Origin of the sequence: Rossellomorea aquimaris, assembly GCF_020171925.1 — a bacterium.
In the GTDB taxonomy this organism is placed as follows: domain Bacteria; phylum Bacillota; class Bacilli; order Bacillales; family Bacillaceae_B; genus Rossellomorea; species Rossellomorea aquimaris_F.
Window position 1 is genome coordinate 173,015 of record NZ_JAIVAR010000004.1, and the last position, 57,671, is coordinate 230,685.

Genomic DNA, 57,671 nt, shown 5'->3' on the forward strand with positions numbered 1-57,671 from the left:
AGCGCTGCTTTCAACGCTTTGATTCCGTCTTCCTGTCCGATGATATCATCGAAGCTCGTTGGCCTTACTTTTTCTGCTAGCGGCTCTGTCAATGAAATGGATCTCATCTTTCGCAGTTCTTCCATTTCCTTTTTTGATTCACGGTCGATGGTCACTTTTTGATTACGTTGGTTTTTAAGAAGGTTCCAGAAATACAATCCAATGATGATCCCGAAGAACAACTGGATAAATAACGCAATGCTAGTAAAGCTCATTCGTCTCCCTCCAAGTAGATACAAGTTGTTACGGGTTAGTATCTCCTTGACCTTGTGGGAATAAACAAAAAAGTTCGGGGAATGGATGGTTCAAAACGGGATTAAAAGAAATATATATTTCTTAGCGAGTGCTGGTTACTTTATATATTTTCATTTCGCTCTTACACCCCGACTACGCTCATAATTAAGTAATGCAATTGATTTCATCTTTTTTGTCTAGTAATTGACAATCCTCTATATCCAACGACCAAAGTCCGGAGTTTAAGACCACTCCTGATTTTGCAAGGTGAATTTTTTTAGAGAAGATGGGACCGTCCAGGACAAATGTGTGGTATTCACCTGATTCTCCCATGACGCAACCATCATTTTTGGTGTGAATATCCTCATAAAATTCCCAATCGAGCATTCTTCCTGCCCATGATGGATTGAATACTTTATCGGAAGCCCTGCATATGACTGCTGAGAATCCAAGGGTGATGAATTCTTTCAGCAGAAGACTGCTTTCATCCTTTGATATCCATACAGGAAATGAGGGTTTCAAGCCCGCTTTCATTGCCACTTGTTCATTCCACTTTCTGTCTTCTTTGGCATATAAGCTTCCAAAGACAATTACATCCACACCCCTATTTTTCTTTAGATCTGCTAATGCCCCAATGAGGGCACGCTCATAATCGTCTCCGGAGTCGACCAATACCAGCGGAATATCCAAGGCTTCTGCCTGCTGTTTGAGGATATTCAATCGCAAGCCGTGTGCATGATTTCGCTCATTTTCATCGGAGACCATGGAGACAAGGCAGTTTACTTCTTTTTCTGCTCTTAATGTACGATACAAGGCGAGACACCCGTCTTTTCCACCGCTCCAGCTTATGGCCACCTTTGTTTTCTTCCTATTCATGAACCCATCCCCCTTTTTCTTCATCCGTAAAAAAAGCCAAGAATGAAGAATCATTCTTGGCTTTCCATTGAGCTATTAAGCTGATGTTTTTTCTTCGTTTGAATCGATGACGGTTCCGTCTTCAAGAACGAGTTGTGGTGTTGCATCTTCAAGAATCGTTTCTTTCGTGATGATACATTTCTTGATATCGTCACGGGAAGGAAGATCAAACATCACTTCAAGCATCATCGTTTCAATGATGGAACGAAGTCCACGTGCACCCGTTTTACGCTCGATTGCTTTCTTGGCAATTTCAAGCAGTGCATCATCCGTGAATTCCAACTCAACATCGTCCAGCTCAAGCATTTTTTGATATTGTTTCACTAAAGCATTCTTAGGCTTTGTCAAGATTTCAACAAGCGCTTCTTCATCAAGTGGCTCAAGGCTTGAAATGACCGGTAGACGTCCGATGAATTCAGGGATCAGACCGAATTTCAATAAATCTTCAGGTACCACTTTGGATAGAAGTGATTTATCTTCTTTCACTTCGGCATTCTTAGGATCGGAACCGAATCCGATGACCTTTTGGCCCAAGCGTCGTTTGATGATTTGTTCGATTCCATCAAATGCTCCACCGCAAATGAATAGGACATTTGACGTATCGATCTGGATGAACTCTTGATGAGGATGCTTACGACCGCCTTGAGGAGGTACACTAGCAACCGTTCCTTCAAGGATCTTCAAGAGAGCTTGCTGAACACCTTCTCCTGATACGTCCCTTGTGATGGAAGGATTCTCTGATTTTCTTGCAACTTTATCGATCTCGTCGATGTAAATGATGCCTTTTTCTGCTTTCTCTACATCATAATCTGCAGCCTGGATCAGTTTAAGCAAAATGTTTTCAACATCTTCACCTACATAACCGGCTTCCGTAAGGGATGTGGCATCCGCAATCGCAAATGGTACATTCAGGATGCGGGCAAGTGTTTGGGCAAGTAAAGTCTTACCGCTACCCGTAGGTCCGATCATTGCGATGTTACTCTTTGAAAGCTCAACATCGTCTACTTTGCTGCTTGAATTGATACGCTTGTAATGATTGTAAACGGCAACGGCCAGGGACTTTTTCGCCTGATCCTGTCCGATGACGTACTCATCAAGGATTTCTCGGATTTCCTTTGGTTTCGGAACATCCTTGAACTCTACTTCTTCTTCCGTACCGAGCTCTTCTTCTACGATTTCAGTGCAAAGTTCGATGCACTCGTCACAAATATAGACACCTGGTCCGGCTACTAATTTACGTACTTGATCTTGCGTTTTACCACAAAAAGAACATTTTAGTTGTCCTTTTTCATCATTAAATTTAAACAATGTGTTTCACCCCTTCATGAATACTGGACCATCATCCCTATCGATGATGGTGACCGTGTACTTGCTTCTTCTCACCACTCAGTTATGTATTGCATTTTAGCACAGTATATGTTTGTAGAAAAATTATACGATTCTTAAGAATCATCTTATTATGTATTGGACATTTTAGCAAATATTTTACTTAAATGTTTTTTAGGTATGGTGTGTGAAGAATCGCTGCAAGTTTTGTTTTTTGAAAATTAACCCCTGCTATTAAGGTTTATCCAACTTTTAGGGTTATTATTCTTTTATATGGTTGGAAAATCATTAAAAGTTAGTTTGTACTTTTAATACCGCTTTTGATTTCCGTGCAAGACTTCGCTTTCCGCGGGTGACCCGTGAGCCTCCTCGGCTTCGCCTGCGGGGTCTCACATTGGCCACTTTTCCCGCAGGAGTCTTCGTCTTGCACTCCAATCAAAAGCTGGAACAGTAACCATTCACTTAAAACATACAAAACATCAAACAATGTTAGTTTGAATCAATTAGAATTCTTTTAATTGTACAAAACAAGGCGCGAATCGCGCCTTGTTTTGTTATTTGGTGTTATTATGCTTCTTTGCTGTTATCAACAAGAAATTCTAAAGCTTTGCGTACTTTAAGGTCTGCTTTAAGTGTATCAAGTCCGCCTAGGGCTTGCTTGATGTTGTCAGCTGACATGTTGTACTGCTCAGCCATTTTGTTTACTTCTTCTTCTGCTTCAGCATCAGTCACTTCAAGGTTTTCAGCTGCAGCGATCGCTTCAAGAGTCAAGTTCGTGCGTACACGCTTGCCAGCATCTTCTGTCATTTGACCGCGAAGATCTTCTTCTGTTTGACCAGAGAATTGGAAGTATAGGTCAAGGTTCATACCTTGCATTTGAAGGCGTTGACCGAATTCTTGCATCATGCGGTCCACTTCGCTGTTTACCATTACTTCTGGGATTTCAACTTCAGCGTTTTCAGAAGCTTTTTCTACTAGCGCTTCGCGAACAGCTGTTTCAGCTTCGTTCTTCTTGGATTCTTGAAGGCGCTTTTCGATTTTTTCTTTAAGCTCTGCTAAAGTTTCAACTTCTTCATCAGCATCTTTCGCGAACTCATCGTCTAGAGCTGGAAGTTCTTTTGTTTTGATTTCGTGGATTTTCACTTTGAATGTTGCAGCTTTTCCTGCAAGCTCAGCAGCATGGTACTCTTCAGGGAATGTTACTTCAACATCCTTCTCTTCACCAGCAGCCGCTCCAACTAATTGCTCTTCGAATCCTGGGATGAATTGTCCAGAACCAAGTTCTAGAGAATAGTTTTCAGCTTGTCCACCTTCGAATGCTTCACCGTCAACGAATCCTTCGAAATCCATTGTCACTGTGTCGCCTTCTTCAGCTTTACCGTCTTCTTTCACAACAAGCTCAGCTTGTTTTTCTTGAAGTGAAGTAAGTTCAGCTTCAACATCTTCAGCAGTTACTTCCGTATCCATTTTTTCTACTTCAAGACCTTTGTAGTCCCCAAGTTTAACTTCAGGCTTCACTTGTACTTTCGCAGTGAAGATCAAGTCTTTGCCTTTTTCCATTTGCTCAACATCGATTTCAGGACGATCGATTGGCTCGATGCCAGTTTCTTCAATCGCTTGAGCATAAGCTTCAGGTAAGATGAAGTCTAATGCATCTTGATAAAGAGATTCTACACCGAAGCGTTTTTCGAACATACCGCGAGGCATTTTACCTTTACGGAATCCTGGTACATTCACTTGCTTAACAACCTTTTTGAACGCAGCGTCTAAACCTTCGTTTACTTTCGCAGCTTCTACTTCGATTGTAAGTACTCCTTGGTTACCTTCTTGCTTTTCCCATTTTGCAGACATACTGTTCCCTCCAACAATCTATATTTGATTCTAATTTTTTACGCATAGTAGTAGATAGTCCTCTGTATGAATCTAGCACTATCATCGTAAATATATAAAAATCTAATCTATTGCAACCATTACATTATAACATACAGCCCGATTCTTTCAACAGAGAGCCTTCAAATTATGGGAGAAGAAATTTCCTCTAGCTCACGGAGCTGTTCCATCAAGCTGTGGCATTCAGCGGATTTTTCTATTTCCCCATTCAGTTCTTCCCAAAGGATGGAATCTGCAAACATTTCCGCTGAATAGCTTCCATAAACCACCGCAAGATCTTCCGGTTTCCCTTGAAGTTCCAATGGATATAGGAGAAAACAATGCCTTTTCACTAATTCATGGGCGTGTTGATACAAAGTCGGATTCCGTTGGGACAGTAATTCTTCCAGTTCCTCCGATACCCTTTTGAACGTATCCGATTCAAACACATCCTGCAGTGAGGATGGGATGACTTTCACTTCTTCATTCAATTTATTGATTGAAACTTCTTTATCATATCCATGTTCCCGTAAAACATTCAGGATCATGGATTGTAGAAATGGGTGGGAATCCCCTTTCCCTAAATAAGAAAGGAGCTCATGCAGGTAAGGACGGATATTCTGATTCACGAGCTGTGCCGTGATCAAGGTCTGTTCCTCCAAGCTCTTATCTTTCAGGATGGTGGTGACTGGAATTTCAGTATCTTCTTTCACTTCGCTATCCGGCTCTTTGCCATCCCTTACTTTTTCACTGAATTGAAGCAGTTTCTTGAAATGTTCTTCCTTCTCAAACGGCACTTCTTTTTCGTCAAAAAGGGCGTGCAGCGTATCGATCACTTCTTGATGTTGATGAAGCTGAATGAGGATCATCAGGTACATATCAACCACCTCGAAATAGTCCCCGATTCCTTCAAGAAGCATTTCTTTGCAAATCACTTTTGCTTCATCATATTTTTTATTTTCATAAAGGGCCAGCACCAACGCTGTATTGATGTCAGGATTGTCCGGTTCCATTTCATACGCCTGGGTCAAAAGGTCGGCTGATTCCTGGATATCCCCGCTTTCTAGTGCCTGGACACCCTTTTCAAGAAGCCGTTCCTTCAATCCGGGAAACTGCAGGACCTTTCCTTTCCCCTCATTGTTTTTCTTTGTCATGTTTTGTACCCGCCTATACGTATTAAAGATGGTAATAGTGTAGCATGTGAAATTGGAGAAAACAAAAATAAGCAGACGAGACTTTTGCATAATAAAAAAAAGCCCGCCAACCGGCAGACTTTTGTGTATGTAGAGTTAATGGCGTCCCAGAAGAGATTCGAACTCCCGACCTACAGTTTAGGAAACTGTTGCTCTATCCTGCTGAGCTACTGGGACACATTCTATACATCAGGATAACTCATCGTTTAAAAGTTATCAAGCGGTAATTGGGATAAAAAAAGGATACCCTCACAGCTTACTGTGTCAGTATCCCCTGCTTGTCAAAACCCTGATATCAAGGTATGTATGTAATGATAGTGGCGTCCCAGGAGAGATTCGAACTCCCGACCGACGGCTTAGAAGGCCGTTGCTCTATCCTGCTGAGCTACTGGGACAATTCAGTTTTATGTGGTCCGTTTTTCAAGGACAATATTTATTATATTCACATAGCATATAGAAGTCAATACATTTTCAAAAAAAGTTTTTTGTTTTTTATGTTCGCCCATCCATTGCTCTTTACCTATTCATTATATCCTTTTCATACCGGGAAGAAAAGAAAAAGAACCCTCTTAATATAAAGAGAGTTCTTTCTAGGAAAAACTCAAGATCAAACACTAAATTCCTGTTCTTCCACTACGTCATGTTCATGAGTCAAAAACTGCACCCTGACCACGTCTTGATGGGCTTCAACCAGTGCATAGGTCCTTTCCTGCCTTCCACGCGGCAGCAGGATGCTTCCTGGATTCAAGAACAATGTGCCGTTCACCATCTCCGCTCCGAGCGTATGGGAATGCCCGAAGAAGACAAACTTCGCACCGGTCTCTTCCGCTTTATAGCGAAGCTTCATCAAGGACATCTTGATCCCGTACAAATGTCCGTGAGTGACGAAAATGGTCTGTCCTTCCACTTCTTCAATCAGATCCTCAGGAAAACGTGCATCCATGTCACAGTTCCCCCGGACAGCAAGATAACGGGATAGTGCCCCATCATCGGCACTCAGTTCTGAATCTCCACAATGAATCATTGCATCCACTTTTCCATTGTATTTTTCAGCCAGTCCTTGAATTTCTTCTTTCGATCCGTGGCTGTCACTTACAACCAAAAGCTTCATTATTTAATCACCCTTTATACAAAATCGTTGATCTCTGCCCTCAGCTTCTTCAGGGCATTTCCTCGGTGGCTGATGCTACTCTTTTCTTCAGGAGAAAGTTCCGCCATTGTTTTTCCTAAAGATGGGACAAAGAAAATCGGATCATAACCAAATCCTTTTGTTCCGCGTCTTTCCTGGAGGATCTCCCCTTCGCATGTACCATGGACCGTTCTCGTTTCAATCCCTGGACCGGCAATCGCAAGGACACAGTGAAATCTTGCACTTCGGTCACCTCCTGGGACATCCTTCAATTCCTCAAGCACCTTGTCCATATTTGCCTCGTCATTCTTCTCTTCCCCTGCATACCGGGCAGAATAGACGCCAGGACGTCCTTCCAGTGCATCAATCGATAGTCCTGAATCATCAGCGATTACGAGCGCATCCAATTCCTTCGCCACAGTCTCCGCCTTCAGTATCGCATTCTCCTCAAATGTCGTACCCGTCTCCTCGACATCCTCGATATGAGGGAGGTCTAGTAGTGTTTGTACCTCATAACCGAATGGCGCAAACATATTTTCAAATTCTTTCGCTTTTCCCTTATTTTTGGTGGCGATGATCACACGTTTTTCCATGCCCTGATCTCTCCCCTCACTGCATTCTTTGTGCCAGTTCACCAAGGGCACTCTTTTGCATTTCGAATAGTTGCTGAATTCCATCTTGGCCCAGTGCAAGCAATTCGTTCAATTGGTTCATGGTGAAAGTTGCTTCTTCCCCTGTACCCTGTAGCTCAACAAATTCCCCTTCACCTGTCATGATGATGTTCATATCGACCATCGCTTGACTGTCCTCGATATAATTTAGGTCAAGTACCGCTCCATGCTCCTCTACAATTCCTACGCTTGTTGCGGCTAAATAACTTTTTAGAGGGAAAGAAGATATCTTTTTATTATCTTGTAATTTACCTAGCGCGAGTGCCATGGCAACAAAGGCACCGGTAATGGACGCAGTCCGTGTTCCGCCATCCGCCTGGATCACATCACAATCGATCCAGATCGTGCGCTCCCCGATGGCGTCAAGATCAACGACTGCCCTTAAGGCACGTCCGATCAAACGCTGGATTTCCATCGTTCTTCCTGAAACCTTCCCTTTTGATGATTCACGGATATTCCTTGTTTCCGTCGCTCGCGGGAGCATGGAATACTCAGCAGTGATCCAGCCTTTTCCACTGTTCCTCATGAACGGGGGAACGCGATCTTCAATGCTTGCATTGCAGATCACCTTTGTATTGCCAACCGTGATCAAAACAGACCCTTCAGGGTGCATGACATATCCTGTTTCCATTTTTACATCTCTCAGTTGATTCTTTTCTCTTCCATCAGCTCTCATTGTTGATCCTCCTGTACTGCTCGATTTCCATTCATATGTAAAAGTTCTTCTCAAAAAAGAGAAGAGGTGGCATTAGCCCACCTCTTTCTTTGTTCTATAATAGTATATCAAAAAATGATCATTTAAAAACTAATTGCATTCACATTTTCTGGACGGGTCACTGGTTCGGTCACCTGCTCGCCATCCTTGCTGACGGTAGTCGCCTCTCCATTCACGAGTACAGATACGCCTTTAACCCCTTTTTGCTCAGTCAGTGAAAGGACGAGTGTATTCAGCATATGCTCTGAAACGACTTTCTCTTCAATGCTTCCATATACCGCTTCATTGAAGTTAAGAGTGACCGTCCCATCTTTCAACGAAGGATCATCCAGGAGTGCAGCTCCGGTAAAGTCGCTTGCGAGAGATGAACCATATCCCGGCCCTTCAATAAGTTCCTGGACGACCGCTTTTACTTCATCAGATTCGTTGGAACTTACCCGCTTTGTTACCGGTACATAGTATGATTGTGAATCGGTCTGCGCCACGTAATAGACCGTCACCGGTTTCGTACTCGTCGGATCGGCCACACCGCTAGTATCGACATTGATCCCCATTTTCCTGGATAATCCGGATTCATCGATCGGTGTACCGTTAACAGGCATTTCCGTCAGCGGGTAGCCGTTCACGCGAAGCTCGACCTTTTCAACTGAATCAAACTGTGTCAGTGTCCATGTGACCGACTGAAGGATTTTTTGTTCATCCTCAGGCTGGTAATTATTGAATTCCGGTGAAAAGTCAGCAATGGCCTTCCCATCCTTGATATTCACTGTCACCTGGGTATCCGCAGGAAGGACTCCCCTGAAGCCATTCGGCAAAATGTTTTGGACCGGTCCATTCACCACCAGGTATTCCAGTGCCTGTTTGGCGACACTTTCATTATTCGGTAGAGGCAATGATTGCGAAACAACATATCCATTTTTATCAATCAAGTAGAGCTCTGTCATCACCGTTTTTTCAGCGGCTTCCTCTTTGCTTGCCGTATCCTTTCCTTCTCCCTCTTTACTAGCGGCAGTATCTACTTTCTCACCCTCTTTTAAGTAAGATACATCCTGTGGCGGATCGATTTTTTCTTTATCCCCGAAACTTAACAGCCCGCAACCAGAAAGATATACTGAAGATGCTAACACCGTTACAGCAATTGACACTTTCGCTTTTTTTGACATCGCGAAACCTCCTAAAAGACAGTTTGTACTACATATATACGAGCCCCCTTCCTGAAATAGACCGAAACTTTTCAGAAAAGGAGACAAACTTTTTTAAGAGGTTGCATCCTTGGATGGAATCTTGGATTATTTTCTGCAATTCCATTTTGGATCGATACAAAGCATCCATCTACAATCAAACACTCAATTCGTTTATACGCTTCATTAAATCTGTCTCCGCACATAAAAAACCATCCGGCTTGAGACACGAATGTCTTAAAGCCGGATGGTTTCAGCGCTGACGGTTCCTATATTGAGCCAATCAGTGGCGATTTGTGAAAACAAAAGGGATGAGCCGGTCGTAAAGAAACGGTGCTGAGGCACTTTCTTCCCTCGGTATAGAAGATTGTAATAATCCAGTATTGTACTGATTTCCCTGGCCGTTTCATCTCCTGAACTGATGACGCTCACCTGTCCCCCCATAAACGCCTGTATCTTCTTCTGCAATAAAGGGTAGTGTGTACAGCCTAAGATCAGTGTATCGATGTCTGTATCCTTCAATCCCGAGAGCGTCTCTTTCACGATTGAATCCGCTGTCGGACTATTGTATTCCCCGCTCTCTACTAACGGCACGAACTTCGGGCAAGCCAGAGGACTCACCTCGAGGCTACCGTGCAGTGAATGAAGTGCTTCTTCATATGCTCCACTGTTGATCGTCCCGACCGTACCCAGTACCCCGATCTTTTTATTATACGTATGCTTGATCGCTGCCCTCGCCCCAGGGTGGATGACACCGATGACCGGGATATCCAGGTGCGTCTGGATTTCGTCAAGCACGACCGCGGTCGCCGTGTTGCATGCGATGATGAGCATTTTGATATCATACTGAAGCAGATAATCCGTCATCTGCCATGTAAACTTCTTCACTTCTTCTGCAGATCGCGGTCCATAAGGACATCTGGCTGTATCTCCAAGATAATAGATCGTTTCTTTCGGCAATTGACGCATGACCTCTTTCGCCACCGTCAAACCGCCAACACCTGAATCGATGACGCCTATTGGTTGAATCACTTTATTCCCTCACTCTGGTTTCATTTCTTGATGCAGCTTCGCTAGATTCTTTTTTAAGACGAGCACTTCGTCTTCAGAAAAGTCTTCTAGGACACTTTGAAGATAATTCTGCCTCTTTTCAATCACTTCTTCAATGATTCTTTCGCCCTCTTTTAACATATGAATCCGGACGACCCGTCTGTCATTCTCATCCTTCACTCTTTCGACCAGTTCATTCTTTTCCATGCGGTCAACAAGGTCGGTTGTCGTACTGCATGCAAGATACATTTTATTCGAAAGATCACCGATCGTCATGTCACCGTATTCAAACAACCATTGAAGTGCGATGAACTGAGGAGGGGTCAGAGTGTATTGACTCAGGATTTCCCGTCCTTTTTGTTTAATGATGGAGGATATGTATCTTAAGTCTTTTTCAATATCTGCTACAACCTGCTCATCGGCAAGCTGGACTTCTTCTTTATTCATTCATGATTCTCCTTTTGGCTTCTAGAACTCGAGTAAGTAACATTTTTCCCCGGCAAATGAGCGTGACAGCCGCCGGGTTTGCCTACTAGCATTTTCTCTTTTTTTTAGATAAATTTCAAGAAAAGTCCTGAATTATTTCAGTTTCAACTAACGGGTAAAACTAAAAGGGACTGACTCCCATTTGTACAATAAACGGTTAACCCGGCTAATTGTGCATAAGAATCAGTCCCTTACTGTTAAAGCTTGAGTTCCCCCATGCGAAGAAGCTCTACAACTGCCTGAGATCGCCCCTTCACTCCAAGCTTTTGCATGGCGTTGGAAATATGATTCCGAACTGTCTTTTCACTGATAAATAAATCACCAGCTATTTCTTTTGTTGTTTTATCTTGGACTAACAGTTCGAATACTTCTTTTTCTCTCTTTGTGAGCAACGGTTTGTGTGTAAAATCATTGTCCTTCAATTATGGTAACCCTCCTTGCCTTCGCCAGCTTTAAACCGCGGGGATGGGTATTGTTGGTCGTCAGAATATCATATGTGAAGGGTCGGTTTAGAGTGACTTAGAGAAGAAGGAAATTATGAAAATAGGCTGCGATTCATTCACACACGATTCATGATGAGGAGGACATGACGGATGGACTGTCAAACTTCCCTCTCATCTCTTCTGTCCAAGGAACACCTTTTCCCGTTTTACGCGAAATCTGTACCATCGTCCCTCTACCAACGAAGCAGACATCTTGCTTTTCATTTACGCCCATATAATGCAGATCGACTGATGAATTTCCTACGGTTGCTGCCTTGACATAAACCTTTAAGCGTTCGCCAAAGTATACTTGCCTCAGAAAGTCACACTGCAGATCTGCTACAACCGGAATCGTGTCATGATCAGGCGCTACCCAATCCTGCATAAATCCTTTGTATTTAAAAAAGTCGGTTCTCGCTTCCTCGAAATATGTAAATGGAATGGTGTTATTCAAATGTCCAAACATATCCGTCTCGGAAAAACGAACCTTTACATCGATGGAGAAATGAAATTCTTTTTGCCATGTGTCTATATCTTTAATGTATGTAATGTGTTTCAAAATGGCGCCTCCTTATCGGTAATTTAAAATGAATGAATGTTCATTCTTTTCTGTTTATTATAATCGTTTTGGCTCCATTTAGGAACCGTTTCGGCTCAAAAACTTGGACTTGGGGCGGACTCTGCTATTGAATCCAGGTTTTTCATGTGTGCTTGAAGCAAATGATTGATTGTTACCTATAAAATAATTTGGAACGATCTACAGATTTATTTAGATGGTGGACGACTGAAGGTAAATCAAGGTTTATTGAGCAGGATTGATTGTCCATTTTATATTGATCGAAGGGAATCTTTCGGTTATGGAGGATAATCTTCGAGTCTGGTTCAATAATCTTTTCGTTTGGGGCAAAAATCTTTCGCTTTTAACCATAAATCTTTCAGTTTCAAGAATTATCCCGTCACTTGGGAAAATAAGGAACAACCTCATCACTCCCACCTTCCCATCAGCTCAACTTGGACGCTGCTTACTAACGACTCCCACACCCAAAAAAAGCACTTCCCCAAAGGAAAGTGCTTTTTAAAGTCATTAGTCTACCATATGGTCGCTTCCGAAGAAGTTTTTGAACATTTGGAAAGATGTTTCGCGGTTCAGTGCTGCGATGGATGTTGTCAAAGGGATTCCCTTCGGACAAGATTGTACGCAGTTTTGAGAGTTACCGCAGTTGGCAAGGCCTCCGTCACCCATGATGGACTCCAGACGCTCGTCTTTGTTCATGGCACCTGTTGGGTGAGCATTGAACAGACGGACTTGGGAAAGCGGTGCAGGACCGATGAAATCAGATTTACTGTTTACATTCGGACAAGCCTCCAAACAAACTCCACACGTCATGCATTTGGATAATTCGTATGCCCATTGACGCTTTTTCTCCGGCATACGTGGTCCAGGACCAAGGTCGTATGTCCCGTCGATCGGGATCCATGCCTTCACTTTTTTCAAGCTGTCGAACATGCGGCTTCGGTCGACCTGCAAGTCGCGCACAACCGGGAATGTCTTCATCGGAGCCAATCGGATCGGCTGCTCCAGCTGATCGACTAGGGCTGTACATGATTGTCTAGGTTTTCCGTTGATGACCATCGAACATGCTCCGCAAACTTCTTCTAGGCAGTTCATGTCCCAGTTGATCGGGGTAGTTGCTTCCCCTTTCGCATTGACCGGATTACGGCGGATTTCCATAAGGGCGGAAATCACGTTCATGTTCGGACGATAAGCGAGTTCAAATTCTTCTTGGTAAGAAGCTGCTTCAGGGCCGTCTTGACGAGTAATGATAAAACGGACTTTCTTGTTTTCACTCATCACTTACTTCCCCCTTTACTCTTAGAATAGTCGCGCTTACGAGGTGCGATCATGCTTGTATCGACTTCTTCATAGTGGAATTCAGGTGAATTCGTTGTGGCATTATATTTTGCCATCGTCGTTTTAAGGAATTCTTCGTCATTACGCTCAGGGAATTCCGGCTTATAGTGTGCACCGCGGCTTTCGTTACGGTTGAGTGCCCCGATTGTGATGACTCGGGCAAGCTGAAGCATGTTCCAAAGTTGACGTGTGAACGTTGCACCTTGGTTGCTCCATTTAGCCGTATCATTGATATTGATATTTTTGTAGCGTTCCATAAGCTCGACAATCTTGGCGTCTGTTTCTTTCAATTTATCATTATGACGTACAACCGTTACGTTATCGGTCATCCATTCACCAAGCTCTTTGTGGAGGACGTACGCATTTTCGGTTCCATTCATGGACATGATTTCGTTCCACTTTTCCTCTTCTTGCTTCACATGGCGCTCGAATACGGAAGAAGGAATGCTTTCAACTGACTTTTCAAGCCCTTGGATATACTTCACCGCATTCGGTCCTGCTACCATACCGCCGTAGATGGCTGAAAGCAATGAATTGGCACCAAGTCGGTTCGCGCCGTGCTGTGAATAATCACATTCCCCTGCAGCGAATAGACCCGGGATATTCGTCATTTGATCGTAATCGACCCATAGTCCACCCATTGAATAGTGAACGGCAGGGAAGATCTTCATTGGTACTTTACGTGGGTCATCACCCATGAATTTCTCATAGATTTCGATGATTCCACCAAGCTTGACATCCAGTTCCTTGGAATCTTTATGGGAAAGATCAAGGTAAACCATGTTTTCTCCATTAATACCGAGCTTTTGATTGACGCAAACATCGAAGATTTCACGTGTCGCGATATCACGCGGTACAAGGTTTCCGTATGCCGGATATTTCTCTTCAAGGAAATACCAAGGCTTACCGTCTTTATATGTCCATACACGTCCGCCTTCACCACGTGCAGATTCACTCATGAGGCGAAGCTTGTCATCACCAGGGATGGCTGTCGGGTGAATTTGGATGAACTCACCGTTTGCATAATATGCACCTTGCTGGTAAACGATCGAAGCGGCTGACCCAGTGTTGATGACCGAGTTCGTGGACTTACCGAAGATGATCCCCGGTCCACCAGTCGCCATGATCACAGCGTCGGCTGCAAATGATTTGATTTCCATCGTTTTAAGGTCTTGGGCAACGATCCCGCGTGCAGCGCCATCGTCATCGACAACCACGCCAAGGAATTCCCATCCTTCAAACTTGTTTACTAGACCTGCCACTTCATGGCGACGGACCTGCTCGTCCAATGCATAAAGAAGCTGCTGTCCAGTCGTTGCACCGGCAAATGCAGTACGGTGATGCTGTGTTCCGCCAAAGCGACGGAAATCAAGCAATCCTTCCGGCGTCCGGTTGAACATGACTCCCATACGATCCAGCAAGTGGATGATTCCAGGTGCTGCTTCTGTCATCGCTTTAACAGGAGGCTGATTCGCGAGGAAATCCCCTCCATATACTGTATCGTCAAAGTGTTCCCAAGGAGAATCCCCTTCCCCTTTTGTATTTACGGCTCCATTAATACCACCTTGAGCACATACAGAGTGAGAACGTTTTACGGGTACAAGTGAGAATAAATCCACTTCCGTTCCTACTTCTGCTGCTTTGATTGTGGCCATCAAGCCGGCCAATCCACCGCCGACTACAATGATTTTGCCTTTACTCATCGTGACTCACTCCTTTTCCTGCAAAGTTGCCAACTGATTTCTATCAGACTTCTATAATTGATTTTCTTATACAAATGCGAAGATTGCGCGCAAACCTACAACTGACAATGCTACAAAAATTCCGATCGTAACATATGTAGCGATTAATTGAGAACGAGGTGAAACGGTAATCCCCCAGCTCACACAGAATGACCATAAGCCATTAGCAAAGTGGAAAATCGTTGAAAGCACACCGATTACATAGAATGCAAGCATCAGTGGATTCGATAGGATATTCTCCATCATTTGAAAATTGACTTCGGCTCCGAACGCTGCAGCTACCCTTGTTTCCCAGACATGCCATGTAACAAAGATAAACGTGATTACCCCTGAGACACGCTGAAGCAGGAACATCCAGTTACGGAAGTAGCCGAATCTAGACGCGTTATTCTTTGACGTGAACGCAATGTAAATCCCGTAAATTGCATGGAAATACAATGGTAGGAAGATGATGAAGATTTCAAGGAAATAACGGAAAGGCAGACTTTCCATGAAATGTGCCGCTTGATTGAAAGATTCTTCCCCGCCTGTAGCAAAATGGTTCACGACTAAATGTTGAGTTAAAAATAATCCAACTGGAATAACACCTAGTAATGAATGAAGCCTACGATAATTAAATTCTCGATTTCCAGCCATGATTTACCCCCCTTAATCATAAAATATGAGGTCGTTTTCTAAGCTGAAAGCTCATTAGCCAACGATCCATATTTTATGTTGTAACAATTATGTGACAAGTCTCATTTTACTCCCCTAAAGAGGAAGCGTCAAGAAAACGGATACATTATTTCGACAATATCGCAAAAATATTTTCAATTGAAAGATAACATTAAAAAACGTTCAGCCAGTAGGTTTAATAGTTAGAAAATTCTAATAAATTATAAAAAATATTATATCACCAAAATATCCCATCTTCCTTTTTCACAAGTATGGGATGATAATTCTCATTGGGATGTATATAATAGTTTTATAGAAAGAGGGGATTTACTTGGAACAGAAAAATGAAGAAATTTACGAACCGGACGTTCCAATCTTTGGATACGAATTGATAAGAGATATCCTGCTCCCGGAAGTTTTGGGAAAGCATACACCTGAGATCTTATACTGGGGAGGAAAGCAGCTCTCGCGGAAATTCACCCTTCAATCAATGGATGAGTGCACATCTTTCTTTGATGAAGCGGGTTGGGGGAGACTGTCCGTAACGGAACAGAAGAAAAATGAGATGACCTTTGAATTACGTGGTCCACTGGTCGAAAGGCGCTTATCGATGAAAACCGACGCTTCGTTTAAACTGGAAGCCGGTTTCCTTGCAGAACAATTACAGCTTCAGAAAAAATGCATCACCGAAGCTGCAGACGAGATACATAAACGTTCAAAATATGTGAAAATCACCGCTCGCTGGGATGATAAAGATAAAGTTGAATAACCATCGCATAGAAAAGGGTTGACTCCTTCATAAGAGTCAACCCTTTTATAATTATGACGTCACTTCTACCTGGACAGCATCGAGATTGAAGGCTGTGTGCAGGACCCCTGCTGCTTTTTGCATATTCTTCTGATCGACCACTGCAGACACCTTGATTTCAGAGGTGCTGACCATTTTGACAATGATGTCATTCCCAGCGAGGACTTCGAACATTTCTGCTGCCACCCCAGGGTTTGAGATCATTCCGGAACCGACGATCGAAACCTTGGCAAGATCCCTTTCATGCTCGATATGGGTGAAGCCCAATTCATTCTGATGCTTCTCAAGCACCGAAAGGGCTTCATCCAAATCCTGTTCCTTGATGGAAAAAGATAAGTTTGTTGTATGGCGGTCTGTTTGACTTTGGATGATGATGTCGACGTTCAATTGATTTTTTGCGAGTGTCGTGAACACGGATGATAGCCCTGTCAATGCATTGCCGAGCCCAAAGACGGTCACCCGTACGATTTCATCCTCAAATGCGACACCTCTTACCACTAAATTCTGTTCCATGCTGGCTTCCTCCTCAATGTACGTACCTTCCACTTTTTCAAGACTTGATCTCACTTCCAGTGGGATCTGATAATTTTTTGCAAATTCAACTGCGCGCGGATGAAGGACACCCGCTCCCAGATTGGCAAGCTCGAGCATCTCATCATAGGAAATCGAAGGCAATTTCCTGGCTCCTTCTATATATCGTGGGTCCGATGTATACACTCCATCCACATCGGTATAGATATCACATCGGTCTGCTTTCAATGCAGCTGCGATTGCCACTGCCGTTGTATCGGAGCCCCCTCTTCCAAGCGTCGTGATTTCACCTGATGCCGTCATCCCTTGGAAACCGGCTACGATGACCACTTTTCCACTTTGAAGCTGGGCGGTCATTTTCTCGGTATGGATGTTTGTGATGCGCGCATTGCTATGGACTGATTCCGTTTCAATCCCGGCCTGCCAGCCAGTATAGGATATGGCCTCCTGCCCCGCTTGGATCAGTGCCATCGTCAAAAGGGAAATCGTCACTTGTTCTCCGGTGGATAACAGCATATCCATTTCTCTTTTACTTGGGTGGGAAGTGATTTCCCTCGCAAGTCCGACCAGCGTATCGGTTGTCTTTCCCATTGCAGAGACGACAACGACTACGTCGTTCCCCCGATTCTTCTCTTCCACGATCCTTGACGCAACATTTCGAATTCTTTCAACAGAACCAACTGACGTTCCACCGAATTTCTGAACGATAATACTCACAGCTTCTCCTTCTTTCTCTTTGAGTGTAGAAATGGAACCTTATTTTCTGAAGAGAATCATCTGACTACTGCACAATTTCCCGCTGCATGATGGATGACATTCATCCACCTTCAGACCCATGCCTGATAATAAAAAAAGCAATGAGATGGAGATCTCATTGCTTTATGAACTTAGAGTAAGAAATACTTAATCGTTCATCGGCATTGTGAGATAGCTCTCCAAGATTGATTCATCTTGACAATCCTGCATTTCTTAAACACAGGACCAGCGGATTCAGTATGAGCCTGAAACCACTTCGGCGAATCTCCCCTTTCCAGACATCTCGTCGGAGCCCATACTCCTCTTTGTCTGTACTCTTGAAGCTCGCACCTCTATCACCACTATTGAAAGTGATAATGTTTTAAATTATCGATAATTATAGCACACGAAAAAAATGGAAGCAATGAGTTTTTTTAAGGATTTTTTCAGCAAGCTAGTTTAACACTTTTGAATGCCGCTGTTGATTTCCGTGGAAGACTTCGCTTTCCGCGGGCGGTTGGTGAGCCTCCTCGTCGCTGCGCTCCTGTGGGCAGAAAAGCGGAGGCGGCTTGTTCAGCCCCGACAAGCATAAGATGAATAGGCTGAAAAGGCGCTTTTTGCCTTTTTTCCTATTTAGCTTATGACCTCGAGGGGCTAGCCGCCGGAACTGGACAGGTCTCACCTAACTCGCTTCTCCAGCAGGAGTCTTCGTCTTCCACTCCAATCAACAGCTGGAATGGCTTACTAAAAAAAGAGACAGCTGACACCTTTTTTCGTGTGCCAGCTGTCTCTTTTTTTGTCTGCAATACGATTGCAGCATTTCGGCTCTATCTATTCCTGCAATTTCTCATGCAACACTTTCGCTACTGCTTCTGGAATTCCAATATCCTGGAATTCTTCGAGGGTTGCTTCTTTCATCTTTTTCATTGAACCGAAATGTTTGAGGAGCTGCTTCTTCCGTTTTGGTCCTATGCCGTCGATTTCATCGAGGGTGGATTGGAAGGCACTTTTTCCTCGGAGCTGGCGGTGGAAGGTGATGGCGAATCGGTGGACCTCGTCCTGGATCCGTTGCAGCAGATAGAACTCTTGGCTCCGTTTTTCAAGCGGGACGATTTGCAGCGGGTTCCCATAAAGGAGTTCGGACGTTTGGTGTTTGTCGTCCTTTGCTAAGCCGCCAATGGGGATATCAAGTCCCAATTCATTTTCAATCACATCCCGCGCTGCCTCGATCTGCCCTTTCCCTCCATCAATGATGATGAGGTCCGGCAGTGGGAGTCCATCTTTCAGCACCCTGGAATATCTTCTACGAACTACTTCCCTCATCGATTCATAATCATCCGGTCCTTGGACTGTCTTGATTTTATATTTACGGTATTCTTTCTTTGCTGGCTTTCCGTCAATGAAGACGATCATCGCTGATACCGGGGCAGATCCCTGTATGTTGGAGTTATCGAATGCTTCGATCCGGAAGGGGGTATAAATGCCCATATGTTCTCCCAAACGCTCAATGGCCTTGATGGTCCGTTCTTCATCGCGTTCAATCAACGCGAATTTTTCATCAAGCGCCTGCTTGGCATTTTTCTCAGCCAGTTTCACGAGTTCTTTCTTCTTCCCTCTCTTCGGCTGCGTGATCTTCACCTCTAACAGATTCGCTGCCAGCTCTTCATCAATTCCTTCGGGAAGGAAGATTTCCCTCGGTTTAAAGTGGTTGGCTTTTGAATAAAATTGCCCCAGGAAGGTGAGGAATTCATCTTCAGGCTCATTGTAAAGTGGAAATAGTGACACATCCCGTTCAATCAGTTTTCCTTGCCTTACAAAGAAGACCTGTACACACATCCACCCTTTGTCGACGGCAAACCCGAACACATCACGGTCGGTAAAATCAGTCATGGTCATCTTTTGCTTTTCCATGGTGGCCTCGATATGGAGGATCTGATCCCTGAATTCCTTGGCGCGTTCGAATTCGAGGTTTTCGGAAGCCTCGTTCATCTTTTCGGTCAATTCCTTCTTGATTTCTTTGTACCCACCATTCAGGAATCTGGTGATTTCATCCGTCATTTCGCGGTAGGTATCTTTACTCACCTCGTTCACACACGGAGCGAGACACTGACCCATGTGATAATACAGACAGACCCGATCTGGCAGGGTCGTACATTTACGAAGTGGATATAGGCGGTCGAGGAGTTTTTTTGTTTCATTGGCTGCCCCTACATTCGGATAGGGACCGAAATATTTTCCCTTCCCCCTCTGGACCTTTCGGGTCGTGATCAAGCGTGGATGGCGTTCATTTGTAAGCTTGATGAACGGGTAGCTTTTATCATCCTTCAGCATGACATTGTATTTCGGATCGTATTTCTTAATAAGATTCATTTCAAGGACGAGGGCTTCGAGGTCAGATGACGTCATGATGTATTCGAAATCTTCTATTTCCCCTACAAGCCTCTGGGTCTTTGCATCATGCGAGCCGGTAAAGTATGAACGTACCCGATTTTTCAGCACCTTTGCTTTCCCAACATAGATGATTGTCCCTTGCCGGTCCTTCATCAAGTAACATCCCGGCTGATCTGGAAGCAGCGATAATTTATTCGAGATATTCTGATTCATCCATTTTCCCCCTCTCTTTGTTGTATCTTTGGATTTTCCCATTTGTATAAAGTCAGATCATAATAAACCGGATCGATTAACTTGCTGGAATGAAACTTCTTTTGCACTTTAATGAATGATTCGATCGATTTCCCCTGGCTCTTAAAGCCTTCCACTACCTTATCCGTCACATAGATATCACGGTCGGGGTAATAACCGATGTCGGTGGCAAACACTTCATACGTTTGGACCTTCTTATGCAAATAGGGAACGGATAGGTACTGGAGCACCCTAGACTCTTCCCATGTATACACGATGAGGGGCTGTTCCTGCTTCTCGAGATAGTCGGCCATTTGGTAGACAGCCGGTCTGTCTGAAGAATGACTATATAAAGACTTGCCCGTGAGTGTCACCTGCACCATCAAGATACAACAGAGCAGAATCAATCCGATTCTTGAATGTTTTCTTGAAAACATCTTCGCTGCCGCAAAAAATATGGCGATTCCGATCAAAGGTAGTGCATGCCTTGGCTTCACTACATTTTGCGCAAATAAAGCCCAGATAAAATAACTACCCATCAGTACTAGGAGCAGCCCTTTCATCTCACTATTCCCGAACCGGGTGTGTCTTAACAACAATATACTGACGATGACCAGAAAAAGAAGTGGAACGGATTGATGGAACCACCCCGTCCATGCCGTATTGATGAAGATGAGCTTCAGCACCCTGTCCCATAAGCTGAGTTCTGAGGCACCAATGGCACCTCCCCATTCCTGGAAGTGTCCACTTGTAAAGGAGAATGCCAATCGCATGAAGCTTTGGTATCCCCCTTCCGAAAGGCTGATGCCGGTTACCCAGAGAAGTTGAAAAAGAACGGCAATCAGAAGATACAATGGTGTTTCAGAAGGCTTCAGCGATCCTTTTTTCAACTTATAGAAAAACACAACCAGGATCCCGGTGCCGAGGGCAAGATATGATAACCTGATCCCTAACAACAAACTGAATAAAAACAGCGGCAGGATCAGGAAGCCGTTATGTGATTTTCGATTCGCGAGCATCAGGCTCCATACATACCACCACATCACAGCGATGGCAGCCCCTTCGGACATCGGCTGATGGACCATGAGTACTGTGTAACTGCTTGTATAAATGATAGCCATGGCCATCAATGCATAGGAAGGGCGGACCACCTTTCTCACTAACAGAAAGAGTGGGATCATGCTACTGGCATATAAGAGGATATTAAAAAGTGTCAGCGCTCGCACAGGATCATCCACCAACACATGGATGGCTGTTCCTCCCAGGATGAAATACGGATACCCTGGAAAATGAGGCCGCATTTGATAGATATCGAAGTGAAGGACGCCCAATGCAAAATCGACCATGTCCCATGTAGCCGCATAAGAGGGGATCCAGATCACCTGAAAGATTAAAACAGAGAGCACTGCAATTGCTCCGAGACCGTTTGGCCAACTCACATACTTTTCAACTTTCACCAACTTCACCTTCAACCCTTCGTTTACATCTTCAGAAAATCGGTAAAAAAAGAACCAAACACCGATTCCTTTTTTTATGAGTGTACACCTTTTTAAGAAGGTTGTTCAATCATAAAGGATAACGGGGTTTGGCACTCGTTCCATTTATTTAGTTTGCGGGCTTAGTTCCTTTACTCCGCCGCCAAGCTCACCTTTTTCTTTCACCGTCTTTGGCTTCGATGAAGTAAGGAAGTAAATCGCCACGAAATAACCTATATAAGCAATCACTTCTTCAATCGATGGCATGGAAGAATATCCGAACAATGCCTTCAGGAAGATGCCGACGTCACCGGATAATAGTGGGGCTGTTCCGGTATCACGAAGAAAATGTGCATAATCGATCGGGTGCTCCGGCAAGATCCATGTCAGATCGTAAAGGTGAGGGATCACACTTCCGATCATCCCGATATCCTGCATCATCGAAATCGCCTGGACAAGTAGTCCTGCTGAGATCAGGATGATGAATGCACCTGTCACTTTAAAGAAACTCTTCAAGGAGATTCTCATTGTGCCCTTGAAGAATAGATACGCGACCAAAGCTCCGATCACAACACCGGTAATTGCTCCCCATCCCTGCATGGCGGCACCGATATCACCACCCGTGATGGCGGCAAAGAAGAAGACCGTCTCGACCCCTTCGCGGAGAACGACGAGGAAGGAATGGATCACCATACCGACGATATTCCCCGTCGATATGAAGTGTTTCATTTTCCCTTCCATATTCCCCTTAAGATCGCGACTGTGTTTCGCCATCCAAAATACCATCTGCGTCAAGAGGACCGATGATACAAGCATGATGCCGATCTTGAGATACATCTCGCTTCCCATGGCTGCGAATCCAGTAAAGACAACCTGGAAGAGCATCGCCACTCCGACACTGGCTAAAACGGCTAATCCGGCTCCAAGCCAGACAAACTTCGTATATTGTCCGTAATCAACTTTCTTCAAATATGTTGTGATGATCCCGACAATCAATAATGCTTCCAGGACCTCTCGGAAGGTAATCAGCAAAGCTTGTATTTCCACGGTATTTCCCCCTTACTAGCTGAACGTTCGATTATCTGCGTTTTCTGACGGCATAAAGGATGGCCGCTGCAAGACCGCCGATGATGATGACGATGGGCAGCCAATTTTTTAAATTCGATAAATCTGTCCACTCTTGCTTTTGGCCAGCGTCCTCCTCCGTGGCACTTTCAGAGAAATGCCCCACTTCAAGGCTCTTGATGTTGAACTCCTCCTGAAGGGAGTCCATTATGAAGGCTTTACTTTCCTTGAACGCCCCTTGATCGGATTCTTGCGTTCCTACCCCGAACAAACCGGGATTGCCCAAAGACTCTAATGCCTGATCGAACTCTGCCCGGATCTTCTCATCCAGTTCAGGGTTCTCCCCTTCAATTTTCGGGGATAAGGTTTTATATGTAGCAAATCCTTTAGCGAGTAATCGCTTACTAGTATCGTATTCTGAGAAGTTTTTATCAATGCCTTCAAGCCTTCTGGCAATGTTGAGGACCAATAATTCATCCAGGTTCTCAATGGCTTGTTCTTTTTCTTCATTTTCAAGGTTCCCCAGGATGACCTTTGATGGTTCCTTACCCATATGCTGGTCCACTTCTTCACGGACCGTTTCATAAATCTCAATGGATTCTGAATAGTTCGGAGGGTTTTCGTCAAGCTTCATGATTATTTCTTTGTAAGCCTCGGCTATCTTCTCTTCACTTGGATCGCCATATGAATACGCAGATGCCTGTGATGTAAGAATCATACTAAATAGTAAAGTAATCAATACACTGGTAATAAACGTTTTTTTCATGGTTCGTTCCCTCCTACTTTCAATGATAATGATTATCATTCGTATTGTCAATAAAAAATAAGTACCCCATCACTCCAATGAGAGTACTTATTTTCTGCTTTCCATAAATCGTTTATGTAGGGTTCATTTATTCGGGATCGCCTTATTTGATAAAAGACTCTGTTCCCTCTTCAACATGAAGTTCATGTGCTTGTTCCTCTACATACACCTTTTTCACCGGTCTCCTCATTTCTTTTATGATGGCGGGAAGGACCGAGGACATATACGACTTGAATTTAATAAATGATCGGCCAGTTGTCCGAACATGGTATAAGATCGGGACTTCCTTTACCCTGAACCCTTTACGAACAAGATTCAGTGTCAGCACCTGTGCATAGTTATAATCGTGGATGATCTCTGCACTTTCCATCGCCTGTCTTGAGAAAGCCCTCATCCCTGATTGCCCATCATAAATCCACTTACCGAGTAGCAGTGATTGAAGGGCGGTAAAGCAATAATTCCCCAATCTCCGGTGAATCTTCATCCCATTGATGGTGCCAAGAAAGCGGGACCCCATCGTGTAGTCCGCTTCGCTTCTGAAAATAGGCTGCAAAAGATCCGGTATTTGTTCTGGGGGGTATTCTCCATCAGCATCGATCATGACCCCGATATCGCCACCCAGTTCAACAGACGACTTCAGGCCTTCCCTGACTGCAGCACCCAGACCCCTATTATCTTTGAACGTTACGATGTGATCGGCACCTGCGCGTTCTGCGACTTCAACGGTGGAATCCGTTGAGCCATCGTTGATCACGAGCACCTCCACATCCACCGCTGGATGGAAAGAGCGGGGCACCCGTGAAATGACGCTTCCGATCGATTCTTCTTCATTATGTGCAGGCATGAATACGATGACTTTTTGTTTATTCAAGATGCTTCCAACTCTCCTTTAACGCCTCGCTCAATACCGGCCCCCTGCTGTGACTCGGATACGGGGTACCCAGTAAGTACGCAATCGTAGGAGCCATGGAGACCAGGCTTCTTTTCTCCTGGACTTTTTCACCTTGTTTGATCCCAGGACCAACCATGAAGAATGGAACATACCTTTCCCCTTCATCCAGGTGGCCGTGACCCCCGATCCCATCCGCTTGTCCATGATCGGCACAAATCATGAGGGTTGTATTTTCCATTTTCCCTTCTGCTTCGAGCCAATCGACGTATTCTTGTATTAAACGATCTGCTTCTTCGATTTTTTCAATATATTCATCATATAGGACGCCCCTGCTATGTCCGATTTGATCTGTCCCGATCAGCTGGACAATGAAAAGATCCGGGTCTTGTTCATCCATGATTTTTTTAGCTTTATTAATAATATTTCGATCTGCTTTGTCTTTATGCATCACGGCGGTCACCGTTTCAACATCAGCCCCGAACGAATCGACCAAATGGGCGATCCCGAGCATCTTCCCTTTCTTCCCTACTTTGCGTAGCGAATCAAAGATGCTTTCCACCTTGATCCCTAGCTTCCAGACCATATTGGATTTCATCCCGTGCTCCCTTGGATACGTACCTGTGAACATCGAAGAGAAACAAACGACGGTCCGTGCAGGATAAACGGTCTCCATGTTCAAATATTCGGTTCCGTTCTCTTTCAGTCCATCAAGAAACGGGGTATTTGCTTCATAGAACCGCTCTTTCCTCATGCCATCAATGACAATCACAACCACTTTATCATTCACGGCTTCCTCTGATGCAGGATCATCCGTAAAGGAGTCGTACTGATCCGGTTTCCAGTCAAAAAGGAAATGATGCAGGATGAATGCCAGCGCGAATACCGCCCCGTACAAGATGAAATAGTGAGTCATCGGGAGGAATTCACCCATGGACATCGTCGTCATCATCCCATTCCACACGGCTAATAGTAGAAGGAATTTCGGTAACTGTTCCTGTGCATTTCCGCTTGTGGAATCACTGTTTTTCAGGACCAACTTCCAGAACCTTGTAAAATTCAACCAATCCGTACCGATCCTTAGGTGATAATAAAATGTTCCCCAGAAAAAAACGGTGAAAAAGAAATAAAGTCCGATCCCGAGACCCCAAAGGGCGAGATTGGGTGGTTCAAAGAAAAGAAGGAAACCAACGATTGGAATCCACAAATAGTTTCTCAGGAACAATGGGAAATCATAGTGAAAATACAGCATAAATAAAGGTAAGGTGAACAGCAAGCTGATGAGGAAGGAAAACCATTCGCCCTGTAGAAGTTCTGGAAAATGAAAGATTCCCATTGTACCCACAACAAAGATAGGGGTGAATGGCTTACCTTCATTCAGGAGATTCCAGCATCTCGCCGCTGTCTTTTCAAATTTTGATGCACTTTTCAATCTTAATCATCCTTTCAACTTGACCCACCGTTTCATATTTTCAAAGGAAACAGGTGATCGTACAATTACAATTCCCCCGACGATAAACGAGAAGATAAATTTCAGTCCGTGACTGATGATCGCCATGGATAGACCTTCACTAAGCGGTACACCGACTGATAGCAAGGTAAAGCTCATGACGGATTCATAGGTACCCAATCCTCCGGGTGCGAACTGGAATAACTGCCCGATGATCGTCACACTATTGATCCAAATCGAGGTTTCCAGGGGAAGGGGGGCTCCTATGATGGCAGCGACCCCGAAAAGGATGGCACCTTCCATCATCCAACTGATCGAAACCAACCCTATGACCAATAATCCCCTCGCTCCAGAAAGTGCGTCTTTCAGCATGTGATATTGGCGCATCAAGAAGTCTGGAAAAGCGGCGACAAGAATGACTCCAGCCGTCATGATGGCGATGCCAACCAACGCCACCGGCACAATGCCGGGTAACTCGAGGGGAAACGGAAAGAAGGGAAGGCCAAGGATGACCAGTACCATAAGAGCCAATGTGTCCAACACCCTCAATACAAATACGGAATGAAACGACTGCTCGACACTGATTTGCTTTTCACGCTGATTCATCACCATGACCCTTAATCCATCACCCACTTTTAAAGGAAGCAGATGATTGAACAACAAACTATAAAACAAGCCGATCATACAGCTTGAAATCCTTACCCCTTCATTTAGATACAATTTCCATGCAACGCCTTTGAGAAAAAACGATAGACAATAGATTCCTACGATCACGACAATCATGACAGGATGGGAGAGTATTTGCTTAAAAGCTTCTGACATATGTTCTTTATCATAAAAAAAGAAAAGCAGGAAAAGAAAGAATAGCAATAGAATGAACCTCACCATGTTCTTTGCTATTTTAAAAGCTGTTCTGTTCATGTTCTTTCATCCATTGGACCGTTCTCCTTATCCCTTCTGCAAATGTGATGGAAGGATTATATCCTAGAAGTTTCTTTGCCTCTCCGATATCAGCCCAGGTTGATGTGACATCCCCTAGTCTTCGATCCGTCACCTGCAATCGCAATGAAGGAAAATGGCTTTTCAGTTCTTCCACGAGGCGTTCCATTGAAACCGGTTTGCCATTTCCGAGATTGAATGTGCCTGTCACATCCTTCACGATCGCCTTATACGTTCCATCTACAATATCATCAATATACGTATAATCCCGTTTGTTTTCCATTCCAAATATCGGAATTTCCTCATCTGCCATCAGTTTGCTTATAAAAGAATAGATGGCCATGTCGGGTCTTCCCCATGGTCCGTAGACGGTAAAGAAACGGAGAATCGTCAAGTCCAAGTCGTAGATCGAGGCATAAGCTTTACAGAATGATTCTGCGCTGAATTTCGCTGCGGCATATGGTGACACGACCTCTCCCTTTGCATCTTCTTCCATGGAAGGTGCTTGTTTGGTATTCCCATAAACAGATGAAGAGGAAGCGAATATGAATTTTTTCGTGCCACTCTCACCTGCCATCCGTAATGTATTAATCGTTGCTTTTATATCATAATCAACGTATTCGTTCGGAACAGACAAGGAATGGGAGACTCCCGGTATCGCGGCTAAATGAACGACACAATCTGCTTTAAATGAATGGAACAGGCTTTTCAGTTCATCTTCATCAGCCAATAAATCCTTTTTCACAAAAGTGACCGGTCCCGTTTCCTGTACGAAGGATAGCTGTCTTTTTTTCCTCTCTGGTGAATAATAGGGGTGCAAGCTGTCAATGATCAGAAGCTCATGCTTCTCTTCGATGAGCTTCCTTGATAAATGAGATCCTATGAACCCGGCACCGCCTGTAACAATGATTTTCAATTCTTACACCTCGTAACCTGCGTTTTAATCATTCTATATTGTAACGCACTTTCATTATCAGTACATCCAGAAAGCGAAAAAAGGTTGACCCGATTGCGTTTTAAAAGTCCCCCTTCAAATCCGGATGAATTTGAAGAAGGGACTTCACACAATTGCTCAGGGTCAACCCAAAAGACTATTTATTCGCTTTCGTAATCACATCATTCAACATTTTTTCAATGTCCGGTCTTAGCGCTTCTGCTTTATCTTTGTCTTGTGACTTTACAGCTTCTAAGTAGCTTTGAGCATCAGTTGATAACGTTTGATACGCTTCTTCACCCAGTATAGAGCTTATATCTGATGAGATCAGATCAATGAAGAGAGCACCTTCCAAGGCCGTGATGGCCGATTTGTCTTCTCCCCAGTACTCTTCGCTCTCTTCGTATTCGTGCAAGGCGATTTTGGAGAATCCACGAACAAATGCATGGTTCACTTCTTCAGGATCGATTGTTGTCACATCTGTCTGTAAATCAAATTGATTGTTGATGTATTCGGCTTCTTCTGGGGCATTCTTTGATAGGTAGCTTGAAAGAGATTGATAGAATGCCCAACCTTCAGCCTGTTCCGCTTTTGCAGCTTCAGGATTTTCCTTTGCTTCTTCGGATGCTTTCATTGCATATCCATTTGGAAGCGCACCTGCTGCAAGGTAGAACGTCTTCATTAATGTTTTGTCAACGACTTGCTTACCGAGCTGGAATCCAAGTTCGTCATCTTCTTCAACAGCCTTCTCCATTTCAGAGAAGCCACCATTTATGACATCGACCATAGTGGTGCTATAAGCCTGATCGCGCTTTTCAACAGTCGGCTCGAGAATTTCATAGAATTCCTTCGCCTCTTCGATTTCTTCGTTCACTTCTTCTTTATTATCCCAGTTTTCCGCTACTTCAGTGAATTCATGTTTGATGGTCGTATAGAAAACTTTCTGCATCAGTTTATCGAAGATCTGTGCCACTACAACTTTGTCCATCGAACCTTCTTTTCCAGCCTGAAGGGCTGTTGAGATATGTTCATCCACAGTATCCTCAAACTCCTGATCGCGTTTTTGGACAAGTTCCTGTAAATCTTCTTGATAGATCGATGTTACTTTATCAAAGTCGACTTCCTTATCTTCTTTTGCCTTTGAAAGCTCGGTCTTTGCTTCTTCAAATGATGCAGCAAAGTCGACTTCCTCATGTTCTGCTTCCTCTTCTTTTTCAACTTGTTCAGAATCCCCTGATGAAGAAGTCTTATTTTGATCTCCTTCCGTTTTCTCATCTGTCCCGCATCCTGCCAGAACGGAACCTGTTAATAAGAATGCAGCAAAAATCTTGGATAGCTCTCTTTTTCTCATATGTAGTAACCCCCGACTATTTAAATGATAATGATTTTCAATTCCAGTTAAATTATATCGAGAATGATTCTCATAGTCAACGGATTTTTTAAAAAATTCGATCAAGCCGGTTGTGGTGATGGCAAATAATTGTTGATCCTGCTTGATGCGGGGAGTCAAGACAATAAAAAAACCAGGACTGTAGACCAGCCCCGGTAATTGACGTTCAATTATGCATGTTTGTTTAATAATTCAGCAAGTGCTTCCTTAGGTTGGAAACCGATGACTTTGTCAACGACTTCTCCGTCTTTCATGACGACTAACGTCGGGATGCTCATAACCCCGTATTTACCTGCAGTTTCTTGGTTTTCGTCAACGTCGACTTTAACGATTTTCACTTTATCGCCCATTTCGCTATCAAGCTCTTCCAATACTGGGGCGATCATTTTACAAGGTCCACACCAAGGAGCCCAGAAATCTGCCAGTACCAGTCCAGAGTTTGTTTCGCTTGAGAAGTTTTGATCAGTAGCGTTTGTGATTGCCATAAGTATATGCCCTCCTAATTTCATTCAATCTAATGTAAGTATATCATCGATAAAAAGGCTATGCATTAAATCTGCTCGTTGGTAATATACCCTTACATAATCGTTCTATACAGCCACTCAAAAAATTGACGGTAATGATATACACTGCAAAAAAAGAGCTGGGACATAACTAAGAACTATACAAATAAAGACGAACAATATCAGTTCCTGTTTTTAATACCGCTTATGATTTCCGTGCAAGACTTCGCTTTCCGCGGGTAGCCCGTGAGCCTCCTCGTCACTTCGTGAGCTGCGGGGTCTCACATAAGCTACTCTTCCCGCAGGAGTCTTCGTCTTGCACTCCAATCAACCGCTAGATAGTTGTAAAATCTATTCGTACAGTTATACAAATAGTTAAAAACCCGAACTAATTTGCCTTTCTATAGACAAATTAGTTCGGGTTTTACTGTGTCTGAAACACTTTTGTCCCAGCCTCTTTCTCTTGTACCATTCTATTACCCGATCACTGATTTGTTAAACTGGATCAGGAAGAAGCCACTTTAAGTTTCTTGAATTCTTCTGTCAGCATCGGTACGACTTCGAACAGGTCACCAACGATCCCGTAATCAGCAACATTGAAAATGTTTGCTTCTGGATCTTTATTGATTGCCACGATGACTTTCGAGTTGGACATACCGGCTAAATGCTGGATGGCCCCTGAAATTCCACACGCGATGTATAAATCAGGTGTTACCACTTTACCAGTTTGACCGATTTGAAGGGAATAATCACAGTAATCTGCATCACATGCCCCGCGGGATGCACCAACCGCACCTCCAAGAACATCGGCCAATTCCTTCAACGGTTCGAATCCGTCTTCACTCTTTACACCGCGTCCGCCGGCGATGATGACCTTCGCTTCGGAAAGATCAACGCCTTCGCTTGCTTTACGGACTACATCCTTGATGATGGCGCGAAGGTCTTTCACATCCACTGATAGGGATGAAACGTCACCAGAACGGGATTCATCCTTTTCGAGTGGCTCGATATTATTTGGACGGATGGTTGCAAAAATCAAACCATCAGTCACGATTTTCTTTTCAAATGCCTTACCAGAGTAAATCGGACGAGTGAAAACAAGGTTTCCTCCCGCTTCCTCTAAGGAAGTCGCATCCGAGATCAGTCCTGTGCTCAGCTTGCTTGCAAGCTTTGGTGACAGGTCTTTTCCTAAAGCTGTATGTCCAAAGATGATCGCTTCAGGCTTTTCCTGTTCGATGACAGCCATCAATGCCTGTGAGTATCCATCCGAAGTATACTGTTCAAGCTTATCATTTTCAACCACGATCACTTTTTCTGCACCGTACTGGATCATTTCATTCCCTAATGCGCTTACATCTTTACCGGCTAAAACACCGATGACTTCGCCGCCTTCTGCAACAGTTTTACCCGCAGCGATCGCTTCGAAAGAAACATTACGCAATGATCCGTCTCTGACTTCCCCTAGTACCAATACTTTTCTTGCCATGTTAAATACCCCCTGATTGTTAGTTGTCCTGAATAGATAAGTGCTTACTTAATTCCGAATCAAACTACTTTCGCTTCGTTGCGAAGAAGTTGTACAAGCTCTGACACCTGTGCATCCAGCTCGCCTTCAAGTACTTTACCTGCTTCTTTCTTAGGCGGTAGGTAGATTTCGATTGTTTTCGTCTTTGCTTCCACATCATCTTCATCCAGATCTAAATCATCAAGTTCCAACTCTTCAAGAGGCTTCTTTTTCGCCTTCATGATTCCTGGAAGAGATGGATAACGAGGTTCATTCAAACCTTGCTGTGCAGTCACCAATAACGGAAGGGAAGTTTCAATCACTTCGGAATCCCCTTCGACATCACGTGTGACAGTCACGGTATCACCGGCGATTTCAAGCTTCGTGATCGTCGTAACATAAGGAATATCCAATTGTTCTGCAACACGTGGACCAACTTGTCCAGAACCTCCATCGATCGCTACATTTCCAGCAAGGATCAAATCGACTTCCTGTTCTTTCAAGTATTGAGATAGAATGGTTGCCGTTGTGAATTGATCTCCATGATCAAGATCGTCTTCCGTGTTGATCAACACAGCTTTGTCTGCTCCCATGGCTAAAGCCGTTCTAAGCTGCTTTTCGCTTTCTTCGCCACCGACAGTGACCACTGTCACTTCTCCGCCATGAGCATCCCGTACTTGGATGGCTTCCTCAACGGCATACTCATCGTATGGATTTATAATGAATTCCGCTCCATCTTCTGCAATCTGACCGTTTTGGATCGAAATTTTCTCCTCAGTATCAAACGTTCTTTTCAAAAGTACATAGATGTTCATTCGTTAGTCCCTCCTAATAATTAAAACATTCTTTCCCTTAAAAAGATTTTGAATATTTTGCCCCTTTGTAAGGGTGGCGCTTACGAAATGATACCGTTTTCACGCCACCCTCATCTAGATTTTACTATATTAGTAGAATATTATCTAGCCTTTAAAGTCAGGTTCTCTCTTTTCTATGAAAGCCGAGATCCCTTCCTTGGCATCTTCTGATACGAATACGTCACCAAAAAGATCAGACTCTCTCATGACCCCTTCGTAGAAGCGGTCATCTTTCGTATAGCTGAGTAACTCGATTGCCGCTTTCATGGCACCAGGACTCTTCTTCGCGATTTTCTGTGCCATTTCATCCGCTCTTTCGAAAAGCTCATCCTCAGGAAACGCTTTATTGGCAAGCCCCCACTGGACTGCTTCCGTACCACTGATCGGCTCGCTTGTTAAAAGCATTTCTGCCGCTTTTGCCCGCCCGACAAGCTTTGGTAAACGCTGTGACCCCGCAAATCCGGGAACGAGCCCCAATTGTAATTCAGGAAGGCCGAGTTTGGCGTTCTCACTGACGAGACGGATATGACAGCCCATCGCCAGCTCAAGGCCGCCACCTAAAGCAGCACCGTGAATGGCTGCGATGATCGGTTTAGAAAAGTTCTCCATACGCTCGAAAACATCTTGTCCTTTCTTTGCAAGCTGGGAGAATTCCTCACCTGTTTCAATCGTCGTGAATTCTTTGATATCGGCTCCTGCAGAGAAGAAACGTCCTTCACCCTTCAGCAGGATGACCCTTACTTCCGGATTTCCTTCCAGCTCATCAAGTATGGCATCGATCTCTCTTATCAGACCACTTGCAAGGGCATTTGCAGGCGGCCGCTGTATGGTGACATGCGCTACCTTTCCCTCTAATGCCCATGATAAATTCTCCATATGTCATCCTCCTAAACTAGTTGTGTTCCTACCGTCGCATCCTTGAAGTAATAGCTTGTGTATCGCGGGGACTTGAGCCACCAGATCATACTTCTGATCATTCATGACCCACGTGGTGACCATCTCATCCAGCGTACCAAAGATCATTTGGCGAGCCAGCCGCACGTCAAGATCTTGCGGGAGATCTCCTGCTTTCACTCCGCTTATCAATATTTTATCAACCAATTGAAGATAACCTTTCAATACATCGTTGATCTTCATCCTGATATCTTTATTGGACTGACGGAGCTCCAGTTGAGTGACAATCGCTAAATGATGATCTTCTGACAGAAGCTTGCAGTGGTTTTCGATCATCACTAATAATTTCTCTGAAGCCGTCTGTTTTCCTGCTATCACTTCTTCTGTTTTTTCAACAAAGATGGCCATTTTTTCCCTGAATAAAGAGATCAAAATGTCTTCTTTGTTCTTGAAGTAAAGATATATGGTGCCATCGGCAACGCCTGCTTGCTTGGCTATTTTTGAAACCTGCGCCTGATGATATCCATTTTCTGCTATAACCACGACGGCAGCATCAATGATTTGTTTGTATTTCGGTTTATTTCGTTTCATAATAAATTGACCTGCCTTATCAAAATATGAATGAATGGTCATTCATAAATTTATAATAAAATGTTTGCGTTTCGTTGTCAAGGATGCAGCTTGTCCATTTTGATTGTAAAAAAGGGGCCTTGCTCATTTGCCTCCCCCCACATTTTAACTTAATTTGCTCGCTTCTTCTATTTTTTGGCGTTCTTCATCGACAAGGGCTCTGCGCAAGATCTTTCCGACCGCGGTTTTCGGCAGTTCCTTTCTGAATTCATAGATCCGCGGGACCTTGTATGCCGCGAGATATTTCCTTGAGAATTCATCCAGTTCCTTTTCCGTCAGTGACTCTCCCTCTTTAAGGACCACATACACCTTCACCGTTTCTCCCCTGTACGGATCCGGGACGCCAGCTGCGACCACTTCCTGGATGGACGGATGCTCATAAAGCACTTCTTCTATTTCTCTTGGATAAATATTGAAGCCGCCTGCAATGATCATATCTTTTTTACGGTCCACCACATAGAAATAGCCTCTTTCATCCATGTACCCCAAGTCCCCAGTCAATAACCAGCCGTCCTTTAACGTCTGTGCGGTTTCTTCCGGACGATTCCAGTAGCCTTTCATCACTTGCGGGCCCTTCACGGCTATTTCCCCGATTTCATTCGGCGGGAGCGGTTCACCTGTTTCAAGTGAAAAGACGGCACTATCCGTACTTGGCCATGGAATGCCGATGCTTCCTTTGATCCTTTCTTTATCCCACAGGAAGTTTGCGTGTGTGACAGGGGAGGATTCCGTGAGACCATACCCTTCTACAAGTTTCCCTCCTGTTACTTCTTCAAATTTCTGCTGGACTTCTACCGGAAGGGGGGCACTTCCACTCAAACACGAATCGATGGACGAGAGGTCATACTTCTTCAGCTCCGGATGGTTCAATATCCCGATATAAATGGTCGGTGCACCCGGGAACAAGGTCGGTTTCTGTTTTTGGATCGTCTTTAAGGTTGTTTCTACATCGAATTTTGGAAGTAAGATCATTTTATATCCCTGCATGATGGAAAGGATCATGACTGCAGTCATCCCGTACACATGGAAGAAAGGAAGGATGCCGAGGATCTTCTCTTCCCCTTTCTTGCATTTATAGAGCCAAGCATCGCACATTGATGCGTTCGCCACCAAATTCTTGTGGGTGAGCATGACCCCTTTAGGGAATCCGGTCGTTCCTCCCGTATATTGCAAAAGGGCAATATCGTTTTCAAAATCAAAGTCGCCCCCGAGAGGTTCTGGTGAAGTAGTCGCCATGATGTCCTGGAATAAATGATTATGCTCTGAAGGCTCCACTTTCACGACAATTCCGTATTGCTTCTTTTGGATGAATGGGTAAAGCATGTTTTTAGGGAATGGAAGGTATTCTTTGATAGCGGTTACAATAATGTGTTCAAGATTCGTTTCTTTCATGACCTTCGATACCCGTGGGTAAAGAATATCCAGGGTGAGGATCGCTTTTGCGCCACAATCCTTCATTTGATACTCGATTTCTCTCTCTGTATACAGTGGATTGGTTTGCACCACAACGCCGCCTGCATAAAGTACACCGTAATAAGCGATCACTGATTGAGGTGTGTTCGGAAGCATGATGGCAACCCGGTCACCTCTTTCGATTCCGAGCTTCCTTAAATAATTTCCGAACTTCAACGCCGACTCGTATACCTCGGTATAGTTCAGTTCCTTCCCCATGAAGTGGATGGCTGATTTCTCACCGTAAAGCTTTGCCGCCTCTGTCAAAAATGAGTGTAGCGGCTTTTCAGGCAATGTCAGTTCAGCGGGTATCTCATCCGGATACTCTTGAATCCAAGGTTTAATCATTAAAAATCCCTCCTCCAGAATTTTTAGAAAATTTAGTCCTTTCACCTATTATAATATATGGGGTCACCAGTTACAATTTGAATTACATTTCAACCATGACTTAATTCCCATCTATTTAAATCTTCCGCCCCATCCCGTGCAAGACTCCGCTTGCAGTGGGTAGCCCTTCCCCCCGGAAAGCGAGCATCCGGACCGCGGATCAATAGCTACTCGCTTAATGTTTATTGCCTAAAAAAAGAAGACTGTCTCATCAGTTGAGACAGTCTTCCTTTTAGGTAAAGAACATCATATAAATGATGCCGACCAAAATAAATCCTGCACATAATACCAGTAACACTTTCGCCAATGTTTCCATATTACCTCTCCTTATGAAATCCCTGCGCCAATGACAAATGATAAACCGACTGAAATGACCAGCGAGATGAACCCGACTGCACGATTATCATTTTCAATTTCTTCGTCGATCCTGAACTTCGGGGTCAAGAACTCGTAGATGAAGTAGCCGATGAGCAGAAGGAAGAATCCGAAGACCCCCCATCCGATTGTCGAAAGGATCGTCTCATGCTGTTGAATGGAATAGCGGAAAATATTCGCAATCCCGAATATCTTCCCACCGGTAGCCATCGCCACCGCCATGTTCCCCTTTTTAATTTCTTCCCAATTTTTATATTTGGTCACAAGTTCAAATACGGTTAAGAAAAGGATGAGGCATAATATGACTACGCTGTAGTTCCCCGCCGTTTGAATGTACTCATTTTCCCAAAAATTCTCCATGACTCCGCTCCCTATTCTTCCTTATTTAAACTTTACGACCGTTACACCGGTACCGCCTTCACCAGCATCTCCGAACCGGATGCCTTTGACCGCACGGTGGTTCCTTAAATATTCCTGTACACCCTGCCTTAAGGCACCTGTCCCTTTTCCGTGGATGATCGACACTTGAGGATACCCGGCCAGAAGGGCATCATCAATATACTTTTCGACCCTCGAGATGGCATTGTCGAAACGTTCCCCTCTCAAGTCCAATTCGACGTTTACGTGGAAGTCCTTCCCCTTTACAACCGCAAGAGGCTTCGTCTCGACCTTCTGCTGCGTCTGGATGAATTCCAAGTCGGATTCTTTCACTTTCATTTTCATGATCCCCATTTGAACCTGCCATTCCTTGTTGGAAACCCTTTCCACAAGATGGCCTTTTTGATCAAAGCTCAATACCTTGACTTCATCACCAGGTTTCAGCTCACGCTTTGTGCTTTGTGTTTTCTTCTTCTGTCTGGATGATTTCGGAAGGGACGGAGCAGCTTCCTCCAGCTGCTTTCTTGCTTGGATCAGTTCATGCTCCTTGATTTCAGCAGATTTCTCTTGCTGCATCCTGCGTAATTCCCGTATGACTTTCTCTGCTTCCTCTTTCGCTTGTTCAACGACTGATTCGGCTTTTTGCTGAGCTTTTTCAAACATCAGATCTTTCTTGTCATAGTACTCCATCATCTGCTTTTGCATGTCTTTATGCATCTTTTCCGCCTGTTTCAGCAGTTCATGGGCTTCTTCGCGCTCCCTTTCACCCTGTCGCCTGCTTTCTTCCAATGAAGCAATCATATTTTCGACTTCTTTGCTGTCAGTTCCAATATGCGATTTGGCACGCTGGATGACGGTCTCGGATAACCCAAGTCGTTTAGAAATCTCAAACGCATTACTTCGGCCCGGTACCCCTAAAAGAAGCTTATACGTCGGGCTCAATGTCTCAACGTCAAACTCAACGCTTGCATTCACAACGCCTTCCCGATTATACCCATATGCTTTCAGCTCCGGATAGTGAGTGGTCGCCACCACTCTTGCCCCTTTAGCATGGACCTCATCGAGGATGGAGATTGCAAGTGCGGCACCTTCCTGTGGATCAGTACCTGCTCCCAGCTCATCGAATAAGACAAGGCTCTCATCGTCCACCTTATTTAGAATTTCAACAATGTTAACCATATGGGAGGAGAATGTACTAAGACTTTGTTCAATGGATTGTTCATCCCCGATATCGGCATAGACTGAACGGAAGATCCCAACCTCGGAACCATCAAGTGCCGGTATTGGCAAACCTGCCTGAGCCATGATATTCGTAAGTCCCAGCGTTTTCAGCGTGACTGTTTTCCCCCCTGTATTCGGACCCGTGATGACGATGGACGAAAATTCATTGCCCAATTCGATATCATTTGCGACCGCTTCGTCTATCGGTAATAAAGGGTGTCGGGCTTTATTTAATTTGATGCGTCTTTCATTGTTGATGATCGGCTTTGAACCTTTAATGGAGCGTCCGAACTTAGCCTTTGTAAACATGAAATCAATATCCGATAAGACGCTTACGATCAATAACAATTCTTCCCCTGATTCTTGTACCTTTTCGGAAAGTGCAAGGAGGATCTTCTCAATTTCATTCTGTTCTTTTAATTTGAGCTCACGCAGCTGGTTATTTAATTGGACAATCGCTTCCGGCTCAATAAAGAGCGTCTGACCGGAGGACGATTGATCATGGATGATCCCTCCGTAATGGCCCCGGTATTCCTGCTTCACAGGAATGACATAGCGGTCATTACGGATCGTGATGATGGCATCCGATAACATTTTCGCTGCATTTGAGGATCGGATCATGCGTTCAAGCTTCTCCCTGATCCTTCCTTCGTTGGCACGGAGCTGCGTCCGGATTGTCCGCAATGTGTCACTTGCCGAGTCAAGGATTTCTCCGTTATCATCCACGACATTGCGTATCTCCTGTTCTAAGTGCGGCAGCGGAACCACCGTATCCAACTTCGCTTGAAGGAGGGGGATGGAGACGTCATCGTCCACTAATTCCTCCACAAATGTCTTAAGCTTACGGCTTGCACGGATCGTGCTTCCAACCTGTACCAATTCACCCGGGGACAGCATGCCTCCGATCCCTGCACGCTTTACGTGAGGACGGATATCAAAGATCCCACCAAGAGGGGCATGTCCTTTCAAGCGGAGGATCGTCATCGCTTCATCCGTTTCCTCATGCATAGCTGTAATCTCTTCGTAGTCAACCGATGGGATCAGTGCTGTAACCTTGGCATGACCCAGTGCAGATGCAGCGTATTCCTTCAATAATTCTTTGATTTTATCAAATTCCAGTGTTTTCAGTACTTTAGCATTCACAGACTTTTTCCACCTTTTTATCTATATGTTTCACAGTGACGGGATCAATCGTTTCTTTTCAAGAAGTTCAGTAATTCTTCTTTGTCCCATGTATTGATGACTGTGTCCTTCTTGATCCACCCTTTTCGTGCTGTCGCCACACCGATATTCATGAACGCCAGATGTTCATCACTATGGGCATCGGTATTGATAAAGAGCTTCACTCCGTTTTCCTGGGCTTTCCGGATGTTTTCAGCTGAAAGATCCAGCCTGTTCGGGTTCGCATTGAGCTCGAGTGCCGTATTCGTTTCCTTCGCTAGCTTGATGAGGTCATCCATATTCACGTCGTACCCTTCTCTGCGCCCGATTATTCTTCCTGTTGGATGAGCAATGATATCGACGTGTGCGCTAGTCAATGCAGTTGACAACCGATCCATGATCTTTTCCTGTGATTGTGAAAAACTTGAGTGAATCGATGCAATTACTACATCCACTTTTTCAAGGATTTCATCGCTATAATCAAGCGTTCCATCTGGAAGGATATCCATTTCAATTCCGGAAAGAACTTCGATTTGTTCGTATTTTTTATTGATTTCTTTTATTTCTTCAATTTGCTTCAATAAACGTTCATCCGTCAGGCCGTTTGCAACACGCAAATACTTTGAGTGATCCGTGATGGCCATGTATTGATAGCCTTTCGCAATACAAGCCTGTACCATCTCTTCAATGGAATAAGCCCCGTCTGACCACGTTGTGTGCATGTGCAAATCACCCTTAATATCGGCAGTGTCGATTAATTCATAGTGGGACTTGTATTCGTCGACTTCCTTGCCGTCTTCCCTCAATTCTGGTGGAATGAAGGGAAGATTGAAGTGTGCATAGAACTCCTCTTCATTGTCGAACGTGGTTACTTCACCGGTTTCACTATTTTCCACACCATATTCACTGATCTTTTCACCGCGTTCTTTCGCCAGCTGTCTCATCCGTACGTTATGGTCTTTGGAACCGGTGAAATGATGAAGCGTAGTGGCAAATTCTTGAGGCTTCACGATCCGGAAGTCAATGCTCACGTCCCATTGATAGTGAAGAGTCAATGAGACCTTTGTTTCTCCGGCTGCGATGATTTCTATAATGCCCGGAATCTTCAATAATTCATCCTTCACCTTTTTCGGATCATCCGTAGAGATGATGAAGTCCAGATCTTTGATGGTCTCTCGCATCCGCCTCAAGCTGCCCGCCCTGGAAAAGGTGTTGATGGAAGGCATGTTTGTCAAATATGCTTCAATTTCAGAGGCAATCCCTGACATGAAAGCAATCGGAAGGCGTTCAGGGCGTTTGCCGGCCTGTGCGATTGCAGCCAAGATCTTTTCCTCTGTTTTCTTCCCGAAACCTGGTAGAGCCTGAACCTTCTCAGAACGGCACGCTTCTTCCAAGTCGTGAATGTTTTCCACACCGAGTTCACTATACAGCTTGGCAATCTTCTTGCCGCCTAGTCCCGGAAGCTGCAGAAGAGGGATGAGCCCTTCTGGCACTTCCTGTTTTAATTCCTCGAGGACTGATGAAGTCCCCTCCTGTATGTACTCTTCAATGACTCCCGCCGTTCCTTTCCCGATTCCATTCAACTTCGTAAAGTCCGTGATATCCGTAAGGCTGCGGTCATCATTCTCAAGGGCTGCCGCCGCTTTTCTATAAGCCGATATTTTAAAAGAGTTCTCACCTTTTAGTTCCATATATATCGCAATCGTTTCCAATAACTTGATAATATCCTTCTTATTCAACTCAATCACCTGCTTCTCTATATATCACTAGCTTCTCCGTCAATGGTTGCTTTACTTATATAGTAGCAAAATAACCAAAAAAAGAAAGCGATGCACCCGGAATCACTGGAATCCGTTTGATTTTTGGCTTATTCCATCAATGTGGAAAGAACCTGAAGCATAAATTCATTTATGCTTCAGGTTCTTTCCACATTGACGACTTTTCAGCTCTGCTGAAAAGCGAGTGAAACGTGCGTTTCACTCGCTAAGCCAAAAATCAGGGCCCATACATCATATAAAAAAAGCTGACTTATAAAGGATAGCCGATCATCCGCAAGGGGCATCCCCCTCACCATCAATCATCCTATCCTTTTCAAGTCAGCCCCTTTGGATCATGCGGCGTTTTCAATCCACCATTCTTTTACCATCTCCGAAAACACTGGCGTGTGTTTAACCATTGCCTGTGCAATGAAAGAATCATTAATGAAGGATTGTACCGTCTCAATCGGCAGCAATACGGCAATAAATAATAGTATAAAAATGATCAGATACGTTTCGATCAGTCCCAATAAACCTCCGCCAAGCACATTCAATTGTTTGAGGATGGGAAGATGGGCGACAAAGTCAAGCATAGATCCAAAGATATGGACGATGATCTTAACGGCAAAGAATATCAGTGCAAATGCAATGACACGGTAATAGGCCTGATCCATATTGGTCATTTCAAAAAGCATATTTAACTTTGACTGCTCATCAAGCACCGGATACGGGATCCAAAGTGTAAGTTTTGGTGCAAGCTGATCGTAATATATGTATGCTACAATAAAAGAGATGATAAAACCTGTCATATGGACTGCCTGGAGTATGAACCCCCGCTTAAGTCCAGTTACAAATCCTACTAAGAGGATAATAAGTAAAACTAAATCAAGCATGTCATCTTCAACCCTTTAAGCGTTTAATTTCTCTTTCAAGCTCCTCAAACTGTTCTTTAAGTTTGATATAATCATTGACGGCATTTACGGCTGTCAGCACTGCGAGCTTACTTGTATCAAGAGATGGATTCATGGATTTGATCTCTCGCATTTTGTCATCGACTTTCGAACAAACAAATCGAATCTGACTTGTCGACTCAGTACCGACAATAGTATATGGTTGACCGTAAATATCAACAGTTGTGCGATTTTTTTGTTCTTCTGACAATCCGAGTACCCCCTATTCATAAGAATCCTAAACATTATCATACCATGAAATGTTTTTGTTTTGAAAAGAAAATGTCAATTATAGTCTAATTTTTTGTTATTACATAGAATCATGTCAAAAGGAGTGGTTATTTTGGGGAACACAGTCATTCAGGTGAATAGCTCATTAACAACAAAGATGAAAGAATACTATAAGGATACATTGGTCAGCAAGCTCCCACCCGGAGCCGTTTTTTCCGCCAAACCAGCAGGCTGTACAGTGACCGCCTATAAGTCTGGCAAAGTCTTATTCCAAGGAGCAAATGGGGAAGCAGAAGCCAGCAAATGGGGCACAGCAGAAACGCCAAAGGCTAAAACACCCGCAAAAGGGGCTGCCTCCCTCCCGCAGAACTTTGCAGACTGGTCCGTCATCGGATCGGATGAGGTGGGGACAGGGGATTTCTTCGGTCCCATTACCGTAGTGAGTGCATATGTGAAGAAAGAGCAGATCCCCTTAATGAAAGAGCTTGGCGTAAAGGATTCAAAGAACTTGAACGACACACAGATCGTGGCAATCGCAAAAGATCTGGTCAAGACCATCCCTTACAGCTTGTTGGTCCTTCACAATGATAAATACAATTCCCTTCAAGGCAGAGGAATGACGCAAGGAAAGATGAAAGCCATCCTCCATAACCAGGCCATCCTTCACTTATTGGAAAAGATGGCACCTGAAGAGCCCGAGGGCATTCTGATCGACCAGTTTGTCGAAAAAAACACATACTTCAAGCATATCAGCGCACAAAAGAAGATCCAGCGTGATCGCGTATACTTCAGTACCAAAGGAGAAAGCATCCATATCGCGGTTGCAGCCGCCTCCATCATTGCAAGGTATGCATTCTTGAAGGAAATGGATAAACTTAGCGCGAAAGCTGGCGTGGAAATCCCAAAAGGTGCCGGCAAGCACGTTGACGTTGCCGCTGCCAAGATCATAAAACGAAAAGGGATCGAAGAATTGAAATCGATGACGAAATGGCATTTTGCCAATAGCGAGAAGGCCATCAAGCTTGCTGGAAAATAGGCTATACCCCCGCCTTTTAGATCTCGGCGGGGGTTTTTGTTTGCGATGGAATTCTTTTGGGGGATGGTGAAAATGTGTTGGGTAGGCATTTAGGGGGCTCCCCACTTTTAGAGGTTTTTGGATAAAAGGAGTATGGATTTCTGATTGGGATTGTATCGGTTTTTTGGGTTAGGAGCATGTATTTTCGTTTAGGAGCATAAGTTCCTGATTGGGATCGTAAATTTTCTTTTTGGAGCATAGATCCCTGATCTGGAGCGTAAATTTCATTTAAGATCATAAATCCCGGATTAGGAGCATAAACTTTCTTTTTGGAGCATAAATCTCGGATTAGGAGCATAAACTTTCTTTTTGGAGCTTAGATCCCTGAGCTGGAGCGTAAATTTCATTTAAGATCATAAATCCCCGATTAGGAGCATAAACTTTCTTTTTGGAGCATAAATCCCTAATTAGGAGCATAAACTTTCATTTAGGATCATAAATCTTGGATTAGGAGCATAAACTGTAAATCGGTTCCTTATCTCACCCTTCCACCCCCTCCCAACGTTGGAATTACCAAGTACTTGCCCCTCTTACCCTCTCCATTCAAACAAAACGTCCATAAACAGCGCGATTCCCCCCAAAAAACAAACAAAAAAAGGTGCCAGACCATACTACAGGTCTGACACCTTTTTATAATTTATCCTCTTAGTTCCGCTCCGGCTTTTTCCTTAACTGCAGCAAGGACGCCGTCATGGACTTTCACGACTTCTTCATCCGTAAGTGTCTTTGCAGGATCGAAGTATTTCAACGAGAATGCAAGTGATTTCTTGCCTGGTTCCATATGCTCGCCTTCATACAGGTCGAATACGGATACCTCTTTAAGAAGTTTGCCTCCAGCCTCTTGAATGACAGACTTCAAATCTCCTGCTTTCACGTCAGTATCAACCACTAGGGCGATATCCCTTGTGATGGATGGATGACGTGGGATCGGAGTGTAGCTCAATGCCGGCTTTTCATAATGGAAAACAGGCTTCGCTTTCAGTTCGAATACATATGTTTCATTGAGGTCAAGCTCTTTTTCGACTTCTGGGTGGATTGCACCGATGAATCCGATCACTTCTCCATCCAGTAGGATTTCAGCGGTTCTTCCTGGGTGAAGCCCATCCACTGTCCCTTGACGGAACGATACTGCTTCTGTCACGCCGAGTTCTTCGAACAGACCTTCAAGTATTCCTTTTGCCACATAGAAATCGACAGCCTTCTTTTCTCCCTGCCATGGGTGGCTATGCCATAACCCAGTCAGTGCCCCTGCAATATGTTCTTCTTCGGATGGAAGCTCCTCACCGGATTCTTTCAAGAACACGGATCCCACTTCGTAGAAAGCAAGGGAATCATTTTGACGCGCTTTATTGTAAGAGAGTACCTCGAGAAGCTGAGGGATGATGCTTAGACGCAGGTTGCTGCGTTCTTCACTCATCGGCATCAAGAGACGGACCGGTTCTTTTACATCAAGTGCGTATTTTGTAGCCTTCTCATCATTTGTCAATGAATACGTGATGGCTTGCAGCAGACCGGCACCTTCTAAGAAACGGCGTACCGTACGGCGTTTAAGCTGATGATTATTCAGTCCACCCGGTGTGCTTTCTCCTTTAGGGAGAGTAAGTGGAAGATTGTCATATCCGTACAAACGGGCCACTTCTTCGAGTAAGTCTTCTTGTATCGTGATGTCTCCCCTTCTTGTTGGGGCAGTGACCGTGAACGCCGTCCCTTCCACACTCACCTCGAATTGAAGGCGGCGGAAAATATCATTTACCTCTTCAACCGAAATCGACGTCCCTAATGATGAGTTGATTTTTTCAAGCGTGATTTCCACTACTGCTGGCTCGACAGTCAGCTCATCGAATAATACCGTTCCATCAAGAACTTCGCCGCCTGCGTATTCTGCCATCAGTTCAGCTGCGCGCTCGCCTGCTTTCAAGACGCGGTTCGGATCGACTCCTTTTTCATAGCGTGTACTTGCTTCACTACGGAGGCCGTGATCCTTGGAGGCGCCCCTCACAATCGCACCTGTGAAGTATGCTGCCTCGAGGAGGACAGTCGTTGTGTCGTGCTGGACTTCGGAATTCGCTCCGCCCATGACACCTGCAAGGGCAACTGGTTCTTCTCCATTTGTGATCACCAGTTGACTTGAAGATAAGGTTCTTTCCGCATCATCAAGCGTAACGAATTTTTCACCGTCTTTTGCACGGCGGACAAGAATTTCCTTCGATCCGAGACGATCGTAATCGAATGCATGGAGGGGCTGACCGTATTCCAACAGGATGTAGTTCGTGATATCAACTACGTTATTATGCGGACGGATCCCGGCAGCGATCAATGCATTCTGCATCCATAGTGGCGAAGGGCCAATCTTTACATTTTTGATGATTTTCGCACCATATAGAGGATTATCTTCTTTCGCTTCCACGTTTACCGTGATGTAATCGGAAGCCTTTTCTTCACCTGCTTCTGTGTTCACTTCCGGAAGCTTCACTTCGCGATCCAAAATCGCTGCCACTTCATACGCAACACCAAGCATGCTTAAGCAGTCCGAACGGTTTGGTGTCAAGCCCAGCTCTAGGATGGCATCATCCAGGTTCAATAGCTCAACAGCATCCCTGCCTACTTCTGCATCCTCGGAGAATACATAGATCCCTTCTGCATGCTCTTTTGGTACAAGCTTGCCTTCGACACCCAATTCCTGAAGGGAACAGATCATCCCATGGGAAGCTTCGCCGCGAAGTTTTGCTTTTTTAATTTTGAAATTACCCGGTAGCACCGCGCCCACTTTAGCAACGGCCACTTTTTGACCCTTGGCGACATTCGGGGCACCGCAGATGATCTGTACAGGCTCCTCTTCGCCCACATCCACCTGGCACTTATTCAATTTATCTGCATCCGGATGCGGTTCGCACTCAAGGACATGACCTACGACCACGTTCTTGATTCCAGCACCGACTCTTTCGACGCCTTCAACCTCGATTCCGCTCCTTGTGATTTTTTCAGCCAGATCTTCAGGAGTGACTCCTGACAGATCCACATAATTTTCTAACCATTTATATGAAACAAACATGTTTTTACCTCCGCTCGATAATAGTGTTGCCTTACTCGGTCACGTTGAATTGTGTTACAAAACGGGTATCATTCGTGTAGAAATGACGGATGTCATCGATTCCGTATTTCAGCATCGCGATACGCTCAGGTCCCATACCGAATGCAAAACCTGTATATTCGTTCGGATCGAATCCTGCCATTTCAAGTACGTTCGGGTGAACCATCCCGGCTCCGAGAATTTCGATCCAGCCGGTACCCTTACATACACGGCAGCCTTCTCCCCCGCAGATTTTACAAGAGATATCCATCTCGACGGATGGTTCGGTGAATGGGAAGAAACTTGGGCGCAGGCGGATGTCACGGTCTTCGCCGAACATTTTCTTCGCGAATACGTTTAACGTCCCTTTCAGATCACTCATGCGGATATCTTTATCGACGACTAGCCCTTCAATTTGCATGAACTGATGGGAATGCGTCGCATCATCCGTATCGCGGCGGTATACTTTACCTGGACAAATGATTTTGATTGGACCCTTTCCTTTCGCAAGCTCCATCGTTCTTGCCTGGACAGGTGATGTATGGGTCCTTAGCAATGTCTCTTCCGTGATGTAGAAGGAATCCTGCATATCCCGGGCAGGGTGTCCCTTCGGAAGGTTCAGCGCTTCGAAGTTATAGTAGTCTTTTTCAACTTCCGGTCCTTCTGCAACGGTGTAGCCCATTCCGATGAATAAATCCTCGATTTCTTCAATGATCATCGTTAGCGGATGATGGTTCCCTTTTCTGACAGGTCTACCTGGAAGTGTCACGTCGATTGTTTCTGATTGAAGCTTCTTCTCGACCGCTTCCTTTTCAAGCTTCGCCTGTTTCGCTTCGATCTTCTCTGTGATTGCACCGCGCACTTCATTGGCAAGTGCCCCCATTTTAGGACGTTCTTCCGCTGAAAGTTTCCCCATGCCTTTCAATACTTCTGTTACAGGGCCTTTCTTTCCGAGGTAAGCGACCCGGATGTCATTCAATTCTTTTAGGTCCTGTGCTTCGTTGATTTTTTCAATTGCTTCGGTTTGAAGGGATCGTAATTTATCCTCCATGTTTCTTCCTCCTTTATGGTCGTGAATCAGGCAGTTTCATACACTATTTACAAAGACCGTTCCTTTCCGCTCTAGGCACTCACTTTCTTGGGCGAGAGCCTCCGGGAAAATCCAAGATCCTTGAAAAACAAAAAAACCCCATCCCTGGAAAGGGACGAGGTTTGTGATCGCGGTACCACCCTTATAAGCATATCAACGATCGATACACTCACTTGATTCGGATAACGGCTTTGCCGGTGCATCTTTACATTTCAATGATGAAATGGTCCCGATGCCAACTCGAGAGGTGAAATGTTCACGTCACGTTATTCTTAAGAATGCTTCCAGTCTGACGGCATTCTCTCCCTTGAAGAATCTTCTGTGCGCTACTTTCCTCTGTCTTCGTTTTTTAAAGTATATGTGCATTATTATAATGAATTATTCTCGAGAATTCAAACACTTTCAAGAACAATTATTGCCCATTTTTAAAATAATATAACAGGATGCCCGCCGCAATCGCGACATTCAGGGATTCACTTTTCCCATAGATCGGGATATACAGGTTCTGATCTGTCTGGGAAAGGGTATCCGGACTCATTCCGTTCCCTTCATTGCCGACGATCAGAGCGTATGAGTCCCGTGGCTTGATTGATGTATATTCTTCACCGCCTTCAAGCGCAGTGCCATAGACAGGGATCCCCTTTTCCTTGAGTACAGAGATGATTTCAGCGAGCTCACCCCTTATGATCGGGACGTGAAAATGACTTCCCTGCGCAGACCGGAGCACCTTTGGATTATAGGGATCGACCGTACCTTTCCCAAGGATGATCCCATCGATTCCTGAAGCTTCGGCCGTACGGATGATTGTTCCGATATTCCCAGGGTCCTGGAGACCGTCAAGCAGCAGGAATTTCTTGCCGTTGATGTCCGAGGCATCTTTCTGCCTGCAAACGGCAAACACCCCCTGAGTCGTTTCAGTATCGGCAAGTGCTTTGCCTGCGTCCTCTGAGACCTGTATCAAATCGACACCATCAAGATTCCATTTTCCCGGCAAATCTGTACCTTCTATAAAAATGAGCTCAATCACCGTATCCTGCTGCTTCAATGCCTCTTCAACGAGGTGAAAGCCTTCCACGATATATGTATGGGATTCTTCTCTTCCCTTTTTGGTCAATAACTTCTTCCACTGCTTCACGACAGGGTTTTTAGAGGATTGAATAACCTTCAATCTTACCCGCTCCTTCACTTTTACATTTCAAGTTTTCATTATACCTTAACTTACATACATAATAAATTCAATCTGAGACAAGATAACAATGAATTCCTCATCCTATAGCAAAAGGAGAAATGCGGCATGAACCTTAATTTGAGAAAAGCGATTATACACAATGTTTCTGGGAACAGCCAGGAAGAGTTAAAGGATACAATCGTCGATGCCATCCAAGGCGGAGAAGAAAAAACACTTCCGGGCTTAGGAGTACTCCTTGAGGTATTCTGGCAGAATGCTGACCCACAGGAACAGCAAATGCTCCTTGAAACATTGGAAGAATCATTGCAGCAACAGCATTAATGAAACGGGTGACCTGGTCGGGTCACCCGTTTTTCATTAATAGAAAAAAGCCCCGCTATGACAGAGGGGCTTTTTTGACATCAATCAAATGTGATTTTCGCAACCGTATCTTTATCAAGCTTCTTGATTACTTCAGTGATCAATTTCACTGCATTCTCATAATCATCACGGTGAAGCATGGCAGCGTGAGAGTGGATATAGCGTGTAGCAATGGTAATGGACAGCGCAGGTACACCGTTCGCCGTCAAGTGAATCGCACCTGAATCCGTCCCTCCGCCCGCAATGGCATCGAACTGATATGGAATGTTGTGCTCATCGGCTGTGTCCGTTACGAAGTCACGAAGACCTTTATGCGAAACCATCGAAGCATCATACAGGATGATTTGCGGACCTTCGCCCATTTTGCTTTGGGCTTCTTTTTCAGAGATTCCCGGTGTATCGCCCGCGATTCCAACATCGACACCGAATGCGATATCAGGTTGGATCTTCGCTGCTGAAGTCCTTGCTCCGCGAAGACCGACTTCTTCCTGGACCGTTCCCACACCGTACACGATATTTGGATGCTCTTCATCTTTCAAATTCTTCAGTACGTCAATGGCGATTGCACAACCGATACGGTTATCCCACGCTTTGGCAAGGAGCATCTTTTCATTGTTCATAACAGTGAACTCGAAATAAGGAACGACCATATCCCCAGGCTTCACTCCCCATTCTTGCGCTTCTTCACGGCTTGACGCGCCGATATCAATAAACATATCTTTGATTTCAACAGGCTTTTTACGCGCTTCTGCCGGAAGGATGTGAGGTGGCTTGGAACCGATGACACCCGTCACTTCCCCTTTGCCCGTCACGATGGTCACGCGTTGTGCAAGCATGACTTGTGACCACCAGCCGCCAACCGTCTGGAAGCGAAGGAACCCCTTGTGATCGATTTGAGTGACCATGAATCCGACTTCATCAAGATGTCCGGCTACCATGATTTTTGGACCATTTTCATCCCCGACTTTTTTGGCGATGAGGCTGCCTAGATTATCCGTCGTGATTTCATCTGCAAATGGTTCTATGTATTTCTTCATAACATCCCTTGCTTCTTTTTCATTGCCGGGAACACCTTTTGCATCCGTCAGATCCTTAAGCATCGTCAATGTTTCATCTAATTTTGTCATTCTTTCGACCCCCTAAATAATTAAACTATTTCCATTATACTAAATTCTTTCCATTCCATCAAAATTACTCCCTGCCGTTCTTAATATCCTTCTTTTTGACGTTCATAATTCACTTTGTTTTTATTCAGGTAAGCGTGATACACATCATCCCTTGAGAAGCCGAGTACCTCCCCCAGCAACAAGTACTGATTGAACATGGTGAAAAAATGGTTCACGGAACGCTCTTCCCTGAATTCGACGATGGACTTGAACACGTGAAGGAATTGTTCATTTAGGTCTTCTCCACCCGCATGCTGTTCATTCACATCAATCTCTTCAAGTCCTATTTCAAGGCCCAGCGAAAGGATGAAATGGATTCCGTCCACATATTCTTCCAATATGATGCTTTTCTCGGAAGGTGCTTTCTTACTCCAGAACTTGAAGCTCCTCGTCTCATTCGCAAGCTCGCCCGCTTCAACGAGCAATGCGAGGATTTTTTTATCAACCAGATCCTCATCCTCCAGACCATGCTCACTTTCAATGTGCTGATCAAGATCCTTCTGCATATGTAGTAGTTCTTCGATTTTCATACGATCTCCTCACCTCTTCATATTTTTGTTCACTCTACTTCAGTATGACAAACTTTTAGGCTTTTTTTAAATAAAATGTGAAACCTTTTTCTATTTACTCCGTAAGTAATAATAGAAGATCTATGCCTATGGAGGTAATTTACATGCTTTGGCTCATTCGGTTCATCCTTATTGTCCTCATTATCTACTTGTTTTACCGTAGCTTCAAATATATCGTCGATCCGAAACGCAAGTTGGAGCTTGCACAGGAACAAAAGCGCTTTTACTTCCTCGATGACCAGGAAAACGTCAGAAAGAATTTTCATTTGACATACAAAGGGGTTTTATTTGAAGGGGAAAAATACCTGGGTACGACTGAAAAGGCGTTCGAGGTTGTCTCGATTTTTGTCTGGACAAATAACGCTTCATCCTTGCAGGGTCTCCGTTTGGAAGATTTCCATTATCTACAGGATGAAATCCATGAGCGGTATCCAAATGCCAAGATCGACTGGAAGAGTCCAATCAATGAATTTTTACAAACATCCGATACATGAAAAGGGAACCTGGCTAGGTTCCCTTTTCATGTCGGATCAATTAATACATACGATTTTTCTCCGGGAAAAACTCATTCCACTGGATGACCCTTACCTTTTCTCTTAGCAAATAAAAGAGTACGATCAGGGCCATCAGGATCATAAGTAGGATGGGAGGGGAAAATTGCTTGATATATTGGCCAAACACCGTGTAGAAAAATGCAAGCGGAATATTGGAAATGAAGGTGGCGCGAACGAAAGGCTTGAACTGCGGATTTTTCTGCATCAAACAGAGATTGAGCAGTTGATAATGAATGAAAGGTATGAGCCTCAGCACGGCAATTTGCCCCGTGGTCAAATCGGCACTCCTCCCGAACCACTTCTCCTTCAACCTCAACAGGCGTTCATAAAAAGATGTAAAACTCTTGATGGCAAAATAAAAAATGATGGATAAGAGCGTCAATCCGATAAGCGAGTACACCGTACCGAGAATGCTTCCGAAAAGGATCCCACCTGCCATACATACCAGCGCGACGGGGATAAACAGGAACTGCCTCAATACGTGAAACAGGATAAACAGGACAGGAGCGATATACCCACTAGCTTCCATGATGGCGAATGCTGTTACGAGTCTGTCGTCCATAGCTAATGTAGACCTCCTTCTGCTGCCTCTATTCTCTACAGTTTATACATTTTGTCTACACAGTATGACATATCGCGGATAATAATGGCATGGAGGAGGGGTCCATCCGTCGGCATCCCACCCATTAAGTCTGTCCCCATTCCTCATTAAATACCTTGATTCACCCAAATGAACAGGATGCTGTGAAGTATGACAAGCAATGGGAAGCCCATGGAAAATGATTTGTGCTTCGTCTTGTGCCTGTAGACCTTCATCGCGACATAAGATCCGTAACTGCCACCGATGATGGCAACGGTCCACAATGTCTTCTCCTTGATCCGAAATTCATGTCTCTGCGCTTTCTTCTTATCGTTCCTCATAAGGCTGAAGCCGATGATATTGATGATGAGGATGTAGATGTATAGGAGATTTAGTAAAGATTCCATTATTGTTACCTTCTTTCATTGGAGTTGTAAACGGTATTAACATCTCAAATTCAATTACTTTCAAAGTTACGTGTTTGTTAATTACCGCTAATGATTTCCGTGCAAGACTTCGCTTTAAGCGGGCGGTTGGTGAGCCTCCTCGTCGCTAACGCATCGCGGAAAGCGAGCACCTTCCGTTCCAATCACCTACTACTCGTTTCTTCTAAATCAACAAAGTTTATGAAAATAGCCTATTATAAAGAAAGGACTGACCTCAAATGGCCAGTCCTTTTACTCTGTTTGCGCTAGGGCAATCAGATCTTATTTGTTAAGTTGAGCTTTAGCAGCTTCTGCTAATTGGTTGAATGCTTTTTCGTCAGCAATCGCAAGCTCAGCAAGCATCTTACGGTTAACTTCGATACCAGCAAGCTTCAAACCGTGCATTAAACGGCTGTAAGAAAGACCGTTCATACGAGCAGCCGCATTGATACGTGTGATCCATAATTTACGGAAATCACGTTTCTTTTGGCGACGGTCACGATAAGCATACATGTATGATTTCATGACTTGTTGGTTTGCTACTTTATATAAAGTGTGTTTTGAACCGAAATAACCTTTTGCTAACTTAAGAACTTTTTTACGACGTCTGCGTGTTACTGTTCCGCCTTTTACGCGTGGCATAATAATTCCCTCCTATTTCTTACGTGCTTTTTATTTAAGGTTGTCAAGCATATGACGAATGCGTTTGAAATCTCCTTTAGAGACAACAGCTGCTTTACGAAGTTTACGCTTCGCTTTAGTAGATTTGTTTGCGAATAAGTGGCTTGTGTAAGCGTGAGAACGTTTAAGTTTACCAGAACCTGTTTTCTTGAAACGCTTAGCTGAGCCGCGGTGAGTTTTCATTTTTGGCATGTGCTTTTCCTCCTCGGGTCGTTTATTTTTCGTTAACTGGTGCTAGCACCAAGAACATGCTGCGACCATCCATTTTTGGCTTTGATTCAACAGTTGCAAGATCTTTACACTCATCTGAGAAACGATCCAGTACACGTTGACCAATTTCTTTGTGCGTGATCGCACGGCCTTTAAATCGGATCGACGCCTTTACTTTGTCTCCTTTTTCAAGGAACTTGCGTGCGTTGCGAAGCTTCGTATTGAAATCATGCTCATCAATCGTAGGGCTTAAGCGCACCTCTTTAAGGTTGATGATCTTTTGATTTTTACGCGCTTCTTTTTCTTTCTTTTGTTGTTCAAATTTAAACTTTCCGTAGTCCATGATACGGGCAACGGGTGGTTTCGCATTTGGAGCAACAAGAACAAGATCAAGATTTACACGTTCAGCGATTTCAAGGGCTTCATTCTTGGATTTGATTCCAAGCTGCTCGCCATTTTGATCGATTAGACGTACTTCACGGGCACGAATGGTTTCGTTTAAGATCATGTCTTTGCTAATAATTAGCCACCTCCAAGGTTTATTAAAAGAATACATCGGCTTTGGTCTCAGGCACCCGCACGTTTTTGTTTGCACAAAAAAAGATGCGAGTGTCGAAACACCCGCATCTGATTATAAAGCATCTATAAAAAGCTTTAATAGTCATTATCATACCTGGCAACTGCCGACTGGCGTCATTCAGGTGAGAAGCGGGTAGCTTCTTCTTGTACCAAACTGTATTCAATTCACCTTAGATACTATATCACATGACATAAGTGATGTCAAACTATCGTTCTGATGTCACAACGTTTTTTATGATAGCAGACATCTCGCGGTTGTGCAATAGTTTTTTTGAAATGTTGGTTGCTTAGGGGGTTTTGACCCAACATGTATTGAAGACGGGGGGCGAAAATGGAAGAGTAATGGTAAATCTTTCGGTTCTTCATGAGAATCTTTCAGTTCTTCCATGGAATCTTCGAGTTAAGGGCATTAATCTTTTACTTTTCACTGAAAATCTTTTAGTTTTCAACGATAATCTTCCAAATCACACGATCACGATACGACCAATCCATACAGGCATGGTCCACTTTTCATACTCAACATTAATCGTAACAAAACAAAGAACGGACCCCAAAACCAGGTCCGTCCCCCACAATCAATGATTATCGTTTTGCTTCTTTTGCGATTTCTTCAACAAATTGATCCAGTGAAATGGTTTCAGACTTCTGCTCTCCGTATTTACGGACGTTCACCGCACGATCTGTAATTTCATTGTCACCCAATACAAGCATGTATGGCACTTTGCTCATTTGGGCTTCACGGATCTTATAGCCCATTTTTTCATTGCGGTCGTCGATTTCCACGCGAAGTCCTTCAGCTTGAAGGCGTTCTTTCACTTCTTTCGCGTAGTCGAAGTGGATCTCAGGGGATACAGGGATCAGCTGCACCTGAGTAGGAGCGAGCCAAGTCGGGAATGCCCCTTTGTATTCTTCGATGAGGAATGCCACGAAACGCTCCATTGTCGATACGACACCGCGGTGGATGACGACTGGACGATGCTGTTTGCCATCTTCCCCGACATAAGTCAGATCAAAGCGCTCAGGTAGGAGGAAGTCAAGCTGGACAGTCGATAACGTTTCTTCTTTACCAAGAGCCGTCTTCACCTGTACATCAAGCTTCGGTCCGTAGAATGCAGCTTCTCCTTCTGCTTCGAAATACTCAACATCAAGCTCATCCATCGCTTCCTTGATCATGCCTTGAGCACGGTTCCACATCTCATCATCATCGAAGTATTTCTCAGTATCTTCCGGATCACGGTAAGAGAGGCGGAAGGAGTAGTCATTAAGATTGAAATCTTTGTATACTTCCTGAACCAGACGGACCACACGTTTGAATTCTTCCTTGATTTGATCAGGACGGACGAAGATATGAGCATCATTCAATGTCATCCCACGTACACGCTGCAGACCAGAAAGTGCACCTGACATTTCGTAGCGGTGCATCAGACCAAGTTCCGCAATACGGATCGGCAGTTCACGATAGCTGTGGATATCATTTTTGTAGATCATCATGTGATGCGGGCAGTTCATCGGACGGAGAACAAGGTCCTCGTTATCCATTTCCATCACAGGGAACATGTTTTCCTGATAGTGATCCCAGTGTCCGCTTGTTTTATAAAGTTCCACGCTTCCCATGACAGGAGTATAAACGTGATCATAGCCGAGGCGTTCTTCTTTATCCACGATATAACGCTCGATGATGCGGCGGATCGTCGCACCTTTTGGTAGCCACATCGGAAGCCCCTGACCGACTTTTTGCGAGTTCATGAACAGGTTCAGTTCTTTACCGATTTTACGGTGATCACGCTCTTTCGCTTCTTCCAATAAGCGAAGATGCTCATCTAGATCGGCTTTCTTGAAGAACGCAGTTCCGTAGATGCGCTGAAGCATTTTATTGTCGCTGTTTCCGCGCCAGTAGGCACCGGCAATGCTTAACAGCTTAAATTCCTTGATTTTATTTGTAGATGGGATATGAACACCACGGCAAAGATCAAAGAATTCTCCCTGTTCGTAAATTGAAACCTGTTCACCTTGAGGAATCGCTTCTAGAAGCTCAAGCTTGTATTCATCGCCAACTTCTTCATAAATTTTCTTCGCTTCGTCACGACTTACTTCTTTTCTGATCACTTCCAGGTTTTCACCTGTCAGCTTCTTCATTTCTTTTTCGATAAGAGGAAGATCTTCAGGTGTAAATGTATGTTCGGAATCAACATCATAGTAGAAGCCGCCTTCGATGACAGGACCGATCCCTAGCTTTGTGCTCGGATACAGTCGCTTGATTGCCTGAGCCATCAAGTGAGCCGTACTGTGACGAAGGATCTCAAGTGCATCATCGCTATCAGGCATGACGATTTCAATTTTTCCATCCTCCATGATTCCTGTGCGCAGATCAATCAATTCGTCATTTAGTTTACCTGCAATCGCCTTTTTCTTCAGGCCTGGGCTGATTGATGCAGCGATATCCTCTGTGCTTGTTCCTTTAGGAAACTCCTTCACATTTCCGTCCGGGAACGTAATCTTAATTTGTTCAGACATCTGTGTTCACTCCTTTTAATTTTCACATGTATGGTTAGAAAGGGATGGGCGATCGAGACCGTTGTTTATTTAAGCCAAAATAAAAAACCCCGCCCCTTCATAATTGAAGGGACGAGGTTAATAAATAAACTCGTGGTTCCACCCAACTTCTCATCCACTGCGCAGTGCAAGAATGACTTCATTGAAAACGAATAACGACATTTAGCCGTCAATCCTTACTTAGACCACTGGGATCATTTCCGGATTGAGGTTCGGAGGCGGTAAATACTTCTGTCGAATTAGGAAGCTTGCAGCCGAGACTTCCCTCTCTGTGAATCGAATAGGAATATTGTTGTCCTCTTCATAACCTTTGCTTTATAGACTTATTATGTAGGTATTATAATCGGTTATGCAGCCAAAAGCAAGAGTATCCTCTAAATTTCATTTCCTACTCATTCGCGATATCGCGGGAAGGATAAAGGAGTGTTTCCGGAAAATAATCACGTGGCAAAAGGTCGATCCTTTCTTCAAAAATATTCTGTAATGTCCTTACAAGATTATGGTCTCCGTTCCCATAAACAAATATCTTTTCAGGTGCGAGGGATAGGAGCGGGGCGATCGTATATGAGTCGACATAAAGAGGATGGTTGGTCAGCAGCCGTTTGTCGATATATTGAGTCAACTCACTTCTCGATACTTCCCTCATGTTTTCATCAAAGAAACGAAACTCGAACCCCGTTGAGTAAAGATGGATGGTTTCAAGCTTCTTTTCACGTGCGGCTAAATATTCCCTCAGCATATGAACGAACATCTGATATTCCTGTTCCATCTTATATTCATCGATGGCGAGCCCCACCATCTTCCCTATCCTCAAGCGGAGTCTCTTCAGCCTGAACGTACTAAATGAATCAAACGATATCGGGGAATTCCCATCAAGTAACAAGTCCAGGCTTTCCTTTACAAATGATGGTGCGTCCCATTGTTCCATCAATTCTTCCAGTTCAGGTCGATCCCCCATTTTCATATCGGAGACGATTTCGAGTATATGTTCAATTTCGTGTTCATCTTCGTAATAGTAGTGTTCCTTGAGTATCTCTTCCGCCCAATCCATGCACTTTTCATTCAGGATGAATTCGGTTGTTCCTTGCAGCAGCCGTTCCTTCCCTGATTGTGATGATGAATGATCTATAATAAGGTTATAGTGAGTTTTATGTTGAAATAACGTTTCATGAAACCAAGATGGCATTTCATACTTGGTCAGGCAATGTTGAAGCTTTAGTGCATCAGTTTTCAATTTGAAAATGAATTCAGTCAAACGTTCTCCCCTCCTCAAAGCCGGAATCCCTGCTTTATATATATGGGGGGCTTGTATGAATTAGAAGTTTGTTTGTGAATTAATTGCAATTGTTTACAGAGCGACTAATCTTGCATCTGAAAAAGTGGACCGCTCCTTAGCGCATGGGTTGAGGACGGAGGACGAGCCTCCACGTTTTTGTTTTTCCCGCAAGTTCCAGATTGGATCGCCAATCTGGAACAAGATTAAAAAGAAAAAAAGAAAAGGCACTCACGCCTTTTCTTTTCATCCATTCTATTCTCTTCTATTTCGCCCATCGATGAGGACGGGTTTGGCGAGGTATTTGATTCTTTCCATGATTCTTGCAGCCTTCAGCTTTTCTTCTTCGCCTCGTTGCGTATAAGTCAAATGATGTGTCAACTCATCGAAGTTGAAGTTTGACGTGAAGAATGTCGGTAGGTTCTCAAGCATCCTGTACTGAAGGATGGTCCCGAGGATTTCATCCCTTCCCCAGCTCGACATCGTTTCGGCCCCGATATCATCAAGCATCAAGACAGGCGCTGTTTTGACTGCTTCCAGCTTCTCGTTCAAGGTATTGTCTCCAAGTGATTGCTTTATTTCACGGAAAAATTCAGGGACGTATACAATCATGGAAGCGACCTTGCTTTCGGCGAGTTCATTTGCGATTGCCCCCAGGATATAAGATTTACCCACACCGAATTTCCCATAGAAATAAAAGCCCTTCCTCCGTTCTTCGGCAGAGTACTGCTCGACGAAGTTCTTCGCCAGTCGGACCGC

General features: G+C 44.3%; 54 protein-coding genes, 2 tRNA genes, 1 riboswitch and 1 other annotated feature (2 of these 58 running past the window's edge). Of the genes, 4 read left to right on the forward strand and 52 right to left on the reverse strand.

Going from position 1 to position 57,671, the window contains the following annotated elements; translation table 11 throughout:
• From lonB to LCM10_RS15305, 18 genes are all read right to left on the reverse strand, one after another.
• Positions 1-254: the 5' end (the start) of an ATP-dependent protease LonB gene (lonB, locus tag LCM10_RS15220; RefSeq protein ID WP_224877149.1), read on the reverse strand. The gene continues 1,411 nt to the left of window position 1, outside the view; only the first 254 of its 1,665 coding nucleotides appear in the window; it begins with the start codon at positions 252-254; its stop codon lies beyond the left edge, outside the window.
• A gap of 184 nt (positions 255-438) precedes the next feature.
• Positions 439-1,149 carry a diphthine--ammonia ligase gene (locus LCM10_RS15225; protein ID WP_224877150.1) on the reverse strand — a complete coding sequence of 237 codons (711 nt, stop codon included), beginning with the start codon at positions 1,147-1,149 and terminating at the stop codon, positions 439-441.
• 75 nt (positions 1,150-1,224) lie between these two features.
• Complete coding sequence (clpX, locus tag LCM10_RS15230; RefSeq protein WP_224877151.1) at positions 1,225-2,496, reverse strand: ATP-dependent protease ATP-binding subunit ClpX; 1,272 nt, start codon at positions 2,494-2,496, stop codon at positions 1,225-1,227.
• 585 nt (positions 2,497-3,081) lie between these two features.
• Positions 3,082-4,365, reverse strand: coding sequence for a trigger factor (tig, locus tag LCM10_RS15235; RefSeq protein WP_224877152.1), 1,284 nt, complete (start codon positions 4,363-4,365; stop codon positions 3,082-3,084).
• A 161-nt stretch (positions 4,366-4,526) separates the two neighbouring features.
• A complete protein-coding gene (locus LCM10_RS15240; RefSeq protein WP_224877153.1) occupies positions 4,527-5,537 on the reverse strand; it encodes a tetratricopeptide repeat protein in 1,011 nt (336 codons plus the stop codon).
• Between the two features lie 139 nt (positions 5,538-5,676).
• Positions 5,677-5,753: transfer RNA gene (locus LCM10_RS15245), tRNA-Arg, on the reverse strand.
• 141 nt (positions 5,754-5,894) lie between these two features.
• Positions 5,895-5,971: transfer RNA gene (locus tag LCM10_RS15250), tRNA-Arg, on the reverse strand.
• Between the two features lie 212 nt (positions 5,972-6,183).
• Positions 6,184-6,687, reverse strand: coding sequence for a metallophosphoesterase (locus LCM10_RS15255; RefSeq protein ID WP_224877154.1), 504 nt, complete (start codon positions 6,685-6,687; stop codon positions 6,184-6,186).
• Between the two features lie 14 nt (positions 6,688-6,701).
• Entirely contained in the window at positions 6,702-7,298 is a 597-nt protein-coding gene (locus LCM10_RS15260; RefSeq protein WP_224877155.1) for an XTP/dITP diphosphatase, read from the reverse strand.
• 16 nt (positions 7,299-7,314) lie between these two features.
• Complete coding sequence (rph, locus tag LCM10_RS15265; RefSeq protein ID WP_224877156.1) at positions 7,315-8,052, reverse strand: ribonuclease PH; 738 nt, start codon at positions 8,050-8,052, stop codon at positions 7,315-7,317.
• Between the two features lie 122 nt (positions 8,053-8,174).
• Entirely contained in the window at positions 8,175-9,254 is a 1,080-nt protein-coding gene (locus tag LCM10_RS15270; RefSeq protein WP_224877157.1) for a GerMN domain-containing protein, read from the reverse strand.
• A gap of 255 nt (positions 9,255-9,509) precedes the next feature.
• Complete coding sequence (gene racE, locus LCM10_RS15275; RefSeq protein ID WP_224877158.1) at positions 9,510-10,304, reverse strand: glutamate racemase; 795 nt, start codon at positions 10,302-10,304, stop codon at positions 9,510-9,512.
• A 9-nt stretch (positions 10,305-10,313) separates the two neighbouring features.
• Positions 10,314-10,769, reverse strand: coding sequence for a MarR family winged helix-turn-helix transcriptional regulator (locus LCM10_RS15280; RefSeq protein ID WP_224877159.1), 456 nt, complete (start codon positions 10,767-10,769; stop codon positions 10,314-10,316).
• 236 nt (positions 10,770-11,005) lie between these two features.
• Entirely contained in the window at positions 11,006-11,230 is a 225-nt protein-coding gene (locus LCM10_RS15285) for a helix-turn-helix domain-containing protein (RefSeq protein WP_048006283.1), read from the reverse strand.
• A gap of 148 nt (positions 11,231-11,378) precedes the next feature.
• Positions 11,379-11,849 (reverse strand): acyl-CoA thioesterase, encoded by a 471-nt coding sequence (locus LCM10_RS15290; RefSeq protein ID WP_224877160.1) that lies wholly within the window; start codon positions 11,847-11,849, stop codon positions 11,379-11,381.
• A gap of 525 nt (positions 11,850-12,374) precedes the next feature.
• Complete coding sequence (gene sdhB, locus LCM10_RS15295; RefSeq protein ID WP_224877161.1) at positions 12,375-13,142, reverse strand: succinate dehydrogenase iron-sulfur subunit; 768 nt, start codon at positions 13,140-13,142, stop codon at positions 12,375-12,377.
• Positions 13,142-14,905 (reverse strand): succinate dehydrogenase flavoprotein subunit, encoded by a 1,764-nt coding sequence (sdhA, locus tag LCM10_RS15300; RefSeq protein WP_224877162.1) that lies wholly within the window; start codon positions 14,903-14,905, stop codon positions 13,142-13,144. The genes sdhB and sdhA overlap by 1 nt, the downstream gene beginning before the upstream one ends.
• Before the next feature lie 66 nt (positions 14,906-14,971).
• The gene (locus LCM10_RS15305) at positions 14,972-15,580 is read right to left on the reverse strand and encodes a succinate dehydrogenase cytochrome b558 subunit (protein WP_224877163.1); all 609 of its coding nucleotides are present in this window, start codon (positions 15,578-15,580) and stop codon (positions 14,972-14,974) included.
• A gap of 349 nt (positions 15,581-15,929) precedes the next feature.
• On the opposite strand from LCM10_RS15305, the gene LCM10_RS15310 reads away from it, so the two are divergent.
• On the forward strand, positions 15,930-16,367 hold the full coding sequence (locus LCM10_RS15310) for a YslB family protein (protein WP_224877164.1): 438 nt from the start codon (positions 15,930-15,932) through the stop codon (positions 16,365-16,367).
• A 51-nt stretch (positions 16,368-16,418) separates the two neighbouring features.
• Here LCM10_RS15310 and LCM10_RS15315 read toward each other — a convergent pair whose 3' ends face one another.
• From LCM10_RS15315 to zapA, 21 genes are all read right to left on the reverse strand, one after another.
• Positions 16,419-17,654, reverse strand: coding sequence for an aspartate kinase (locus tag LCM10_RS15315; protein ID WP_224877165.1), 1,236 nt, complete (start codon positions 17,652-17,654; stop codon positions 16,419-16,421).
• A 203-nt stretch (positions 17,655-17,857) separates the two neighbouring features.
• Positions 17,858-18,036: riboswitch (Lysine riboswitch) on the reverse strand.
• 467 nt (positions 18,037-18,503) lie between these two features.
• A complete protein-coding gene (gene uvrC / locus LCM10_RS15320) occupies positions 18,504-20,276 on the reverse strand; it encodes an excinuclease ABC subunit UvrC (RefSeq protein ID WP_224877166.1) in 1,773 nt (590 codons plus the stop codon).
• A complete protein-coding gene (locus LCM10_RS15325; RefSeq protein ID WP_224877167.1) occupies positions 20,273-21,760 on the reverse strand; it encodes a hypothetical protein in 1,488 nt (495 codons plus the stop codon). Before LCM10_RS15325 ends, uvrC begins: the two co-directional genes overlap by 4 nt.
• 135 nt (positions 21,761-21,895) lie before the next feature.
• Positions 21,896-22,816 (reverse strand): FTR1 family iron permease, encoded by a 921-nt coding sequence (locus LCM10_RS15330; RefSeq protein ID WP_224877168.1) that lies wholly within the window; start codon positions 22,814-22,816, stop codon positions 21,896-21,898.
• Positions 22,817-22,847: 31 nt separating this feature from the next.
• Complete coding sequence (locus LCM10_RS15335; RefSeq protein ID WP_224877169.1) at positions 22,848-23,600, reverse strand: hypothetical protein; 753 nt, start codon at positions 23,598-23,600, stop codon at positions 22,848-22,850.
• A 142-nt stretch (positions 23,601-23,742) separates the two neighbouring features.
• A complete protein-coding gene (locus LCM10_RS15340) occupies positions 23,743-24,510 on the reverse strand; it encodes a glycosyltransferase family 2 protein (protein ID WP_224877170.1) in 768 nt (255 codons plus the stop codon).
• On the reverse strand, positions 24,503-25,960 hold the full coding sequence (locus LCM10_RS15345; RefSeq protein ID WP_224877171.1) for an alkaline phosphatase family protein: 1,458 nt from the start codon (positions 25,958-25,960) through the stop codon (positions 24,503-24,505). The genes LCM10_RS15340 and LCM10_RS15345 overlap by 8 nt, the downstream gene beginning before the upstream one ends.
• Positions 25,961-25,966: 6 nt before the next feature.
• Positions 25,967-26,899 (reverse strand): lysylphosphatidylglycerol synthase transmembrane domain-containing protein, encoded by a 933-nt coding sequence (locus tag LCM10_RS15350; RefSeq protein WP_224877172.1) that lies wholly within the window; start codon positions 26,897-26,899, stop codon positions 25,967-25,969.
• Positions 26,880-27,833, reverse strand: a complete 954-nt coding sequence (locus tag LCM10_RS15355) for an NAD-dependent epimerase/dehydratase family protein (protein WP_224877173.1) — start codon at positions 27,831-27,833, stop codon at positions 26,880-26,882. The genes LCM10_RS15350 and LCM10_RS15355 overlap by 20 nt, the downstream gene beginning before the upstream one ends.
• A 175-nt stretch (positions 27,834-28,008) precedes the next feature.
• Complete coding sequence (locus LCM10_RS15360) at positions 28,009-29,202, reverse strand: hypothetical protein (protein ID WP_224877174.1); 1,194 nt, start codon at positions 29,200-29,202, stop codon at positions 28,009-28,011.
• Between the two features lie 209 nt (positions 29,203-29,411).
• Positions 29,412-29,726, reverse strand: a complete 315-nt coding sequence (trxA, locus tag LCM10_RS15365; protein ID WP_224877175.1) for a thioredoxin — start codon at positions 29,724-29,726, stop codon at positions 29,412-29,414.
• Positions 29,727-30,249: 523 nt separating this feature from the next.
• Positions 30,250-31,230 carry an electron transfer flavoprotein subunit alpha/FixB family protein gene (locus LCM10_RS15370; RefSeq protein WP_224877176.1) on the reverse strand — a complete coding sequence of 327 codons (981 nt, stop codon included), beginning with the start codon at positions 31,228-31,230 and terminating at the stop codon, positions 30,250-30,252.
• Positions 31,231-31,289: 59 nt separating this feature from the next.
• Positions 31,290-32,063, reverse strand: a complete 774-nt coding sequence (locus tag LCM10_RS15375) for an electron transfer flavoprotein subunit beta/FixA family protein (protein WP_224877177.1) — start codon at positions 32,061-32,063, stop codon at positions 31,290-31,292.
• A gap of 144 nt (positions 32,064-32,207) precedes the next feature.
• Entirely contained in the window at positions 32,208-32,978 is a 771-nt protein-coding gene (locus tag LCM10_RS15380; RefSeq protein WP_224877178.1) for an enoyl-CoA hydratase, read from the reverse strand.
• A 3-nt stretch (positions 32,979-32,981) separates the two neighbouring features.
• The gene (locus tag LCM10_RS15385; RefSeq protein WP_224877179.1) at positions 32,982-33,587 is read right to left on the reverse strand and encodes a TetR/AcrR family transcriptional regulator; all 606 of its coding nucleotides are present in this window, start codon (positions 33,585-33,587) and stop codon (positions 32,982-32,984) included.
• A 144-nt stretch (positions 33,588-33,731) separates the two neighbouring features.
• A complete protein-coding gene (locus LCM10_RS15390; RefSeq protein WP_224877180.1) occupies positions 33,732-35,426 on the reverse strand; it encodes an AMP-binding protein in 1,695 nt (564 codons plus the stop codon).
• 366 nt (positions 35,427-35,792) lie between these two features.
• Positions 35,793-36,200 carry a DUF350 domain-containing protein gene (locus LCM10_RS15395; protein ID WP_224877181.1) on the reverse strand — a complete coding sequence of 136 codons (408 nt, stop codon included), beginning with the start codon at positions 36,198-36,200 and terminating at the stop codon, positions 35,793-35,795.
• Between the two features lie 21 nt (positions 36,201-36,221).
• Complete coding sequence (locus tag LCM10_RS15400) at positions 36,222-38,582, reverse strand: endonuclease MutS2 (RefSeq protein ID WP_224877182.1); 2,361 nt, start codon at positions 38,580-38,582, stop codon at positions 36,222-36,224.
• A 44-nt stretch (positions 38,583-38,626) separates the two neighbouring features.
• Complete coding sequence (polX, locus tag LCM10_RS15405) at positions 38,627-40,345, reverse strand: DNA polymerase/3'-5' exonuclease PolX (RefSeq protein WP_224877210.1); 1,719 nt, start codon at positions 40,343-40,345, stop codon at positions 38,627-38,629.
• 365 nt (positions 40,346-40,710) lie between these two features.
• Positions 40,711-41,250, reverse strand: coding sequence for a CvpA family protein (locus LCM10_RS15410; protein ID WP_224877183.1), 540 nt, complete (start codon positions 41,248-41,250; stop codon positions 40,711-40,713).
• 7 nt (positions 41,251-41,257) lie between these two features.
• Complete coding sequence (gene zapA / locus LCM10_RS15415; RefSeq protein WP_224877184.1) at positions 41,258-41,518, reverse strand: cell division protein ZapA; 261 nt, start codon at positions 41,516-41,518, stop codon at positions 41,258-41,260.
• 132 nt (positions 41,519-41,650) lie between these two features.
• On the opposite strand from zapA, the gene rnhC reads away from it, so the two are divergent.
• Positions 41,651-42,574 carry a ribonuclease HIII gene (gene rnhC, locus LCM10_RS15420; RefSeq protein ID WP_318247502.1) on the forward strand — a complete coding sequence of 308 codons (924 nt, stop codon included), beginning with the start codon at positions 41,651-41,653 and terminating at the stop codon, positions 42,572-42,574.
• A 676-nt stretch (positions 42,575-43,250) separates the two neighbouring features.
• Here the strand turns inward: rnhC and pheT are convergent.
• From pheT to LCM10_RS15435, 3 genes are all read right to left on the reverse strand, one after another.
• Complete coding sequence (gene pheT / locus LCM10_RS15425) at positions 43,251-45,665, reverse strand: phenylalanine--tRNA ligase subunit beta (protein WP_224877185.1); 2,415 nt, start codon at positions 45,663-45,665, stop codon at positions 43,251-43,253.
• 31 nt (positions 45,666-45,696) lie between these two features.
• Positions 45,697-46,734, reverse strand: a complete 1,038-nt coding sequence (gene pheS / locus LCM10_RS15430) for a phenylalanine--tRNA ligase subunit alpha (RefSeq protein ID WP_224877186.1) — start codon at positions 46,732-46,734, stop codon at positions 45,697-45,699.
• Between the two features lie 451 nt (positions 46,735-47,185).
• Positions 47,186-47,941 (reverse strand): TrmH family RNA methyltransferase, encoded by a 756-nt coding sequence (locus LCM10_RS15435; RefSeq protein WP_224877187.1) that lies wholly within the window; start codon positions 47,939-47,941, stop codon positions 47,186-47,188.
• 126 nt (positions 47,942-48,067) lie between these two features.
• On the opposite strand from LCM10_RS15435, the gene sspI reads away from it, so the two are divergent.
• On the forward strand, positions 48,068-48,283 hold the full coding sequence (gene sspI, locus LCM10_RS15440) for a small acid-soluble spore protein SspI (protein ID WP_224877188.1): 216 nt from the start codon (positions 48,068-48,070) through the stop codon (positions 48,281-48,283).
• An 80-nt stretch (positions 48,284-48,363) separates the two neighbouring features.
• On the opposite strand, the gene LCM10_RS15445 is transcribed toward sspI, so the two are convergent.
• Both LCM10_RS15445 and LCM10_RS15450 read right to left on the reverse strand, forming a co-directional pair.
• Positions 48,364-49,449 carry a M42 family metallopeptidase gene (locus tag LCM10_RS15445; protein ID WP_224877189.1) on the reverse strand — a complete coding sequence of 362 codons (1,086 nt, stop codon included), beginning with the start codon at positions 49,447-49,449 and terminating at the stop codon, positions 48,364-48,366.
• An 80-nt stretch (positions 49,450-49,529) separates the two neighbouring features.
• A complete protein-coding gene (locus LCM10_RS15450; protein WP_224877190.1) occupies positions 49,530-50,018 on the reverse strand; it encodes a dUTP diphosphatase in 489 nt (162 codons plus the stop codon).
• A gap of 143 nt (positions 50,019-50,161) precedes the next feature.
• Here LCM10_RS15450 and LCM10_RS15455 point away from each other — a divergent pair, with 143 nt between their 5' ends.
• Complete coding sequence (locus LCM10_RS15455) at positions 50,162-50,551, forward strand: sigma-w pathway protein ysdB (protein ID WP_224877191.1); 390 nt, start codon at positions 50,162-50,164, stop codon at positions 50,549-50,551.
• Between the two features lie 40 nt (positions 50,552-50,591).
• Here the strand turns inward: LCM10_RS15455 and LCM10_RS15460 are convergent, their stop codons facing one another.
• From LCM10_RS15460 to dnaI, 8 genes are all read right to left on the reverse strand, one after another.
• The gene (locus LCM10_RS15460) at positions 50,592-51,173 is read right to left on the reverse strand and encodes a TVP38/TMEM64 family protein (protein ID WP_224877192.1); all 582 of its coding nucleotides are present in this window, start codon (positions 51,171-51,173) and stop codon (positions 50,592-50,594) included.
• Positions 51,174-51,319: 146 nt separating this feature from the next.
• Positions 51,320-51,598, reverse strand: coding sequence for a DUF1294 domain-containing protein (locus LCM10_RS15465; RefSeq protein WP_224877193.1), 279 nt, complete (start codon positions 51,596-51,598; stop codon positions 51,320-51,322).
• Positions 51,599-51,898: 300 nt separating this feature from the next.
• Positions 51,899-52,258 (reverse strand): 50S ribosomal protein L20, encoded by a 360-nt coding sequence (rplT, locus tag LCM10_RS15470; RefSeq protein WP_032087388.1) that lies wholly within the window; start codon positions 52,256-52,258, stop codon positions 51,899-51,901.
• A 30-nt stretch (positions 52,259-52,288) separates the two neighbouring features.
• The gene (rpmI, locus tag LCM10_RS15475) at positions 52,289-52,489 is read right to left on the reverse strand and encodes a 50S ribosomal protein L35 (RefSeq protein ID WP_032087387.1); all 201 of its coding nucleotides are present in this window, start codon (positions 52,487-52,489) and stop codon (positions 52,289-52,291) included.
• A gap of 22 nt (positions 52,490-52,511) precedes the next feature.
• Positions 52,512-53,063, reverse strand: coding sequence for a translation initiation factor IF-3 (infC, locus tag LCM10_RS15480; protein WP_224877194.1), 552 nt, complete (start codon positions 53,061-53,063; stop codon positions 52,512-52,514).
• A gap of 35 nt (positions 53,064-53,098) precedes the next feature.
• Positions 53,099-53,238: a sequence feature (ribosomal protein L20 leader region), on the reverse strand.
• Positions 53,239-53,668: 430 nt separating this feature from the next.
• The gene (gene thrS / locus LCM10_RS15485; RefSeq protein WP_224877195.1) at positions 53,669-55,600 is read right to left on the reverse strand and encodes a threonine--tRNA ligase; all 1,932 of its coding nucleotides are present in this window, start codon (positions 55,598-55,600) and stop codon (positions 53,669-53,671) included.
• Between the two features lie 427 nt (positions 55,601-56,027).
• Positions 56,028-56,894, reverse strand: a complete 867-nt coding sequence (locus LCM10_RS15490) for a putative sporulation protein YtxC (RefSeq protein ID WP_224877196.1) — start codon at positions 56,892-56,894, stop codon at positions 56,028-56,030.
• 273 nt (positions 56,895-57,167) lie between these two features.
• On the reverse strand, positions 57,168-57,671 hold the 3' portion of the coding sequence (gene dnaI, locus LCM10_RS15495; RefSeq protein ID WP_224877197.1) for a primosomal protein DnaI. It continues 429 nt past the right edge of the window; 504 of the gene's 933 nt are visible here — the last part of the coding sequence; its start codon lies off the right edge, out of view — the gene reads right to left on this strand; its stop codon occupies positions 57,168-57,170.

What these genes read in the sequence shown, in the direction of transcription:
- rplT (WP_032087388.1), bottom strand. Translation starts at nt 52,258, where the DNA reads ATGCCACGCGTAAAAGGCGGAACAGTAACACGCAGACGTCGTAAAAAA.
- LCM10_RS15370 (WP_224877176.1), bottom strand. Translation starts at nt 31,230, where the DNA reads ATGGCAAGAAAAGTATTGGTACTAGGGGAAGTCAGAGACGGATCATTG.
- LCM10_RS15255 (WP_224877154.1), bottom strand. Translation starts at nt 6,687, where the DNA reads ATGAAGCTTTTGGTTGTAAGTGACAGCCACGGATCGAAAGAAGAAATT.
- LCM10_RS15445 (WP_224877189.1), bottom strand. Translation starts at nt 49,449, where the DNA reads ATGACAAAATTAGATGAAACATTGACGATGCTTAAGGATCTGACGGAT.
- LCM10_RS15450 (WP_224877190.1), bottom strand. Translation starts at nt 50,018, where the DNA reads ATGAAAATCGAAGAACTACTACATATGCAGAAGGATCTTGATCAGCAC.
- thrS (WP_224877195.1), bottom strand. Translation starts at nt 55,600, where the DNA reads ATGTCTGAACAAATTAAGATTACGTTCCCGGACGGAAATGTGAAGGAG.
- LCM10_RS15270 (WP_224877157.1), bottom strand. Translation starts at nt 9,254, where the DNA reads ATGTCAAAAAAAGCGAAAGTGTCAATTGCTGTAACGGTGTTAGCATCT.
- LCM10_RS15375 (WP_224877177.1), bottom strand. Translation starts at nt 32,063, where the DNA reads ATGAACATCTATGTACTTTTGAAAAGAACGTTTGATACTGAGGAGAAA.
- sdhB (WP_224877161.1), bottom strand. Translation starts at nt 13,142, where the DNA reads ATGAGTGAAAACAAGAAAGTCCGTTTTATCATTACTCGTCAAGACGGC.
- trxA (WP_224877175.1), bottom strand. Translation starts at nt 29,726, where the DNA reads ATGGCAATCACAAACGCTACTGATCAAAACTTCTCAAGCGAAACAAAC.
- uvrC (WP_224877166.1), bottom strand. Translation starts at nt 20,276, where the DNA reads ATGAATCAGAATATCTCGAATAAATTATCGCTGCTTCCAGATCAGCCG.
- LCM10_RS15385 (WP_224877179.1), bottom strand. Translation starts at nt 33,587, where the DNA reads ATGAAACGAAATAAACCGAAATACAAACAAATCATTGATGCTGCCGTC.
- LCM10_RS15350 (WP_224877172.1), bottom strand. Translation starts at nt 26,899, where the DNA reads ATGAACAGAACAGCTTTTAAAATAGCAAAGAACATGGTGAGGTTCATT.
- tig (WP_224877152.1), bottom strand. Translation starts at nt 4,365, where the DNA reads ATGTCTGCAAAATGGGAAAAGCAAGAAGGTAACCAAGGAGTACTTACA.
- sspI (WP_224877188.1), top strand. Translation starts at nt 48,068, where the DNA reads ATGAACCTTAATTTGAGAAAAGCGATTATACACAATGTTTCTGGGAAC.
- infC (WP_224877194.1), bottom strand. Translation starts at nt 53,063, where the DNA reads ATGTATTCTTTTAATAAACCTTGGAGGTGGCTAATTATTAGCAAAGAC.
- LCM10_RS15410 (WP_224877183.1), bottom strand. Translation starts at nt 41,250, where the DNA reads ATGCTTGATTTAGTTTTACTTATTATCCTCTTAGTAGGATTTGTAACT.
- LCM10_RS15460 (WP_224877192.1), bottom strand. Translation starts at nt 51,173, where the DNA reads ATGGACGACAGACTCGTAACAGCATTCGCCATCATGGAAGCTAGTGGG.
- rph (WP_224877156.1), bottom strand. Translation starts at nt 8,052, where the DNA reads ATGAGAGCTGATGGAAGAGAAAAGAATCAACTGAGAGATGTAAAAATG.
- pheS (WP_224877186.1), bottom strand. Translation starts at nt 46,734, where the DNA reads ATGGAGGATAAATTACGATCCCTTCAAACCGAAGCAATTGAAAAAATC.
- LCM10_RS15240 (WP_224877153.1), bottom strand. Translation starts at nt 5,537, where the DNA reads ATGACAAAGAAAAACAATGAGGGGAAAGGAAAGGTCCTGCAGTTTCCC.
- LCM10_RS15395 (WP_224877181.1), bottom strand. Translation starts at nt 36,200, where the DNA reads ATGGAGAATTTTTGGGAAAATGAGTACATTCAAACGGCGGGGAACTAC.
- LCM10_RS15260 (WP_224877155.1), bottom strand. Translation starts at nt 7,298, where the DNA reads ATGGAAAAACGTGTGATCATCGCCACCAAAAATAAGGGAAAAGCGAAA.
- sdhA (WP_224877162.1), bottom strand. Translation starts at nt 14,905, where the DNA reads ATGAGTAAAGGCAAAATCATTGTAGTCGGCGGTGGATTGGCCGGCTTG.
- LCM10_RS15465 (WP_224877193.1), bottom strand. Translation starts at nt 51,598, where the DNA reads ATGGAATCTTTACTAAATCTCCTATACATCTACATCCTCATCATCAAT.
- LCM10_RS15305 (WP_224877163.1), bottom strand. Translation starts at nt 15,580, where the DNA reads ATGGCTGGAAATCGAGAATTTAATTATCGTAGGCTTCATTCATTACTA.
- LCM10_RS15280 (WP_224877159.1), bottom strand. Translation starts at nt 10,769, where the DNA reads ATGAATAAAGAAGAAGTCCAGCTTGCCGATGAGCAGGTTGTAGCAGAT.
- LCM10_RS15360 (WP_224877174.1), bottom strand. Translation starts at nt 29,202, where the DNA reads ATGAGAAAAAGAGAGCTATCCAAGATTTTTGCTGCATTCTTATTAACA.
- pheT (WP_224877185.1), bottom strand. Translation starts at nt 45,665, where the DNA reads ATGTTTGTTTCATATAAATGGTTAGAAAATTATGTGGATCTGTCAGGA.
- rpmI (WP_032087387.1), bottom strand. Translation starts at nt 52,489, where the DNA reads ATGCCAAAAATGAAAACTCACCGCGGCTCAGCTAAGCGTTTCAAGAAA.
- LCM10_RS15390 (WP_224877180.1), bottom strand. Translation starts at nt 35,426, where the DNA reads ATGATTAAACCTTGGATTCAAGAGTATCCGGATGAGATACCCGCTGAA.
- LCM10_RS15335 (WP_224877169.1), bottom strand. Translation starts at nt 23,600, where the DNA reads ATGAAAAAAACGTTTATTACCAGTGTATTGATTACTTTACTATTTAGT.
- LCM10_RS15380 (WP_224877178.1), bottom strand. Translation starts at nt 32,978, where the DNA reads ATGGAGAATTTATCATGGGCATTAGAGGGAAAGGTAGCGCATGTCACC.
- LCM10_RS15455 (WP_224877191.1), top strand. Translation starts at nt 50,162, where the DNA reads ATGCTTTGGCTCATTCGGTTCATCCTTATTGTCCTCATTATCTACTTG.
- LCM10_RS15225 (WP_224877150.1), bottom strand. Translation starts at nt 1,149, where the DNA reads ATGAATAGGAAGAAAACAAAGGTGGCCATAAGCTGGAGCGGTGGAAAA.